Below are 57405 nucleotides of genomic sequence, written 5' to 3'. Positions count from 1 at the left end.
AGCTCACCGACCGCGAGCGCGAGGTCCTCGACCTGGTCGCCGCCGGTCGCGACAACGCCGTCATCTCCCGCCGCCTGTCGCTGAGCCCGAAGACCGTCCGCAACCACGTCGCGAACGTCCTCACCAAGCTGTCGCTGCCCGACCGCTCCGCCGCGATCCTGCGCGCCCGTGAGGAAGGCCTGGGCGGCGCCTGAGCACGTCGCCGTGCGTCGACGGTGACGACCCGGTGACGACCTGTCCGCCGATCCCGACCACCGGGACCGCAGGGCACCCCCAGGCGGCGCCGGGCGTGGCTCCCGGGCTCGCTAACCTCGTGATGTGACGGCAACCGGCGAGGGCCCGCCTAGCCGGACTCGGTCCACGTCCCTGCTCGCCGCCGCGGTGGTCGCGCTCGCGGTCGGCGGTGCCGTCTCGGTCTGGGTGGCAGCCTCGTACGTGCCGCACGGTGGCGTCTGCGCTGCCGTGCTCCCGGTGCCGAGGGCCTGCGACACCGCGTCGCGCCAGCTCTGGGCAGGCTGCTGGATCGCGGCGCTCGCGGTCGTCGGGGCTCTCGGAGCGGTACGGGTCCGGCGGCTCGTGGCTCTCGACCGGCGGCTCGTGCCGCTCGTCCTCGTCGGGCAGTGCGTCGTCACGGCCCTCGCGCTGCTTGCCGTGCGCCCGTGACGCGCGGACGACGGCACGTCTGCCGCTCGCGTCGGACGTCGCGACCGCCCCGTGCCGTCAGCTCCCCGTCGCGGCCGTGACCGGCGGCTCCGCCGACCACGGGAACGTGATCCAGCGGTCCGTGCGGCGCCAGACGTAGTCGGGGTCGACGACCGAGCGGGGCTTGGCGTAGAGCACGGCGGTGCGGGCCTCGGCGCAGTGGGCCGCGATGAGGCGCTGGACCAGCGCGAGCGTCTCGCCGGTGTCGGCGACGTCGTCGACGACGAGCGCGGACAGGCCGTGCAGGGCGTCGGTGTCGAGCAGCGGTGGCAGCAGCTGCGGCTCGTCGAGCCGCTCGTCGACGCCCGTGTAGAACTCGACGTTGAGCGTGCCGACGGACTTGGTGCCGAGCGCGTAGGCCATCGCGCCGCCCGGGGGCAGCCCGCCGCGGGCGACGGCGACGACGAGGTCGGGGACGAATCCCGAGTCGACGACGGCCTGCGCGAGGTCGCGGACGGCGACGCCGAAGGTCGCCCAGTCGAGGTTCTCGCGGTCCGCGGGGACCTCCTGGCCGGGTGCTGCCTCGGTGATCGCCATGCCGTCAGGGTAGGCGGCGCTCGTTGCCGCGACGTTGCCCGCAGGTCCCGGGTGAGGAGCGGCCCGGTGCGCTGGCGTGGCGCCCGGACGAGACCGTCAGGCTCGGTCGAGCGAGCGCTGCCAGTCGGCGTGCAGGTCGGCGAACCGCCCGCCGGTCGCGACGAGGTCGGCGGGGCTGCCGTCCTCGACGACGCGCCCGTCCTCGACGACGAGAACCCGGTCGGCGCCCATGACCGTGGACAGGCGGTGCGCGATCACGACGGCGGTGCGGTCCGCGAGCAGCGTGCGCAGGCCCTCCTGGACGAGCACCTCGCCGGGGACGTCGAGCGAGCTCGTCGCCTCGTCGAGCACCAGCAGCGCGGGGTCCGCGAGGAACGCGCGCGCGAACGACACGAGCTGACGCTGACCGGCGGACAGCCGGACGCCGCGCTTGTCGACCTCGGTGTCGTACCCGTCGGGCAGGGACGCGACGAGGTCGTGCACGCCGACCGCACGCGCGGCCGCCTCGACCTCGCCGCGCGTCGCGCCGGGGCGGCCGAGGGCGATGTTCGCGGCGACCGACCCGGAGAACAGGTACGCCTCCTGCGTGACCATGACGACCGCGCGGCGCAGGTCGACCGGGTCGACGTCGCGCACGTCGATGCCGTCGATCGTCACCGCGCCCGTCCGGACGTCGTAGAACCGGACCAGCAGCTTCGCGATGGTCGACTTGCCCGCGCCGGTCGCGCCGACGAGCGCGACCGTCTGCCCGGACGGCACGTGCAGGTCGAGACGGTGCAGCACGGCCGGGCCGTCGCCGTAGCCGAACTCGACGCCGTCGAACCGCACCTCGGCGCGGGCGGCGGGCAGCCGGACCGGGTGCGCGGGGTCCGGCACCGACGGCTCCTCGGCCAGCAGGTCGGCGACCTTCTCGAGCGCGGCGGTCGCGGACTGGAAGGCGTTGTAGAACATCGCGATCTGCTGCAGCGGCGCGAAGAACCGGCGCGCGTAGAGCACCGCGGCGACGAGGACGCCCACGGCCAGGTCGCCGTCGAGCGCACGCAGCCCGCCCGCGAGCAGCACGCCGGCGAGCGTGACGTTGCCGATGAGGACGAGGCCCGAGTCGAACCAGCCGTTGAGCCGGATCGACCCCGCGCTCGAGCGCCGGTACTCCTCCGCGAGCTCGTCGTAGGCGGCCTGCACCTGCGGCTCACGGCGGAACGCCTGCACCGCGCGGATCCCCGTCATCGTCTCGACGAACCGGACGATCGTGCGTGCCGCCGCGGTCCGGTTCGTGCGGTACTGGGCCTGCGACCGGCGCTGGAACCACCGGCTCAGCAGCACGCCCGGCACGACGGCGACGAGCAGCACGAGCCCGCTGCGCCAGTCGAGCACCGCGAGGGACACGGCCGTGAACGTCATCGACAGCGCGCCCGCGGCGAGCGTCGTGACGCCGCCGTCGAGGAGCTCGCGGACCGCGTCGAGGTCGGACGTCTGCCGGCTGATGATGCGCCCCGACGTGTAGCGCTCGTGGAACTCCAGGGACAGGCGCTGCGTGTGCCGGAAGACGCGCCGACGCAGGTCGAGCAGGATCGCCTGGCTCGCGCGGGCGGACGCGCGGACCGTGGCCGCGGCGAGGAACCCCCCGAGCACCGCGACGACCAGGTACGTGCCGGCGACGGCGGTCAGCGGCGCCCCGTTCCCGTCCCGCAGCGCGGGCAGCGCGTGGTCGATGCCGTACGCGACGAGCGCGGGACCCGCGACCGCCGCGAGCTGCGCCCCGACGACGAGCGCCACGGTCCCCCACACCGGGCGGGCGACCGGACGCAGGAGCGACCGCAGGAGCGCGAGCGAGCGGCGCCGCACGGCCCGGGACACGGCGCGCGGGTCCGCCTCCGGGCCGGCGCCGGCCGGTACCTGCACGGTCGTCGCGTTCACCGGGCCGCCTCCGTCCCGACGGGCTCGTCGTCGGTCCAGGGCTCGTCCGACGCGGCGAGCGCCGTGAGCACGAACCGGTAGTGGGGGTGGTGCGCGAGCAGCTCGGTGTGCGTGCCGACGCCCGTGATGCGCCCGTCCTCGAGCACCGCGACGCGGTCGGCGAGCGCGACCGTCGAGGGGCGGTGCGCGACGACGAGGGTCGTCGTGCCCGTGAGCTCGGCGCGCAGGCGGCGCGTGACCTCGGCCTCCGTCGTGACGTCGAGCGCGGACAGCGGGTCGTCGAGCAGCAGGACGCGCGGGCGCACCGCGATGGCGCGCGCCAGCGAGACGCGCTGCCGCTGCCCGCCGGACAGGCTCAGGCCCTCCTCGCCGATGACGGTGTCGACGCCCTGCGGCAGCCGGTGCACGAAGTCGGCGCGGGCGACGTCGAGCGCGCGCGTGAGCCGGTCGTCGGTCGCGTCGTCGGGGTCGACGCCGAGCAGGACGTTCTCGCGCACGCTCGTCGAGAACAGGATCGGGTCCTCGAACGCGACGGCGACCGCTCGCCGCAGGTCCTGCCGCGTCAGGTCGCGGACGTCGACACCGTCGATGCGCACGCTGCCGCCGGTCACGTCGTAGAGGCGCGGCACGAGCTGCAGGAGCGTCGTCTTGCCGCTGCCCGTGAGCCCGACGAGCGCGACCGTCTCCCCCGGCTCGACCACGAGGTCGACGCCCGCGAGCACGTCGTCGCCGTGGCCGTGCGCGAACCGCACGCCCGACAGCTCCAGGCGCGCGCCGCGCGGCCCGGGCGGCGGCAGCGTGCGGGGCGCGGGCGGGTCGGTCACGGTCGAGGCGGTGTCGACGACCTGCAGGTAGCGGTCGGTCGCGGCGCGTGCGTCGAGCGTCATCGCGAGCAGCGCACCCAGGCGCTCGACGGGCTGGTTGACGACCGCGGCGGTCGCGAAGAACGCGACGAGCGCCCCGACGCTCAGCTCGCCGCGCGCCGTGAGCGTGACGCCGACCGCGAGGGACACCGCGAGCACCGCCTCGGGCAGCGCGCCGAGCGCGAACGACACGCGCGACAGCGTGCGGGCCTTGTGGATCTCGGTCGCGCGCAGCTCGTCGGCCTGCCGCACGAAGTCGTCGAGCGCGTCGTCGCCCCGACCGAACGCCTTGAGCACGCGGATGCCGTGCACGGACTCCTCGACCGTCGTCGCGAGGTCGCCCGCCTGGTCGCGCGCCCGGCGGGCGACGTCGCGGTAGCCGGTGCGGAACCGGAAGCTCAGCCACACCATCGGCACGGCGCCCACGAGGTAGACGAGCCCGAGCTGCCAGCTCGTGGCGAGCATGAGGACGAGCCCGACGACGAGTGTCGTCGCGCTGACCAGCAGCATCACGAGCCCGAACACCATCCAGCGCCGGATCGTGCCCAGGTCGGACATCGCGCGCGACAGCAGCTGCCCGCCGGACCAGCGGTCGTGGAACGCGACCGGCAGGTCGAGCAGGTGGCGGAACAGCGACGTGCGCATCTCGCGCTCGACGGTCGTGCCGGGCGTGAGGATGAGCGCGCGCCGCGACCACACGAGCACGGCCTCGACGACCCCGAGCACGAGCACGAGGAGCGCGCCGAGCACGACGCCGCGCGTGTGCCCGGCGGACGCGTCCAGCAGCGGGCCGTTCACGATGCCGCGCAGCACCTGCGGCACCGCGAGCGCGAGCATGCTCGCCCCGAGGGCGGTGCAGCCGCCGAGGACGACGCGCGGGACCGCCGGCCGCGCCCAGTCGAGCAGGCGCAGCATCGCGCGCGGGGTGGCACGACCGGTGCCGGTCGAGGGGGCGGGGGGCACCCGTCCACCCTACGAACCGGTGTTCGACGCCGCCCGGCGCGTCGTCCGCGTCCTGCATCGCGAGACGCATCCGGGCCGGCGCCCCGCGGCGGGCGCCGGCGTGGTTGCCGCCGCGGCCCGGCTGCCCGGCTCAGACGCCCGTGCGCGCCGTCTTCGTGTTGTGCGCCTGCGCGCGCGGGCGCACGACCAGCAGGTCGACGTTGACGTGCGGCGGCCGGGTGAGCGCCCACGTGATCGCGTCGGCGACGTCGTCCGCGACGAGCGGCAGGTAGCCCTCGTACACCGCCGCCGCGCGCTCGGCGTCGCCGTCGAACCGCACGAGCGAGAACTCCTCGGTCGCGACCGCGCCGGGCGCGATCTCGACGACCCGGATCGGCTCGCCGACGATCTCCCAGCGCAGCGTCGTGGCGAGCATCCGCTCGGCGTGCTTCGCGCCCGTGTACCCGGCACCGCCCTCGTACGCGCCGTGCGCGGCGGTGGACGTCACGACGACGACGTCCCCCTCGCCGCGCTCGCGCAGCAGCGGCAGGAACGCCTTCGTCACGCGCAGCGTGCCGAGCACGTTGAGGTCGTACATCGTGCGCCACTGCTCGAGGTCGGCCGTCTCGACGGGGTCCAGGCCGAGCGCGCCGCCCGCGTTGTTGACGAGCGCGTCGACGCCGCCCGTCGCGGCGACGTGCGCGGCGAGCCGGGCCACGTCGTCGTCGGACGTGACGTCGGCGACGAACGCCTGCGCGCCCGTCTCGGCCGCGAGCGCCTCGAGCCGGTCCGCGCGACGGGCGGTGGCGACGACGTCCCAGCCCTCGACGCGCAGGCGGCGGACGGTGGCGGCGCCGATGCCCGACGAGGCGCCGGTGACGACGGCGCGGCGGGTGCGGGCGGGGGCGGTGCTCATGCGGACTCCCTGGTGCTGACGGTGCTGGCGGTGCTGGCGGTGGTGCCGGTGCTGGCGGTCGTGCCGGTGGTCGTGCGGGCGCGGCGGCGGCCGTCGCGCATCACAGCACGTCGGCGGCGACGGCGTCGAGCACGTCGCCCAGGATCTCGACCCCGGTCGCGGCGTCGGCGGCGCCGATCACGCACGGCGGCACGACGTGCACGCGGTTCTCGGCGACGAAGGGCAGGAGCCCCCGCGCGAGCGCGCCGGCCTTGATCCGGCCCATGGTCGCGGCGTCGACCGGTTCGCGGGACGCGCGGTCGCGCACCAGCTCGAGCGCCCAGAACACCCCGAGCCCGCGGACGTCGCCGACGAGCGGGTTGCGCTCGGCGAGCGCGGCCAGGCCGGGGGCGAGGACCTCGCGCCCGACGGCGGCGGCGTTCGCGACGACGCCCTCGTCGGCCATCGCGTCGAGCGACGCGACGATCGCCGCCATGGCGAGCGGGTGGCCCGAGTACGTGAGCCCACCGGGGAAGACGCGCTCGTCGAACGTGCGCGCGATCTCCTCCGAGATCATCACGCCGCCCGCGGGGACGTACCCGGAGTTCACGCCCTTGGCGAAGGTCACGAGGTCGGGCACGACGTCGAACGCGTCGAGCGCGAGCCAGTGACCGGTCCGGCCGAACCCGGCCATGACCTCGTCGAGGATCAGCACGATGCCGTACCGGTCGGCGATCTCGCGCACGCCGGGCAGGTACCCGGGCGGCGGGACGAGCACGCCCGCGGTCCCGGGGATCGTCTCCAGCAGGATCGCGGCGACCGACGCCGGACCCTCGGACTGGATGACGCGCTCCAGGTGGTGCAGCGCGCGCTCCGCCTCCTGCTCGGGACTCGTCGACCAGAACTCGGAGCGGTAGGCGTACGGGCCGAACACGTGCACGTGGCCGCGCGCGTACTCGTTGGGCACGCGCCGCCAGTCGCCCGTCGCGACGACCGCCGCGCCGGTGTTGCCGTGGTAGGAGCGGTAGTGCGAGACGACCTTGTCGCGGCCGGTGTGCAGCCGCGCCATGCGGATCGCGTTCTCGTTGGCGTCGGCGCCGCCGTTGGTGAAGAACACCTTGGAGATCCCGGCGGGCGCGTGCGCGAGGACCCGCTCGGCGGCCTCGCCGCGCACGAGCGCCGCGGTCGAGGGCGCGATCGTCGCGAGACGCCCGGCCTGCTCCTGGATCGCCGCGACCACGCGCGGGTGCTGGTGCCCGATGTTCGTGTTGACGAGCTGGCTGGAGAAGTCGAGGTAGCGCCGCCCCGCGTGGTCCCACACGTGCACGCCGCTGCCGCCGGCGACGACCAGCGGGTCGAGGTGGGCCTGCGCGGACCACGAGTGGAAGACGTGCGCGCGGTCGAGTCGGCGGGCGGCCTCGTCGTCGGGGTGCGGGGCGGGCGGCCCGTCGGGGCGCTGCGCGGTCACGGTGCTGGTGCTGCTGGTCGGGTCGGTCACGTCTCCCCCTCGTCGGTTCGGTGCTGCCGGGCCGTGCGGCGCGGACGGGTGCGTCCCGCCCGCGCCGCACGCGGTGCGTCAGTTGCCGCCCGGCTCCAGCGTGACCTCCAGGGCCTCGAAGTCGGTGCCGTCGACGTCCACGCCCTCGTCGCGCAGCTGCGCGAGCGCCTCGTCCACGTACTCGTTGGTGAACGCGTCGGCGCCCGGCTCGGACGTGATGACGGTCGCGCCCTGGTCGTTCTTGGTGTGCAGGGCGATGTCGACCGTCCGCGCCCAGGCGGACTCGTCGATGATCCCGATGCCGCCCGGCGAGGGCCACACGAGCTTGTTCACCTCGTTGACCTGCCACAGCTGGTGGCTGGCGCCGAGCTGCGAGCCCGCGGCGACGACGAGGTCACGCGCCTCCTGCGGGTTGTCGCGGACCCAGATCCAGCCCTCGAGGCTCGCCTTGAGGAACTTGACGGTCGTCTCCTCGTACTCCGCGTCGGACGCGAGGCGCTCGGTGTTCGCCCAGATCGCGTCCTGGAGCATCGCCGTGCCCTCGTCGTTCCAGTCGACGACCGTGAAGTCCTCGGGCTGGTACAGCTCACCGGTCTCGGGGTTCTCCGCCTCGAGGACCTGCGCGTACTCGTTGTACGTCATGGCCTGGGCGGCGTCGATCTCGCCCGACAGCAGGGCGTTCATGTCGAACTGCTGCTGCACGAGCGTGACGTCGGTCGCGGGGTCGAGGCCCGCCTCGGTCATGCCGGCGAACAGCTCGAACTCGTTGCCGAAGCCCCAGTTGCCGACCTTCTTGCCCTTCAGGTCCGCCGCCGAGGAGATGCCGGAGTCGGCGAACGCGACCTGCAGGGTGCCGGAACGCTGGAAGATCTGGGCGACGTCGGTGATGCCCGCGCCCTGCTCGCGCGACGCGAGCGCCTTGGGCACCCACGCGATCGCGTAGTCGACGGAGCCGTCGGCGAGCACCGACTGCGGGACGATGTCGACGCCGCCCTCGACGATCTCGACGTCGAGGCCCTCGTCCTCGTAGAAGCCCTGCTCGACCGCCGCGATGTAGCCGGCGAACTGGGCCTGGGTGAACCACTGCAGCTGGAGCTTCACGGGGGTCAGCCCGTCGGCCCCGGTGGCCTCGGGCTCGGCCGGGTCGCCGCTGCCGCTGCTGCACGCGGACAGCACGAGCGCGGTCGCGACGCCGACGGCGGTCGCGGTCCACGCGGGACGCCTGGTGGGGGTCATCGGTCCTCCTGGGGTTCGACGGGTCGGCACTGGCGGGGGCGCGCTCGCAGGGGGGCGAGTCGCGGTCGACCGCACCTGACGTCGTCGGCAGGCGGGACGGGTGGGGCCGCGGTCAGGTCTCGGGGACGCCGTGGCGGTGGGCGACGGCGCGTTCGAGCGCCGTCGTGGCGAGGTGGAACAGGAGGCCGAGCAGGATCGCACCGAGCACGAACGCCCAGGCCCGGGCGTAGGCGCTGTTCGCGGCGGCGGCGGTGATGCGCGACCCGAGCCCGTTCTGGAGACCGCCGAAGTACTCGGCGACGACGGCCGCGATGACGCCGGTGGACGCGGCGATCCGCAGGCCCGTGAACAGGTACGGCAGGGCGCCGGGGATCGTGACGGTGCGCGTGACCTGGCGCGGGGTCGCGGCGTAGGCGCGCAGGAGGTCGCGGTGCACGGGCTGCACCTGCCGCAGGCCGCGCAGCGTGTTGACGAACACGGGCGCGAACACCACGACGGCGACGACGAGCCGGCGCGGCGTGGTCGACGTCGTGCCGAAGAGCGTGTTGAGCGCCGGGGCGAGCGCCACGATCGGCATGACCGCGAGGGCGGCGGCCGTGGGCGAGAGCAGGCCGTCGACGAGCCGGCTGCGCGCCGCGAGCACCGCCGCGCCGACCGCCAGCAGGGCCCCCGCGACGAGCCCGACGAGGACGTTCGCGCCCGTCGCGAGCGCGGCCGACCACACGAGCGGGACGACGAGGCGCAGCTGCTCGACGATCGCCGTCGGGCTGGGGAGCAGGTACGGCGGCAGCTCGGCGCCGACGACGACGGCCTGCCACACCGCGAGGGCGAGCACGCCGAGCAGGACGGGCGCGCACCACCGTGCGACCCGGGCGACGTGCACGGCGCCGGGCGCGCGGCCCGGGGCGGGGCCGGTCGCGGCGCTCACCGGACGTCCACGCCGCGCGTCGGGACGGCCGTCCCGGTGCCGTGGTGCAGCGCCTCGCGGACCGCGGTGACGGCCGCGAAGAACGCCGCGTCCTCCCGCAGGTCGTCCGTCCGCTCCCCCGCCCCGGCGAGATCCACGTCCACGACCGCGGAGATCCGGCCGGGCCGGGGCGACATGACGACGACCCGCTGCGAGAGGAACACCGCCTCGGGGATCGAGTGCGTGACGAACACGACGGCCGCCCCGGACTCGGCGCAGAGCCGCACGAGCTCGGTCTGCATGCGCTCGCGCGTCATCTCGTCGAGCGCGCCGAACGGCTCGTCCATGAGGAGCAGGCTCGGGCTCTCCGCGAGCGACCGGGCGATCGCGACGCGCTGCTGCATGCCGCCCGAGAGCTGGTGCGGGAAGTGCCCGGCGAAGTCCGTGAGCCCGACGAGCGCGAGCAGCTCGGCCGCCCGGGAGGCCCGCTCGCGACGGCCCACGCCGTGCAGCTCGAGCGGCAGCTCGACGTTCGCGGTGACGGTGCGCCACGGCAGGAGCCCGGCCTGCTGGAACGCGATGCCGTAGTCCCGCGCCTCGCGGGCCACCCGCGGCGGCCGGCCGAACACAGCGATCTCGCCCGACGTCGGCTCGTCGAGGTCGGCGACGAGCCGCAGGAGCGTCGACTTGCCGCACCCCGAGGGGCCGATGAGCGAGACGAACTCGCCCGCAGCGACGCTCAGGTGGATGTCGTCGAGAGCCGTGACGGTGCCGGCGCGGGTCGTGAAGACCTTCGAGACGCCGCGCACGTCGACGGCGGTGGCGGGGCCGGTCGTGGGCTGTGCCGGGGAGCCGGCCGGGGGCGCGGCCGTCGCCGGCTCGGTGGCGGTGCTGACGTCGCTCATGAGACCTCCGCGTGGCGGTAACGGCCCAGGCCGAGCCCGAGCAGGGTGACGAGACCGGCGGCGAGCAGGCCCAGCACGGCCGCGGCGAGGATCGCCGCCCACGGCTTGGCCGGGTCGCCGCTCGCGGCCTGGGCGTAGGCGATGACGAGGCGCCCGACGCCGCCCTTGGTGCCGGTGGACACCTCGGCGACGATCGCGCCGACGACCGCGGTGGCGGCGGCCAGGCGCAGGGCCGGGAGCAGGTACGGGACGGACGCGGGCAGCCGCAGCGAGACGAGCGTGCGCCCCCAGGACGCGGCGTTCGCGCGGAACAGCTCGACCTGCGCGGCGGTCGGCGACTGCAGCCCGCGCAGCATCCCGACCGCGACGGGGAAGAACGCGAGGTAGGACGCGATGAGCGCGACCGACATCCACTTCTGCCACGCGAACGCGCCGATCTCGATGCGCCCGCCCCACCCGACGACGAGCGGTGCGAGCGCGACGAGCGGGACCGTCTGGCTGAGCACGACCCACGGCAGCAGCGCGTGCTCGGCGAGCCGCGAGCGCTGCATCACCACCGCGACGAGCGTGCCGCCGAGGACGCCGAGCACCCAGCCCGCCACCGCGACGCGCAGCGTGAACCAGCACGCCTGGAGCATCGCGACGAGCACCGTCGGGGCGCCCGTCGCGGAGGTCTCCGGCTCGCCGATCCGCGCGACGACGTCCCAGACGTGCGGCATCGCGACGTCGTCGGTGCGGGGCAGGACGCTCGCCTCGCCGACGTGCCACCCGGTGTCCGGCACGACGGCCTTGGTGAGCTCCCACAGCACGGCGAGCAGGACGACGGCGGCGAGGCCCCAGGCCGCGGACCGGACCGCCCGGCGGGCGGTCACGCGGTCGCCACCACGGTCTCGGCGAGCGCGGGGATGACCCGCTCGCCGTACAGCCGCATCGTCTCCTCCTTGTTGTCGTGCTGGAGGTACGCGGCGAACTGGGTCACGCCGAGGTCGCGCAGCGCCTCGAGCTTCTCGACGTGCTCGCGCGGGCTGCCGAGCAGGCAGAACCGCTCGACGATCTCGTCGGGGACGAACGTGGTGTGCGAGTTCCCGGCACGGCCGTGCTCGTTGTAGTCGTAGCCCTCGCGGTTCTTGATGTAGTCGGTGAGGGCCTTCGGCACGGTGCTGTCGGCGCCGTACCGGGACACGATGTCGGCGACGTGGTTGCCGACCATGCCGCCGAACCACCGGCACTGCTCGCGCATGTGCGCGCGGGCGGCCGGCGAGTCGCCGTCGCCGACGTAGGCGGGCGCTGCGACGCAGAACTGGATCGCGTCGGGGTCGCGGCCCGCGGCCTCGGCGGCGTCGCGGACCACCTTGATGGTCCACGCCGCGATGTCCGGGTCGGCGAGCTGCAGGATGAACCCGTCGCCGACCTCGCCGGTCAGCTTGAGCGCGAGCGGCCCGTACGCGGCGACCCACACGCCGAGCCGCGAGCCCTTCGCCCACGGGAAGCGCACGGTGCGGCCGTTGAGCTCGACGGGCCGGTCGTTCGCGAGCTCGCGGATCACGTGGATCGACTCGCGCAGCGTCGCGAGGTTCGACGGCCGCCCGTTGAGCGTGCGTACCGCCGAGTCGCCGCGGCCGATGCCGCACACCGTGCGGTTGCCGTACATCTCGTTGAGCGTCGCGAACAGCGACGCGGTCACGGTCCAGTCCCGGGTCGCGGGGTTGGTGACCATGGGACCCACCACCACCTTGCGGGTCGCGGCGAGGATCGCCGAGTACACGACGTACGGCTCCTGCCACAGCAGGTGGGAGTCGAACGTCCACACGTAGTCGAACCCGTGCGACTCGGCCTGGCGGGCCAGGTCGACGGTCCGCCAGGCGGGCGGGTTGTTCTGCAGGACGACACCGAAGTCCACGGCGTGGCTCCTCTCGTGGGGGACGGTGAGGGTCAGACGAGGTACTGCGACAGCTCGCGCGCGACGTAGCGCCCGTGCCCCGCGCGGCCGTGGTAGCCGTCGGCGTCCACGAGCACCTCGCCGCGGGACATCACGACGTCGACGTGCCCGTCGACCTCGAAGCCCTCCCACGCGGAGTGGTCCATGGCCATGTGGTGCGTGGCGGCGCTGATCGTCGTGTGACCGGCCGGGTCGTAGACCACGACGTCGGCGTCGGCGCCGGGGGCGATGACGCCCTTGCGGCCGTGCAGCCCGAACATCCGCGCGGGCGTCGTCGACGTGAGCTCGACCCAGCGCTCGAGCGTGATCTCGCCGGTCACGACGCCCTGGTACATGAGGTCCATCCGGTGCTCGACCGACCCGATGCCGTTGGGGATCGCGCGGAAGTCACCGAGCCCGAGCTCCTTCTGGCCCTTCATGCAGAACGGGCAGTGGTCGGTCGAGACCATCTGGAGGTCGTTGGTGCGCAGCGCGCGCCACATGTGGTCCTGGTGCCCCTCGGCCCGCGAGCGCAGCGGTGTCGAGCACACCCACTTCGCGCCCTCGAACCCGGGAGCCCCGAGCTGCTCCTCGAGCGACAGGTACAGGTACTGCGGGCACGTCTCGCCGAACACGTTCCGGCCCTCGTCGCGGGCCGACGCGAGCTGCGCGACGGCCTGCTTCGCGCTGACGTGCACGACGTACAGCGGTGCGTTGGTCAGATCGGCGAGCATGATCGCGCGGTGCGTCGCCTCCTCCTCGAGCTGCCACGCGCGGGCGATGCCGTGGAAGTACGGGTCCGTCTTCCCCTGCTCGACGAGCTGCGCGGCGAGCACGTCGATCGCGGGCCCGTTCTCGGCGTGCATCATCGTGAGCAGCCCGAGGTCGGCGGCCTTCTGCATGGCCCGGACGATCTGCGCGTCGTCGCTCATGAAGACGCCGGGGTAGGCCATGAACAGCTTGTAGCTCGTGACGCCCTCCGCGACGAGGCCCTCCATCGCCTTGAGGGAGTCGTCGTCCACGCCCCCGACGATCTGGTGGAACGCGTAGTCGACCGCGCACCGCCCGGCGGCCTTCTCGTGCCAGGCCGCGAGCCCGTCCATGACGCGCTCCCCGGTGCGCTGCACGGCGAAGTCGATGATCGTCGTCGTGCCGCCCCACGCGGCGGCGCGCGTGCCCGTCTCGAACGTGTCGGACGCCGCGGTGCCGCCGAACGGCAGCTCCATGTGGGTGTGCGCGTCGATGCCGCCGGGGATGACGTACTTGCCGGTCGCGTCGACCACCCGGTCGACGTGCGCGGCCAGGTCGTGGCCGAGCAGCGTCGAGCCGGGGGCCAGCACCGCGGCGATGGTCTCGCCGTCGACGAGCACGTCGGCGGCCGTGCGGCCCGTCGCGCTGACGACGGTCCCGCCGGTGATCAAGGTCTTCACGTGCGTCCTTCCGGTGCCGGGGCCGAGGTCAGGGGGCGACGATCGCGCCGTAGGCGTCGGGACGGCGGTCGCGGAAGAACTGCCAGCGCTCGCGGACCTCGCGGATCTGGTCGAGGTCGAGGTCGCGGACGAGCAGCTGGTCCTCGGTGGTCGAGCCGACCTCGCCGACGTAGTTGCCGTCGGGACCCACGGCGTACGACGAGCCGTAGAACGCGACCGCCTCGTCGCCGTACTCGTTCTCCTCGCGGCCCACGCGGTTGTTCGCGACGACGAAGTACCCGTTGGCGACGGCCGCGGCCGGCTGCTCGATCTCCCACAGCTTGTTGGAGATGCCGGGCGCGGTCGCGTTCGGGTTGAACACGATCTCCGCGCCGCCCAGCGCGAGCACGCGCCATCCCTCGGGGAAGTGCCGGTCGTAGCAGATGTTCACGCCGATCTTCCCGACGGCCGTCTCGAACACCGGGTACCCGAGGTTGCCGGGCCGGAAGTAGAACTTCTCCCAGAACTTCGGCAGGTGCGGGATGTGGTGCTTGCGGTACTTGCCGAGGTACGTGCCGTCCGCGTCGATGACCGCGGCCGTGTTGTACAGCACGCCCGGCTGGTCCTCCTCGTACACCGGGAGCACGATCACCATGCCGAGCTCGGCGGCGAGGGCCGCGAACCGCTCGGTCGTCGGGCCGGGCACCGACTCCGCGTAGTCGTAGTAGGCCGTGTCCTGCGTGATGCCGAAGTACGGCCCGTAAAACAGCTCCTGGAAGCAGATCACCTGCGCACCGGCCGACGCGGCCTCGCGCGTCCAGGCCTCGTGCAGCGCGATCATCGACTCCTTGTCGCCGGTCCAGGTGGCCTGGGTGAACGCGACACGTACGACGGTCATGGGGGTCCTCCGGTCCTCGGTCGGGCCGTCGACGGGGACCCGGCCCCGACGGGAGGTGGCGGTCTCCCCGTTGTGCGACGGGCCATGCCTGCCGGGCCGGGCCCCGTCGCCGTGGAATGTGACTGTCGGCGTTGAACATTTCTGCGGCGTTACCCTCCGTTTCCGCCACGCGAACAACCGGGGCCCCTGTGTAAACACCTGGTCCACCGTCCCTTTCGTCGGGCTGCGAGGTGCCGGGGCACGCCCCGCGCGCGGGCATGCTGCGCGCATGGACCTGGCCTCCCACGTCGACGACCGGTCGCCGCGCGGCATCGCGGCCGCCGTCGCGCGCCTCGTGCACGGCGGCGACCTCGTGCCCGGCGACCGCCTGCCGACGGTCCGCGCGCTCGCGATCGACCTGGGCGTGAGCCCCGCGACGGTGAGCGGCGCGTTCCAGGCGCTCGCGACCGTCGGGCTCGTCGCGTCGCGCGGCCGCGCCGGCACGTTCGTCCTGCCGCCGCCCGCCGCGTGGCTCCCGCCCCGCTACCGCGACCTGGCCGGGGGCGCGCCCGCGCGGCTCGACCTGTCCACCGGCACGCCCGACCCCGAGCTGCTGCCCGCACTCGGTCCCGCGCTGGCCCGTGTGGCGGCCCGCACGCCCGCCGCCGAGGCCGGCACGTACCTGTCGGCGCCGCTCGTGCCCGAGCTCGAGTCGCTGCTGCGCGAGTCGTGGCCGTTCGTGCCGCAGCGGCTCACCGTCGTCGACGGCGCGGTCGACGCGATCAGCCGCACGCTCGAGCAGGTCGCGTCGTTCGGCGACCGCGTCGCGGTCGAGGACCCCGGCTTCCCGCCGCTGTTCGACCTGCTCGACCAGCTCGGGCTGCCGCGCGTCGCGTGCGCGCTCGACCGCAACGGCATGCGTCCCGACGCGCTGGCCCGTGCGCTCGACGCCGGCGCGACGGTCGTCGTCCTGCAGCCGCGCGCCCACAACCCCACCGGTGCGAGCCTCACCCCGACCCGCGCGCGCGAGCTCGCCGCGGTCGTGCGCCGCCACCACTCCCCCGTGACCGTGATCGAGGACGACCACTGCGGGCAGATCTCGTCGGCGCGTGACGTGTCCCTCGGCACGTGGCTGCCCGACGCGACCGTGCACGTGCGGTCCTACTCCAAGTCGCACGGCCCCGACCTGCGGCTCGCGGCCGTCGGCGGCCCGGCCCGCGTGCTCGACGCGCTCGTCGCCCGGCGGATGCTCGGCCCGGGGTGGACCAGCCGGCTGCTCCAGCACGTGCTCGTCGACCTGCTCACCGACCCGGCCGCGGTCGACGCGGTCGCGCACGCGCGGCGCGTGTACTTCGCCCGGCGACGCGCGCTCACGACCGCGCTCGCGCTGTTCGACGTGCACGTCGACGGCGGCGACGGCATCAACCTGTGGCTCCCCGTGCACGACGAGCGCACCGCGCTCCTGCGGCTCGAGGCGGCCGGGATCCGTGCCGCGCCGGGGTCCCCGTTCGTCGCCGGGACGGCCGGCGCGGGCGGACCGGGTGGCCCGGCCGGTTCCGGCTGGTCACGCGGCCCGGCGACGCCCGGCACGTCGACGCCGACACGGCCCGCGGACGGCGACGGCACGCACGACGCCCCCGGCGGGCACCTGCGTGTCACCGTCGGGCTGCTCGTGGGCGACGTGGCCGAGGTCGCGCAGGCGCTCGCGCTCGCCGCAGGGCCCTGACCGGCCGCTTCGCCCACGGCGGACAGCCGTGCACTTGCGTCGCACGCCCCGGCGCGGCCTAGGCTGTGCGCGGAACCCGGCCCGCTCTGGCCCGGGTCGCGCCGCCCGGCACTCGGCGGCCGTCCGGGGTGCGACGTGCACCCGTCCCTGTCGTGCGCACCGCCGCGCACCCCCGCCCGCGCTGGGGTCGCAGGCCCCGGCGCAGATCCTCGGAGTGTCGATGCCCCGCCGTGCCGTCCGTCCCGCCGCCAGCCTCGCCGTGCTCGCCGCCGTCGCCCTCGGGGCGTCCGCGTGCGCCGCCGACGCGCAGGCCGGTGGCGCCACCAGCGCCACCCCGACCACCGGCTCGGGGTTCACTCCCGTGGAGCTCGACAACTGCGGCACGCCCGTGACGGTCGAGGCGCCGCCGGAGCGCGTCGTGACGATCAAGTCGTCGTCGACCGAGATGATGCTCGCGCTCGGGCTGGGCGACCGGCTCGTCGGCACCGCGTTCGCGGACGGCCCCGTGCCCGAGCAGTGGGCCGCCGCGTACGACGCCGTGCCGGTCGTGTCCGACAAGGTGCCCGGCCAGGAGGCGCTGCTCGCGCTCACGCCCGACTTCGTCTACGCGGGCTGGGAGTCGAACTTCTCCGCCGACGGCGCCGGGGACCGCGCGACCCTCGCCGACCGCGGCATCGGCACCTACGTGTCCCCCGCGGCGTGCAAGGAGGAGGGCTACCAGCCCGACCCGCTGACGTTCGACGTCGTCGAGGACGAGATCCGCGAGGTCGCGTCGCTGTTCGGCGCGCAGGACGCCGCCGAGGAGCTCGTCGCCGCGCAGCGCGAGACGCTCGCGGACGTCGAGAAGCCCGCGGAGCCGACCACCGCGCTGTGGTACTCGTCGGGCTCGGACACGCCCTACGTCGGCGCGGGCATCGGCGCGCCGCAGATGATCCTCGACGCCGCGGGGCTGACGAACGTGTTCGGCGACGTGCACGACACCTGGACGTCGGTCGGCTGGGAGCAGGTCGTCGCGGCCGACCCCGACGTCATCGTGCTCGTCGACGCCACCTGGAACACCGCCGAGAAGAAGATCGAGCTGCTCGAGAGCAACCCGGCCACGTCGGTCCTGCGGGCCGTGCAGGAGAAGCGCTACGTGACGGTCCCGTTCGCGGCGACCGAGGCGGGCGTGCGCAACGCCGAGGCGGTCGCGGACATCGCGGACCAGGTCGCCGCGCTCGAGGGGCGGTGACCGGGACGACCACCACCGCCACGCCCCGCGCGACGCACCCGACCGCACCGGCGACGCCGCCCGCGTCCCGGCGCGCCCCGCTTCCGCTGCTCCTCGCGGTCGGCGTCGCCGCGCTCGTCGCGACGGTGCTCGTCGCCGTGACGATCGGCCCCGCCGACCTGTCCGTCGGCGAGGTCGCGCGCAGCATCGGCACCCACCTCGGCCTGCCCGTCACGCCGGTCGACCCCCGGTTCGACGCGATCGTCTGGGAGCTGCGGCTGCCGCGCGTGCTCACGGGCGCGGCGGTCGGCGCGGGGCTCGCGCTCGCGGGTGCCGTCATGCAGAGCCTCACGCGCAACCCGCTCGCCGACCCGTACCTGCTCGGGCTGTCGTCGGGTGCGTCGCTCGGCGCGGTCGCCGTGCTCGTCGTCGGCGTCGCGGTCCTGCTGCCGGTCGCCGCGTTCGTCGGGGCGATGGCGGCGCTCGTCGCGACCCTCGCGCTCGCCCGCTCGCAGGGCACGCTCGCGCCCGGGCGCGCGGTGCTCGCCGGGCTCGCGGTGTCGCAGCTGGCGGCGGCCGGCACGTCGTTCGTCATCTTCTGGACGGCGACCGGCGACTCCTACCGCGAGATCCTGTCGTGGCTGCTCGGCTCCCTCGCGGGCGCCACGTGGACGTCGGTTGCCATCGCCGGGGTCGCGGTGCTCGTCGTCGGGACGGTCGTCGTGCTCGCCGGGCAGCGGCTCGACGCGTTCGCGTTCGGCGACACCTCGGCGGCGGCGCTCGGCATCGACGTCGACCGCACCCGGTGGACGCTCATGACGCTCGTCGCGCTGCTCACGGGCGCGATGGTGGCCGTGAGCGGCGCGATCGGGTTCGTCGGGCTCGTCCTGCCGCACGCCGTCGGCGCCCTCACCGGTCCCGCGCACCGGCGCCTGCTGCCCGTCGCGGCGCTCGCGGGCGCGGTGCTGCTCGTGTGGGCCGACACGCTCGCGCGCACGGTGTTCGACCCGCGCGAGCTGCCCGTCGGCATCGTCACCGCGCTCGTCGGCGTGCCCGTGTTCGCGGTGCTGCTGCGGCGGGGACGGGGGTCGGCATGGACCTGAGGCTGGACGGCGTCGGCACGCGGCTCGGTGGCCGCTGGGTGGTGGACGGCGTCGACGCGACTCCCCCGCCCGGGCACTTCACGGGCCTGCTCGGCCCCAACGGCGCGGGCAAGTCGACGCTGCTGCGCCTGGTCGCAGGGCTGCTGGAGCCCGAGCGCGGCGCCGTGCTCGTCGGCACGGCCCCGGAGAAGCCGGTGCCCGTCGCGTCGCTCGGCCGCCGGGAACGGGCCCGCCGCATCGCGCTCCTGGAGCAGGAGTCGTCGAGCACCGTGCCGCTCACGGTGCGCGAGGTCGTCGCGCTGGGCCGCATCCCCTACCGGACGCTGTGGGGCGCGGACCCGGGCGACGACGCGGTCGACCGGGCGCTCGCCGCCGCCGACGCCACCCACCTCGCCGACCGCGCGTGGGCGACGCTGTCGGGCGGCGAGCGGCAGCGCGTGCACGTGGCCCGCGCGCTCGCGCAGGAGCCCGAGCTGCTGCTGCTCGACGAGCCCACCAACCACCTCGACGTGAGCGCACAGCTCCAGCTGCTCGCCTTCGTCCGTGACCTCGGCACCACCACGGTCGCGGCGCTGCACGACCTCAACCTCGCCGCGGCGTTCTGCGAGCACGTCCTCGTGCTGTCGCAGGGGCGGCTCGCGGCGGCGGGTCACCCCCGCGAGGTGCTGCGACCCGCGCTGCTGCGCGAGGTGTACGGCGTCGAGGCCGACGTCCTGGAGCACCCCCGCACGGGGCGCCCCGTCATCGCGTTCCACGAGCCCGCACCCGTGCGCGCGGGCGTCACCGCGGGAGAGCCATGAGGATCACCGTCCTGTCCGGCGGCGTCGGCGGCGCCCGCTTCACGCGCGGGCTTCTCGCGCTCCTGCGGGAGCGCCTGCCCGACGGTGCCGGCGGCACGACCGCGCAGGTCACCGTCGTGGCGAACACGGGCGACGACCTGTGGCTGCACGGCGTGCGCGTGTGCCCCGACCTCGACACCCTCATGTACACCCTCGGCGGCGCCGTGCACGAGCAGCAGGGCTGGGGGCGCCGCGACGAGAGCCGCCGCGTGTCCGACGACCTCGCCGCGTACGGCCTGGGCTGGGAGTGGTTCACGCTCGGCGACCTGGACCTCGCGACCCACCTCGCGCGCACCGAGCTGCTGCTGTCGGGCGTGCCCCTGTCGGCCGTGACCGCGCGGCTCGCCGAACGCTGGCAGCCGGGCGTGACGCTGCTGCCGATGTCGGACGACGAGGTCGAGACCCACGTCGAGACCGTCGACGGCCGGATGATGCACTTCGAGGAGTGGTGGGTGCTGCACCGCGCCGGCGTGCCCGCGCGCCGGTTCGTGCAGGTCGGTCTCGACGGCTCGACCGCGGGCCCGGGCGTGCTCGACGCGCTCGCGGGCGCCGACGTGGTCGTCGTGCCGCCGTCCAACCCCGTCGTGTCGGTGGGCACGATCCTCGCGGTCCCCGGCGTGCGCGACGCGCTGCGCGCCACGGCCGCCCCCGTCGTCGGCGTGAGCCCCGTGATCGGGGGCGCACCCGTGCGCGGCATGGCCGACGCGTGCCTGGCTGCGATCGACGTCGCGACCGCCGCCCACGCCGTCGCCCGGCACTACGGTCGGCGCGCCGACGGCGGCGTGCTCGACGCGTGGCTCGTCGACGACGCCGACGCGGACGCGGTCGCGCCGCTGCGCGCCGAAGGCTGGACGGTCGAGGCTGCGCCGACCCTCATGACCGACGTCCCCGCGACCGCCGCGATCGCGGCCCGCGCACTCGCGCTCGTGGACCGGCTGCCGTGACCGCCTGGACGGTGGTCGTCCCCGTCAAGGACGCCCGCCGCGGCAAGTCGCGCCTCGCCCCCGTCCTGCCCGACGACGAGCGCGCCCGGTTCGTGCGGTCGATGGCGCTCGACACGCTCGCGGCGGCGTCGGCCGCCGACGACGTGGAGCGGGTCGTCCTCGTGACGCCCGACCCGCTGCTCGGGTCGTGGGCGCAGCGCGGCGGGGCGGTCGTCGTCGACGAGCCGCCCGGAGGCGGCCTGGACGCGGCGGTGCTCGCGGGTGTCACGCACGCCCGCCGCCTCGACCCCTCGGCAGCGGTCGCGGTGCTGCTGGGCGACCTGCCCGGCCTGCGCCCCGACGATCTCGACGCCGCACTGCGGCTCGCGTCCGCGCACCCGCGTGCGCACGTCCCCGACGCGCAGGGCACCGGCACGACGCTCCTCACGGCTGCCGCACGCGTCGACCCTCGACCCGCCTTCGGCGCGGGGTCGTCGGCCCGGCACGCCGCCGCGGGCCACGTCCGCCTCGACGTCCCGTCGACCTCGTCGCTCCGCCACGACGTCGACGACCCTGCCGACCTCGACACGCTCGTCGACGTCGCCGCTGCCCACCGCGCCGGTCCGCGGTCCAGGATGGGCGCATGACGCTCTGGCTCACCGGCGACGCAGCCGCCGACCACCTCCTGTCCGACGACCCGTTCGCGCTGCTCGTGGGCATGCTGCTCGATCAGCAGGTCACGATGGAGAGCGCGTTCGCCGGGCCCTCCAAGATCGCGGAGCGCATGGGGGGGCTCGACGTGCACGAGGTCGCCGACGCCGACCCGGAGCAGTTCGCGGCGCTGTGCGCGACGCCGCCGGCGGTGCACCGCTACCCGGGGTCGATGGCGGGCCGCATCCAGGCGGTCGCGCGCGCGGTCGTCGAGGAGTACCACGGCGACGTCGCGCGCATCTGGACCACGGGCGACCCGGACGGCGCGACCGTGCTGAAGCGGCTCAAGGCCCTGCCCGGGTTCGGCGACCAGAAGGCGCGCATCTTCCTCGCGCTGCTCGGCAAGCAGTACGGCGTCACGCCCGACGGCTGGCGCGAGGCGGCGGGCGCGTACGGCGAGGAGGGGTCGCGCCGCTCGATCGCCGACGTCACCGACCCGACGTCGCTCGCCGAGGTGCGTGCGACGAAGCAGGCCGCGAAGGCGGCGGCGAAGGCCGCGCGCGGCTGACCCGGACGCGTGGTCGGCGGTCCGGACCCGGGCCGCCGTGCGACCGCCGTGCCACGATGCAGCGGTGATCGTGGTGACGACGAACGAGATCCCCGGCTACCGCATCCAGGCGGTGCTGGGCGAGGTCATGGGCCTGACGGTGCGCTCGACGAACATCGGCGGTGCGTTCACCGCGAGCCTGCGCGCCATCGGCGGCGGCGAGATCCCCGAGTACACGACGATCATGTACGAGAGCCGCCACGAGGTCATGCGGCGCATGGTCGACGAGGCGCGCGAGCGCGGCGCGAACGCGGTCGTGGCGATGCGGTTCGACACGGGCGCGGTCGGCAACTTCAGCGAGGTGTGCGTCTACGGCACCGCCGTGGTCGCCGAGCCGATCCCGGCGGGCGAGGCCGGCGCGACCGGGCAGTCCGCGCAGGTCGCCGCCGCGACGCCGGCGGCCGAGGGCTGACACGCCACGATCCCCGACCGGCGTGCGGTCGAGGATCCTGGCGCCTCAGTCCGGGTTCCGGACGGGGTTCGGGCGGTGCGACATCAGCGCACGCGGCGCCGGTAGGCGGACATCGCGCCGAGGTAGGCGACGACGAGGATGCCCACGCACCAGCCGAGCGCGACCCAGATGTCGTTGCCGACGGGCTCGCCCGCGAACAGGTGCTGGATGGTGTCGACGATCGACGTCACCGGCTGGTGCTCGGCGAACCACTGCACCGGGCCCGGCATCGACTCGGTGGGCACGAAGGCCGAGCTGATGAACGGCAGGAAGATCAGCGGGTAGGAGAAGCCCGCGGCCCCGTCGACGGACTTCGCGGTGAGCCCGGCGATGACGGCGAGCCAGGTGAGAGCCAGCGTGAACAGCGCGAGGATCCCGGCCACCGCGAGCCACGCCCCGACGCCCGCCGAGGTGCGGAAGCCCATCAGGAGCCCGACGACCACGATGATCACGACCGTGATCCCGTTGGCGACGAGCGACGTGAGCACGTGCGCCCACAGCACCGACGACCGGGCGATCGGCATCGAGTGGAACCGCTCGAAGATGCCGCTCTGCATGTCGGTGAACAGCCGGACGGCCGTGTAGGCGATGCCGGACGCGATCGCGATGAGCAGGATCCCGGGCAGCAGGTAGTTGACGTAGTTCGCGGTCCCGCTCTCGATCGCGCCACCGAAGACGTACACGAACAGCAGCAGCAGGGCGATCGGCGTGAGCGCGGTCGTGATGATGGTGTCGGCGCTGCGGCTGATGTGGCGCAGCGACCGGCCCGTGAGGGCGCGGGTGTCGGCGTAGGCGTGGGTGCTCATGACGGGTCCTTCTGGGAGTCGGTGGTGGCGCGGGTCCCGACGAGCGCGAGGAAGATCTCCTCGAGCGTCGGCTGCTTCTCGACGTACTCGACGGTCGCGGGCGGCAGGAGCGCCTTGAGCTCGGCGAGCGTGCCGTTCGCGATGATGCGGCCCTGGTGGAGGATCGCGATGCGGTCGGCGAGCTGCTCGGCCTCCTCGAGGTACTGCGTGGTGAGCAGCACCGTCGTTCCCTGCCGGGCGAGGCCCTGGATGACCTGCCAGACCTCCTGCCGCGCCTCCGGGTCGAGCCCCGTCGTCGGCTCGTCGAGGAACAGCACGGTCGGGTGCCCGACGAGGCTCATCGCGATGTCGAGACGTCGCCGCATGCCGCCGGAGTAGGTCGACACGCGCCGCGACCCGGCGTCGGTGAGGCTGAACCGGGCGAGCAGGTCGTCCGCGATCGCGCCCGGGTCGTCGAGGTGGCGCAGGCGCGCGACCAGGACGAGGTTCTCGCGGCCCGACAGGATCTCGTCGACCGCCGCGAACTGCCCCGTGAGGCTGATCGACTCGCGCACGTCGCGCGGTGCGGTCGTGACGTCGAACCCGTTGACGACGGCGGTGCCGGCGTCGGGAGCGAGCAGCGTCGACAGGATCCGGACCATGGTCGTCTTGCCGGCGCCGTTCGAGCCGAGCAGGGCGAAGATGCTGCCCGGTGCGACGTCGAGGTAGACGCCCCGCAGGACGTGCAGGTCGCCGAACGACTTCTCGACGCCGCGCACGCGGATGGCGGGTTGTGTGCTGGTGCTCATGAGGTGTCGCGTTCCCTTCTCGTGGTGGTGGGTGCCCGCTCAGCGGGCGTGCTGGACCGTGATGTCGCCCGAGCGCGTGCGCGCCCGGACCGCGACGGTGAGCTCGCCCTCGTCGGGCGTGCGCTCGCCGTCGAGCTGGTTGCGGACGCGGCCGTCCTTGGAGGACAGGTCGAGCCACGCGGCGACGCCGGGGCGCACACCGACGGAGACCTGCCCGTAGCCGCTCTCGACCTGGATCGACCCGCTCGACACCTCGCCGAGACGGATCGAGCCGTAGGCGGTCTTCGCGCCGACCGAGCCGAGGGCCCGCTCGATGTCGAGGTCCCCGTACGAGAGCTTGGCCTCGAGGTCGCCCCGGGACTCCTCGACGTGGACCGAGCCGTGCGACGCCTTGACCACGGCGTCGCCGTCGACCGTGCCGAGCCGGACGCGGCCGTGGTCGGCCGTGATCTCGGCGGTGCCCTCGACGTGCTCCACCTCGACCTCGCCGTGCATCGCACGGACCCACAGGTCGCCCGTCGTGCCGAGGTGAACGGCTGAGCTCTTGGCTCGCGTCGCGCCGAGCCGTCCGACGGTGTGCACGGTGCCGACCGAGAGCTCCGCGGTCAGGCGTGACCCGGCCGGCAGCTCGACGGTGACGTCGACGGACTCGGACGGGCCGGGGCCGATCCAGCTCAGGCGGGGCCGGGGGCCGAGGACGGTGAGCCGTCGTCCGTCGAGCGCGACCTTCGTCTCCTCGACGGCTCGGTGGTCGCCGTCCTTCGCGGGGTTCGACGGCGCGAGGGTCACGACCGTGTCGGTCCGGTCGCTCGCGACGACGCGCAGGTCGCCGACCGGGACGTGGACCGCGAGGTCGATGGCCTCGGGGGTGCTGTAGGTGGGCATGCTGACGCCTCCCGTTGTCAGGGTGTGCTCGTCCGACCCCGCGGGTCCGCGGGGCTGGTGGTGCTCGGTGGTTCCCGGTCGTCCCGGGGTGGAGCGGTGCTGGGCTAGCGGGCCCAGCCGGCGAAGCTGTCGCCGGTGCGCAGCGTGCGCTGCGCGGATCGGCGCTGCTTGGGCTGCAGTGCTGCCGCGATCGCGCGGACGAGCCACGCGTTGACGGACAGCCCGTCGGCGGCGGCCGCCTCGTCGACGCGCGCCTTGAGCGCGTCGGGCAGGCGGAGCGTGGTGCGCGAGGTGCTCACGTCGTCGAGGTCGACGGGCGCGGCCGTCGCCGTGCTCGTCTCCTCGACGTCGTTCTCGGACGCGGGCTGGGTCACGACGAATTCGACCTCGCGCCCGCGCAGGCGGACGTCGACCGAGCCGGGGGCGAGGTCACGCGTGATCTCGCCGGCGGCGGCCGACAGCGCGTCGAGCAGCACGAGGCGGGTGGCGGCGTCGAGGCCCGCGGCGAGCCGCTCGGCGACGGCGCGGGTGTCGTCCCCGCCGTGCTCCGCGGCGTCCAGGAGCTGACGCTGGAGGTCGTTCACGTACTGCCCGAGTTCCATAGAACCAGCATGACACCACCGTGGTGTCATCGCAAGCCCTTGTGACACCAATGTGGCGTCGGATGGTGTCAGGCGTGGTGTCGCACGGGGACGACCTGCGTCGGGAGCGGGCGCGCGCGGCGCGCCGGAGCGCGGTCAGTCGCGCTCGAGCGCGTCCTTCCAGCCCTGCGCGTACGCCTCGGCGCTCCCCTGCCGGAACATGTCCTCGTCCCCCGTGCGCACGAGCACACGCGCCCCGGGCCCGTCGTCGTCGGTGACGACGTGCGCGAGGCCCCGCACCACGGCGAGCGGCCGCCCCGACGCCTTGCCCTTGACGAGCTCGCCCGCCGCGGCGATCTCGTCGGCCACCGCGGTCACCGTCATCGTCAGCGGCCGCCCGAAGCTGTCGACCTGCCCGCGCAGGTCGTCCAGCACGGCGACCCCCGCGGCCCCGATCGCGAGGTCGGCCACGCCCTGGCGCCAGGGGCGACCCGCGGTGTCGCTCACGACCACCCCGACGCGCACCCCGAGCGCCGCGGCGACCACCGCCCGCACGCGCCGGGCGGACGCGTCGGGGTCGAGCGGGAGCAGCAGCACGGTCCCGTCGGGCGTGTTGCTCGCGTCCACGCCCGCCGCAGCCATGACCAGCCCCAGCCGGTTCTCCACGATCCGCGTCACCCCGGACGCGTGCTCGCGCGTCGCCACGACGCGGACCGTCTCGTCGGTGATCGCCTGCTCGCGGTCGGCGGCGGCGACCACGCGCCCCTCCGCCTTCGAGACGACCTTGCTCGTGAGCACCAGGACGTCGCCGTCCGCGAGCGCCCGCCCCGGCACGGCGGCCGCGTCGGCGCGCAGCAGCTCGACGAGGAGCGCGGCCAGGTCGTCGCCCGGCCGGACCTCGCCGAGCCCGGCGGGCGCCCAGACCCGCAGCTCGCCGTCCATCACCGCACCAGCTTCGGCAGCACCTGCTCGCCGAAGACCTCGATCCACTCGCGCTGGTTGCGCCCGACGTTGTGCAGGTAGACGCGGTCGAAGCCGAGGTCCACGTACTTCTGGATCTCGGCCCGGTGCACGTCGGGGTCGGACGAGATGACCATGCGGCCCTCGAAGTCCTCGGGCCGCACGAGCTTGGCCATCTGCTCGAAGTCGAACGGCGAGCGGATGTCGGCCTTGGGGAACTTCATGCCGCCGTTGGGCCACTCGTGCATCGCGTTGGCCAGCGCCTCGGAGTCGGTCGGCGCCCACGACAGGTGCAGCTGCAGCACCTTCGGCATGGCCTCGCCGTCGCGGCCGGCCTCGCGCGCCCCCTCGTGGAACTTGCCGAACAGCCCGCTGATCTTCTCCAGCGGCGCGCCGACCGTGATGAGCCCGTCCGCGTGCTTGCCCGCGCGCTTCGCCGTCACGGGACCGGCGGTCGCGACGAGGATCTCGGGCGCCTCCTCCGGCATGGTCCACAGCCGCGTGGACTCGAGCTTGTAGAACTGCCCGGCGTGCTTGACGTCGCGCCCCGCGAGCGACGCGGTGAACAGCTTCTTGATGATGTCGATGGCCTCGAACATGCGGTTGATGCGCTCCGGCGCCTCGGGCCAGTACTCGGCGATGATGTGCTCGTTGAGCGCCTCGCCGGACCCGAGCCCGAGCCAGTGCCGCCCGGGGTACATCGCGGCGAGCGTCGCCGACGCCTGCGCGACCATCGCGGGGTGCCAGCGGAACGTCGGGGCGGTCACGCCGGGCCCGAAGTCGCCGCGCGTGCGCTCGCCGATCGCGGTGAGCACGTTCCAGACGAAGGACGACTGCCCCTGCGCCGGCACCCACGGCTGGAAGTGGTCCGCCGCCATGACGCCCGAGAAGCCGTGCTCCTCGGCGTACGCGGACAGGGCCACGGCCTCCGTCGGGTGGAACTGCTCCAGCATCGCCGCGTAGCCGACCGTCAGACCGTTCGCCGTCACACTCACCCGCGTGCTCTCCCTCGTCGGTGCCGGGCACGCCACCCCGTGCGGGTGGGCCCTCGGCGACACTAACCCCGCCATGTGTCGGGCGTGTTCCCGACGGGCACGGTCCGACCCCGCGGATCTGGGAGGATGTGTGCCCATGAGCGACCTGAACCCGACCGCCCCCTCGACGACCCCTGGCAGCACGGGCACGCGGGCGGTACCGGACAAGGTCTCGCTCGACGGGCTCGAGCAGCGCTGGGACGCCGCGTGGACGCAGCAGGGCCTGTACGCGTTCGACCGGTCGCGCACGCGCGAGGAGATCTACTCGATCGACACCCCGCCGCCCACGGTGTCGGGCTCGCTGCACGTGGGCCACGTGTTCTCCTACACGCACACCGACGTCGTCGCGCGCTTCCGCCGCATGCGCGGGCGCGAGGTCTTCTACCCGATGGGCTGGGACGACAACGGCCTGCCCACCGAGCGCCGCGTGCAGAACTACTACGGCGTGCGCTGCGACCCGTCGCTCCCCTACGACCCGGACTTCGTCCCGCCGCACGAGGGCACGGACGGCAAGCCGGTCAAGCCCGCCGACCAGGTGCCCGTGAGCCGCCGCAACTTCGTCGAGCTGTGCGAGCGCCTGACGGCCGACGACGAGCGCCAGTTCGAGGCGCTGTGGCGCCACCTGGGCCTGTCGGTCGACTGGTCGATGACGTACCAGACGGTGTCCGCCGAGGCGCGCGCCGTCGCGCAGCAGGCGTTCCTGCGCAACCTCGCGCGCGGCGAGGCGTACCAGGCCGAGGCCCCGGGCCTGTGGGACGTGACGTTCCAGACGGCCGTCGCGCAGGCCGAGCTCGAGGCCCGCGACTACCCGGGCGCGTTCCACCGCGTGGCCTTCCACCGGGATGGGAGCGAGCCCGTCCACATCGAGACGACGCGCCCCGAGCTGCTGCCCGCGTGCGTCGCGCTCATCGCGCACCCCGACGACGAGCGCTACCAGCACCTGTTCGGCACGACGGTCACCTCGCCCCTGTTCGGCGTCGAGCTGCCGGTGCTCGCGCACCCCGCCGCCGAGCCCGACAAGGGCGCCGGCATCGCGATGTGCTGCACGTTCGGCGACCTGACCGACGTGCAGTGGTGGCGCGAGCTGCAGCTGCCGACCCGCTCGGTCGTGGGCCGCGACGGTCGCCTCGTGCGTGAGACGCCGGAGTGGATCACCACCGAGGCGGGGCAGGCGGCGTTCGCCGAGCTCGCCGGCAAGACGACCTTCTCCGCACGTGAGGCGGTCGTGGCCGGGCTGCGGGCATCGGGCGACCTCGACGGCGAGCCGGTCAAGACGCAGCGCAAGGCGAACTTCTACGAGAAGGGCGACAAGCCCCTCGAGATCGTCACGAGCCGCCAGTGGTACATCCGCAACGGCGGCCGCGACGCGGAGCTGCGCGACGCGCTGCTCGCACGCGGTGCCGAGCTCGGCTTCCACCCCGAGTTCATGCGCGTCCGCTACGAGAACTGGGTCGGCGGCCTCAACGGCGACTGGCTCATCTCGCGGCAGCGCTTCTTCGGCGTGCCGTTCCCCGTCTGGTACCGCCTCGACGAGAACGGCGAGCCCGACCACGGTGCGCCGCTGCTGCCGTCCGAGGACCAGCTCCCCGTCGACCCCTCGTCCGACGTGCCCGCGGGCTACACGGCCGACCAGCGCGGCGTGCCCGGCGGCTTCGTCGGCGACCCGGACGTCATGGACACCTGGGCGACGAGCTCGCTGACGCCGCAGATCGTCGGCGGCTGGCGCACGGACCCCGACCTGTTCGCGCGCGTGTTCCCCATGGACCTGCGCCCGCAGGGGCAGGACATCATCCGCACCTGGCTGTTCTCGACCGTGGTCCGCTCGCACCTCGAGCACGGCAGCCTGCCGTGGTCCGACGCGGCGATCAGCGGCTGGATCCTCGACCCCGACCGCAAGAAGATGTCGAAGTCCAAGGGCAACGTCGTCACGCCCATGGGCCTGCTCGAGGAGCACGGCTCCGACGCGGTCCGCTACTGGGCGGCGTCCGCACGCCTCGGCACCGACGCCGCGTTCGAGGTCGGCCAGATGAAGATCGGCCGCCGCCTGGCGATCAAGATCCTCAACGCCTCGAAGTTCGCGCTGTCGTTCGGCACCGCCGACCTCGACCCCGCGCTCGTCACGGTCGACCTCGACCGCGCGATGCTCGCGGGCCTGGCGGACGTCGTCGAGAAGGCCACCGCGGCGCTCGACGCGTACGACCACACGCGCGCCCTGGAGCTGTCGGAGACGTTCTTCTGGACGTTCTGCGACGACTACCTCGAGCTCGTCAAGGACCGCGCGTACGGCGCCGGCGCCGAGCAGGTGTCCGCCGAGACCGCGTCGGCCCGCGCCGCGCTCGGGCTCGCGCTCGACGTCATGCTCCGGCTGTTCGCGCCCGTGCTGCCGTTCGCGACCGAAGAGGTCTGGTCGTGGTGGCGCGAGGGCTCGGTGCACCGCGCGCCGTGGCCCGACGCCGCACCGCTGCGCGCTGCCGCGGGTGACGCCGACCCGGGCGTCGTCGCCGCCGCCGGTGCCGCGCTCGCGGCGCTGCGCAAGGTGAAGTCCGAGGCGAAGGTGTCGATGCGGACCGAGATCAGCGCGGTCGCGCTCGCGGTGCCCGCCGCGCTGCGCGCCGGTGTCGACGTCGCGCTGGACGACGTGCGGGCCGCCGGGCGCGTCGTCGGGACGCTCGAGCTGGTCGACGCCGACGGCGAGCAGGTCGTCGCGCGCGACGCCGCGCTCGTGCAGGCGGTCTGACGTGCGCGAGTTCGACTCCCCCACCGACGTCCAGGTCGACGAGCGCGCCAACATCCCCGGCCTGCTCGCCCAGCGGCTGGCACGCGACCCCGACGGCGTCCTCGCCGAGCGCCCGACAGGGCCGGACGGCGCCTGGGTGCCCGTGACCGTCGCCGCGTTCGCCGCCGAGGTCCGGGCGGTCGCCAAGGGCCTCGTCGCCCGCGGCGTCGAGCCGGGCGACCGCGTGGCCCTCATGTCGCGCACGCGCTACGAGTGGACGCTCGTCGACTTCGCGATCTGGACCGCGGGCGCCGTGGGCGTGCCGGTCTACGAGACGTCGTCGCCCGAGCAGGTCCGCTGGATCGCCGCGGACACCGGCGCCAAGGTCGCGGTCGTCGAGACGCCCGCGCACGCGCAGGTCGTCGGCCAGGTGCGGGACGACCTTCCCGGTCTCGCGCACGTCGTCGTCATCGACGACGGCGGTCTGGACGCGCTCGTCGCCGACGGTGCCGCGGTGCCGGACGAGGAGATCGACCGGCGGGCAGCCCTCGCGGGCCGCGACGACCTCGCGACGGTGATCTACACGTCGGGCACGACGGGACGGCCCAAGGGCGTCGAGCTCACGCACGGCACCTTCGTCGTGCACACGCTCAACGGCGTCGCCGGTCTCGCGGAGGTCTGCGCCGAGCCGCACTCGCGCACGCTGCTGTTCATGCCGCTCGCGCACGTGTTCGCCCGGTACATCGAGGTGCTCTGCATCCCCTCGGGTGCCGTGCTCGGTCACACCCCGGACACGCGCAACCTGCTGCGGGACCTGGCGGCGTTCCAGCCGACGTTCGTGCTCGCGGTGCCGCGCGTCTTCGAGAAGGTCTACAACTCCGCCGAGCAGAAGGCCGGCGGCGGCACGAAGCTGCGCCTGTTCCGCTGGGCCGCCAAGGTCGCGATCACCTACTCGCGTGCGCTCGACACCCCGTCGGGCCCGTCGGCCGCGCTCACCGCGCAGCACCGGCTCGCGGGACGCCTCGTGCACCGGCGCCTGCGCGACGCCCTGGGCGGTCGCGCCGAGTGGGCGATCTCGGGCGGGGCGCCGCTCGGCGAGCGGCTCGGGCACTTCTACCGCGGCATCGGCGTGCGGGTGCTCGAGGGTTACGGCCTCACCGAGACGACCGCGCCGACGACCGTCAACCGCCCAGGCCTGACGAAGGTCGGGTCCGTCGGCCCGGCGTTCCCCGGCACCGCGGTGCGCGTCGACGACGAGGGCGGCATCTGGGTGTCGGGCCCGCACGTGTTCCGCGGCTACCGGCACGACGCCGAGGCCACCGCGCACGCGCTCGTCGACGGGTGGTTCCGCACGGGTGACCTGGGCACGCTCGACGACGACGGCTACCTGCGCATCACCGGTCGCACCAAGGAGATCATCGTCACCGCGGGCGGCAAGAACGTCGCCCCCGCGGTGCTCGAGGACCGGCTGCGCGGCCACCCGATCGTCAGCCAGGTGGTCGTCGTCGGCGACCAGCGCCCGTTCATCGGCGCGCTCGTCACGCTCGACGAGGAGATGCTGCCCGGCTGGCTGTCCAACCACGGGATGCCGGCCATGGACGCCGTCACGGCCGGGACCGACCCGCGCGTGCTCGAGGCGCTCGACCGGGCGGTCGAGCGCGCCAACGAGGCCGTCTCGCGTGCCGAGTCGATCCGCAAGATCCGCGTCCTGCCGACCGACCTCACCGAGGCGAACGGCTACCTCACGCCCTCGCTCAAGGTGAAGCGCGCTCTCGTGCTCAAGGACTTCGCCGCGGACATCGACGCGCTGTACGTGGACACCCGCGGCGACGGCTGACGCGCCGCCTTCCCCGCGGCCGACGAGCACACCCGCAGCACACCGCGCGGCGACGACCGGACGGCTGTCGCCGCGCGGCGGCGGGCCTCGCGTCAGACCACGTTGCGCAGGCGGCGCTGGTCGGCGGACTGCGTCGGCACCGACTCGCTCGGCGTCGAGCCGTCCGACCAGCGCAGCACGGCGCCGATCCCGTCGACGAGCTCGACGCTGCCGTCCTCGGCGAACGTCACCCCCGCGTCCTGACCGAGCGCCGCCCGCACCAGCGCGACGCCCGCGGGCAGCCGACGCCGCGCGTCCTCGCCCACGCCCAGCGCGTCGAGGTCGGCGCCGCTCGTGCCGACCTGCAGCGGCTCGGGCCCGACCCACAGCTCGGTGTCGGCGAGGCCGGACGCGAGCGTCGACTCGTGCAGCACGAGCTCGTCGACCTGGCCGCGGCGCAGCACGTCGATCACGTCGTCCATCGCCGTGACCGTGCCGCCGCCGCGACCCTGCCCCTCGCGAAACCGGGCGAGCACCGCCTCGCGCCGCCGGTTGCGGAACGCGTCCAGGGCGTCGGCGACCTTCGCGCCGAAGGCGTCCCGCTTCACGCCCTCGCCGCGCGCCCCGCCCGGCACCTCGACGAGGACCTCCCGCACGTGCTGGTCGACCTCGTCGCGCACCAACCCCACGGCCCGCACGTCACCGGTGAGGATCACCAGGTCCGGCGCACGCTCGGCGACCCGGCGGGCGAGCGTCGCGGCGACCGCCTCCGCGTTGCGCTCCCACGAGTCCTCGGCGCGCGTCTGCGTCCGGCGGGACAGCGCGCCCTCCTTGACCTTGTGCACGTCGTCGTGGCCGCCCTCGACGTGCTCGACGTCGCTCCCGTCGCCCGTGCGGCCGGCGTCGCCCGTGTGCCACGTGAGGTCCGCGCCGTTGCGGTCCACCTCGACGAGCACGTAGTCGACGGTCTCCTCCGCGGCCCGCACGGCGGGGAGCAGCGCGGGGGCAGGCCCGAACACGGCGAGCGGCTGGGCGGGCGGCTCGGACAGCACGCGGTCGACGCGGACCCCCTCGGCGTCGGCGACGACGACCCGGCCGTGCGGCCCCTTCACGCCCGTCGGCACGGCGACGAGCTCGCCGATCTCGTCCAGCACGGCCGCGGGCGCTCCCTCGCGCTCGAGCGAACGGCGCACGGCCCTCCACCGGTCGGCCGCCTCGGCCTCCCCTGCGACGTCGGCGCGTGTCACGTCCAGGTAGACGGTCGTGAACGGCGCCGGGCGCCCGAGCAGGGGCTTCAGCCAGTGCAGATCCATGCAGCACCTCGTGAGTGGGTCGACGGTCCCCGGCGGGGCGCGCGGCACGTGCAGCGCCCGCGCTGCCTGCCGGAGCTGACCCCTCCTACCCTCGTCCGGATGCGGTCGGCCCGCCACCCCGGGGCGGGTCAGACCTGCTGCGCGCGCTCCGCCGCGTGGTCCTGCGCGATCGCCTCGTGGTGGCGGATGACCTCCTCGACGATGAACGCGAGGAACTTCTCCGCGAACACCGGGTCGAGGTCTGCCTGGTGCGCGAGGTCCCGCAGGCGCGCGACCTGCTGCTCCTCGCGGCCCGGGTCCGACGGGGGCAGGCCGTGCTCGGCCTTGAGGACGCCGACCTGCTGCGTCGCCTTGAACCGCTCGGCGAGCAGGTAGACGAGCGCCGCGTCGATGTTGTCGATGCTGTGGCGCAGCCGCGCCAGGTCGCTCGGGATCGGGCTCGGCAGGTCGCTCACGTCGGCGATCCTAGGCGCACCTCCCGGGCGCCCGTCGCCGGGTCCGCTGCCGCGCCCAGCACCTGGGACGACTCCCGGTCCGGGTGCGGCGGGTCGCTACGGTCGCGCCACCGACCGGAGCAGGGGGACGCGATGGGTGGGGCGGCGCTGACGCGCGCGCGGGAGCTTCTCGTGCCGTGGCTCGGGGTGGTCGTGGTGCTGGCCGTGTGGTCGCTGGCCGCGGGTGCCGGTGCACGTGGGCTCCCCGCGCCGTGGGCCGTCGCGGCGGCCGGTGCCGACCTCGTCGTCGCGGGCACCCTCGGTCCCGCTCTCGGTGTCAGCCTCGTCCGGTTCGCGGTCGGTGCCGGGGTCGGGGTGCTCGCCGGGCTGGTGCTCGGCCTGGCGGCCGGCACGTGGCGGCTCGTCGACGTGCTCGTCGACCGGCCCGTGCAGATGCTCCGCGCCGTCCCGCTCACCGCGCTCGTCCCGCTCGCGGTCGTGTGGTTCGGCGTCGGCGAGACGGCGAAGGTCGTCCTCGTCGCGGTCGGGGCCGCCGTCCCGGTGTACGTCGCGACGTGCGCGGCGGTCCGCGAGGTCGACCCGTTCCTCGTCGACGCCGCCCGCACCTGCGGCCTGTCACGCCGCTCGGTGGCGGTGCACGTGCTGCTGCCCGGGGCCGTCCCGGGGGCCCTCGTCGGCGTCCGGTACGGGCTCGGCGTGGGCTGGGTCGCGCTCGTCGTCGCGGAGACGACCGGGGCCGAGGGCGTCGGCGCGCTGCTCACCGCCGCCCGCGAGTACGCGCGCGTCGACGTGATGCTCGTCTGCGTCGCCCTCTACGCGGTGCTCGGCGCGGCGACCGACGCGGGCGTGCGCGCCCTCGACCTCCGCCTCCAGCCGTGGCGCGCCCGCCCACGGCTCCCGCGCCGGAGCCTCCGGCCCGTCGATCGGAGCCCGCTGTGAACCGACCCGCCCTCGTCGCCACCCTCGTCGCCGCGACCGTGCTCGCCGCCTGCGCACCCGCGACCTCCGGCGGCAGCGCCGGTCCCGGCACCGCCGCGAACGGCGAGGCGGTGACCGTACGGGTCGCCGAGCTGTCGACGGCCAACGCCCTCACGCTGGGCCGCGCGTCCGGGCACGTCGACGACGCGCTGGGGTCGGCCGGTGCGCGGGCCGAGTGGCTCGGGCCGTTCACGGTGCCGCCCGTGGCCTACGAGGCGCTGCTCGCGGGCCGGGCCGACGCGGGCTCGACGGGCGCGTCGCGGCTCGTGACGTGGGCCGCGGACGACCAGGACCTCGTCGCGTTCGCGCTGGAGACGTACTCGGGCGACAGCCAGGGCGTCGTGGCGGCACCCGGCGTGCCCGCGGCCGGCGTGGCGGACCTGCGCGGGCGGACGGTCGCGGTCGGTCCGGCACCGGGCGGCACCGGCGACTACGTCCTGGCGCTGGCGCTCGCCGACGCCGGGCTCACGGGCGACGACGTCGAGAAGGTGTACCTGCCGGACTCCGACGCCGCCGCCGCGTTCGCCGCCGGCTCGATCGATGCGTGGTCCACCTACGACCAGTTCTTCGCGACGGCGAGCAGCACGCGGGGCGCGGTGGTGCTCGCCCGCGGCGACGCGATGGGGTCGCACAACGCCTCGGTGCACGTCGTGCGGCGCGCGTTCGCGCAGGAGCATCCCGACGCGGTGCGCGCGCTCTACGACGGGCTGGTCGCGCAGGCCTCCGCGGTCGCGGACGACCCGGCGCAGGTCGCCGATCTCTACGCGGCGGCGGGTGCACCGGACGAGGCGGTCGCGGTCATCCGCACCTTCGACGTCCCCGCGATCGTGCCCGTCGACGACGCGGGCGTGGCGCGCCTGCAGGCCCTGGCCCGCGACTACGCCGAGCTCGGCTTCGTCGCCGCCGAGCCCGACATGGCGCGCGTCTCCCTCGACGTCACCGCGTCCCGCCCGTGACGGGCACGCCGGGACAGGCGACCGTCGCGGGCGCGGGCGTCCGCGCCGACGGCGTGCGCGTGCGCTACGGCGACCGCACCGTCCTCGACGGCGTCGACCTGACGGTCGGACGCGGCGAGCTCGTGGCGCTCGTGGGTCGCTCGGGGTCGGGCAAGTCGACGCTGCTGCGGGTCCTCGCCGGGCTCGAGGAGCCGGCCGCGGGGCGGGTCACCCTCGCCGGGGCGGCCGGCGTCGCGTTCCAGGAGCACCGGCTGCTGCCGTGGCGTCGGGTCGCCGCGAACGTCGGTCTCGGGCTGCCGCGCGCGGGCCGGACGGGCGCCGTCCGCGACGCGCTCGCGGCCGTGGGCCTGGCGGACCGCGCCGACGCCTGGCCGACGCACCTGTCGGGCGGGCAGGCGCAGCGGGTGGCGCTCGCGCGGGCGCTCGTGCGCCGGCCGCCCGTGCTGCTGCTCGACGAGCCCTTCGGCGCGCTCGACGCCCTGACGCGGCGCCACTCCCAGGACCTGCTGGTACGCCTGCACGCCCGGCACGGCTGCGCGACGCTCCTCGTGACGCACGACCCCGCGGAGGCGGTGCGGCTCGCGGGGCGTGTGCTCGTGCTCGACGCGGGTCGGGTCGTGGCGGAGGTCGCCGCGGACGGGCGGGACGCCCACGCGCGGGTGCTCGACCTGCTCGGCGTGCACCCGCCCGCCGCGATACCGGGCGGGGCCGCCCACGGGTCCGGCGGCCCCGGACGCGTGCCGGCCGGGCCGTACTGACCCTGCCTGGGGGCGGCGCGCGAGGGGCACGTCGTGCCACGATGCGAGGCAACGGACACCCGATGACCGAGGTGACGACATGAGCCTGGCGTCCACCGTCCTCGACCTGAACCCGTACGCCCAGCCGCCCGACGCGGTGCTCACCGCGCTCGACGTCGACGCGAGCGGCCTGAGCGGTGCCGACGCGGCCCGCCGCCTCGACGAGGTCGGGCCCAACCGGCTCCCGGAGCCGCCCCGTGCGTCGGCCGTCGTCCGGTTCCTGCGGCACTTCGACGACGTCCTCATCTACATCCTGCTCGCCGCGGCGGTGCTCAAGGCGTTCCTCGGCGACTGGGTCGACTTCACCGTCATCCTCGTGGTCGCGGTCGCGAACGCGGTCGTCGGCTTCCTGCAGGAGGGGCAGGCCGAGCGCGCGCTGGACGGCATCCGCACGATGCTCTCGCTCGAGGCCACCGCGCTGCGCGACGGGCACTGGACGTCCGTCGACGCGGACCTGCTCGTGCCCGGGGACGTCGTCCGGGTGCGCTCCGGCGACAAGGTCCCGGCTGACGCGCGGCTGCTCGACGCGACGAACCTCCAGGTCGAGGAGGCGGCGCTGACGGGCGAGTCGGTCCCCTCGGCCAAGGACGTGGCGCCCGTCGGCTCGGACGCGGGCGTGGGCGACCGGTCGAGCATGCTGTTCTCCGGCACCATCGTCGCCGCCGGGACGGGGATCGCGGTGGTGACCGCGACGGGCGGCGGCACCGAGATCGGCCGCATCCAGGCGCTCGTCGCGGAGGTCGACCACCTCGACACGCCGCTCAAGCAGCAGCTCGACCGCCTCGGCACCCTGCTCTCGCGCGGGATCCTCGCGATGGCGGCGCTGATGCTCGTCATCGGCCGCGTGATCCACGACTGGGACCCGCCCGAGCTCATCTCCGCCGCGATCGGCTTCGCCGTCGCCGCCGTGCCCGAGGGGCTGCCCGCGCTCGTCACGATCACCCTCGCGCTGGGCGTGCAGCAGATGGCGCGGCGCAACGCCATCACCCGCAAGCTGCCCGCGGTCGAGGCGCTGGGCTCGGTGACGACGATCTGCTCCGACAAGACCGGCACGCTGACGAAGAACGAGATGACGGCCCGCACCGTCGTCACCGCGGTGCGGACCTACGGGGTGGAGGGCCTGGGCTACGAGCCCGCGGGCCGCGTCACGTCCGACGGGGCCGACGCGCCGCTCGACGCGCACGACGACCTCGCGGCGCTCGTCCGGGCCGCGGCGCTGTGCAACGACGCCCGCGTGGTGGCGGACGAGGCCGGGCACTGGCGGGTCGTCGGGCAGCCCACCGAGGGGGCGCTCACGACGCTCGCGCTCAAGGCGGGGGGCAGCACCGACGGTGCGCAGCGCCTCGCGGCCGTCCCGTTCGAGTCGGCGAACAAGTTCTCCGCGACGCTCGACCGGCTGCCCGACGGCGAGGTGCGCGTGCACGTCCTCGGCGCCCCGGACCGGCTGCTCGACCGCGCGACGACGCAGCGCGGGCACGCCGGGACGTCCGAACGGCTCGACAGGGCCCGCTGGGAGGCCGCCGTCGACGAGCTCGGCGCGCAGGGCCTGCGGGTGCTCGCCGCGGCGACCCGTCCCGCCGGGTCCTCCCGCCCGACGCTCGAGGTCGAGGACCTCGACGGTCTCGAGATGCTCGGTGTCGTCGGCATCGTCGACCCGCCCCGCCCCGAGGCGGTCGCGGCGATCGCCGAGTGCCACCGCGCCGGCATCGCGGTCAAGATGATCACCGGGGACCACGTCGGCACGGCCGTCGCCATCGCGCGCGAGCTGGGCATCGTCGCGCCCGGTGAGCAGGTCGAGGCGCTCACGGGCGCCGACCTCGAGGCCATGACGCAGGAGGAGCTGCGCACACGCGTGCAGGACGTCGACGTGTACGCCCGCACGAGCCCGGAGCACAAGATCCGCATCGTGCGCGCGCTGCAGTCGCACCGCGAGGTCGTCGCCATGACCGGTGACGGCGTCAACGACGCCCCCGCCCTGACCCGCGCGGACGTCGGGATCGCGATGGGGATCAAGGGCACCGAGGCCACGAAGGACGCGGCAGAGATCGTCCTGGCCGACGACAACTTCGCGACCATCGAGCGGGCCGTCGAGGAGGGGCGGCGGATCTACGACAACATCCGCAAGTCCGTGGTGTTCCTGCTGCCGACCAACGGCGCGCAGTCGCTCGTCATCCTCGTCGCGGTGCTGTTCGGCCTGGCGCTGCCCCTGTCCCCCGTGCAGATCCTGTGGGTCAACCTCGTCACCGCGGTCACGCTGTCGCTCGCGCTCGCCTACGAGCCGGCCGAGCCCGGGATCATGGACCGCCCACCGCGCTCACCGTCGGAGTCCGTGCTGTCGGGGCGCTCGCTCGTGCTCGTCGTGTGGGCGTCGCTGCTCATCGGCGGGGCGACGCTCGGCGTCTACCTGCTGGAGAAGCAGCTCGGCGCGGGTGACGGCGTCGCGCAGACGAGCGCCGTCACGACGCTCGTGCTCGGGCAGGTCGCGTTCCTGTTCTCGTGCCGCTTCCTGCACCGGTCGAGCCTGACCCCGCGCGTCCTGGTCGGGAACCGCGTCGTGTGGCTCGCGGTCGGCGTCCTGCTGCTCCTGCAGCTCGTGTTCGCCTACGCGCCGTTCATGCACGACTGGTTCGAGTCCGCGCCGATCGGACCGCGCGACTGGGCCCTGTCCGCCGCGACGGCCGTGGTGGTCCTGCTCGTCGTCGAGGCGGTCAAGGCCGTGGGACGGCGGCGCCGCCCGCGCTGAGGTGGGACGGCGGCCGGCAGCGTCGGGTCAGGCGCTCTTCTCGCGCGGCGTGCGCTTGTCCCGCGGCGTCTCGCGCGGCACCAGGGTCGGGTTGACGTTCTCCAGCACGACGTCCTGCGTGATCACGACGCGCGCGACGTCGTCGCGGCTCGGCACCTCGAACATCACCTGCTGGAGGACCTCCTCCATGATCGCCCGCAGACCGCGCGCACCGGTCCCGCGCAGGAGCGCCTGGTCGGCGATCGCCGCGACGGCCTCGTCCTCGAACTCCAGCTCGACGCCGTCGATCTGGAACATGCGCTGGTACTGCTTGACGAGCGCGTTGCGCGGCTCGGTGAGGATCCGGACGAGCGCGCTCTGGTCGAGCCGCGACACCGCGGCGACGACGGGCAGGCGCCCGATGAACTCCGGGATCAGGCCGTACTTCTGCAGGTCCTCGGGGCGGACCTCGGAGAACAGGTCGCCCTCGTCGTGCGACTCGAGCAGCGGGGCGCCGAAGCCGACGACGCGCTTGCGGGCGCGCGCGGCGATGATGTCGTCCAGGCCCGAGAACGCACCGGCCACGATGAACAGCACGTTCGTCGTGTCGATCTGGATGAACTCCTGGTGCGGGTGCTTGCGGCCGCCCTGCGGCGGGACCGACGCGGTCGTGCCCTCGATGATCTTGAGCAGCGCCTGCTGCACGCCCTCGCCCGAGACGTCGCGCGTGATCGACGGGTTCTCGCTCTTGCGGGCGATCTTGTCGATCTCGTCGATGTAGATGATCCCCTGCTCGGCCTTCTTGACGTCGTAGTCGGCGGCCTGGATGAGCTTGAGGAGGATGTTCTCGACGTCCTCGCCGACGTAGCCGGCCTCCGTCAGCGCGGTCGCGTCGGCGATCGCGAACGGGACGTTGAGCATCCGGGCCAGCGTCTGCGCGAGGTACGTCTTGCCGGTGCCCGTCGGGCCGACCAGCAGGATGTTCGACTTCGCGATCTCGACGTGGTCGTCGGAGCCGCGGCCCAGCTCACCGGCCTGGACGCGCTTGTAGTGGTTGTACACGGAGACGGACAGCGCCCGCTTCGCGGACTCCTGGCCGATGATGTACTGCTCGAGGAAGTCGAAGATCTCCTTCGGCTTCGGGAGCTCGACCATGCCCACCTCGGTGGCCTCGGCGAGCTCCTCCTCGATGATCTCGTTGCACAGCTCGATGCACTCGTCGCAGATGTAGACGCCGGGGCCCGCGATGAGCTTCTTGACCTGCTTCTGGGACTTCCCGCAGAACGAGCACTTGAGGAGATCGGCTCCGTCCCCGATACGAGCCACGTGTGTCCCCTTCCTCCGTGTCCGCCCTCCGCCCGTCGGGCGGTGCGTCGTCCCCGTCACCGCCGCGGCGGTGACGTCCCCCCATTGCACACCACGGCGGGCCCGATGTCAGCCGAACCTCGCCGTGGCGCGCGGCGTGTCCCTCGGACGGTCGTCCGGAATGCCCGACCTCCAGGACCTGCGTCCCGCACCCCGGGACGCCGCCGGGCCGGTGGGCCGCGGCGGCGTCCGCAGGTGCGTCAGGACGGCTGGAGCACCGTCGGGCGCACGCCCTTGCGGCTCTCGAGCACCTGGTCGACGATCCCGTACTCCTTGGCCTGCTGGGCCGTGAGGATCTTGTCGCGCTCGATGTCCTTGCGGACCAGGCCGAGGTCGCGCCCCGTGTGGTGCGCGAGCGTCTCCTCGAGCCACTCCCGCATGCGGATGAGCTCGTTCGCGTGGATCTCGATGTCGGACGCCTGGGCGTAGCCGCCGCCCTCCATCGCGGGCTGGTGGATCAGCACGCGCGCGTTCGGCAGCGCGAGGCGCTTGTTCGGCGAGCCGGCCGCGAGCAGCACCGCCGCCGCCGACGCGGCCTGCCCGAGGCAGACCGTGACGAGCTCGGGCTTGATGTACTGCATCGTGTCGTAGATCGCCGTGAGGGCCGTGAACGAGCCGCCGGGCGAGTTGATGTAGAGCGTGATGTCACGGTCCGGGTCCGTGCTCTCGAGCACGAGCAGCTGCGCCATCACGTCGTCGGCGGACGCGTCGTCCACCTGCACGCCGAGGAAGATGATCCGGTCCTCGAACAGCTTGGTGTAGGGGTCCTGCCGCTTGAAGCCGTACGCCGTGCGCTCCTCGAACTGCGGCAGCACGTAGCGGCCCGACGGCCCCTGGGGGGCCAGGCCGCCCGGGCCGGCGAGCCGGCCCGCACGGGCGATGAACTGGGACTCGATGCTCACGAGGGTCTCCTCAGGGTCGCGAAGGGTCGTCGGGGGTGGGCGCCGCTCAGGCGGTGCCGCCGCCGCCCGTGACGGACCCGGCCGTCTCGACGACGTGGTCGATGAAGCCGTACTCCAGGGCCTCCGGAGCGGTGAACCAGCGGTCACGGTCCGCGTCGGCGTTGATCTGCTCGACGCTCTTGCCGGTCTGCGCCGCGGTGAGCTCGGCCAGCACCGTCTTCATGTGCAGGATCAGCTGGGCGTTGATGCGCACGTCCGTCGCGGTGCCGCCGATGCCGCCCGACGGCTGGTGCATCATGACGCGGGCGTGGGGCGTCGCGTACCGCTTGCCCTTGGCGCCCGAGGAGAGCAGGAACTGCCCCATCGAGGCGGCCATGCCCATCGCGATCGTCGCGACGTCCGGCTGGATGTACTGCATCGTGTCGTAGATCGCCATGCCGGCCGTGATCGAGCCGCCGGGCGAGTTGATGTACAGCCAGATGTCCTTGTCCGGGTCCTCCGCGGCCAGGAGCATCATCTGCGCGCAGATGGCGTTCGCGTTCTCGTCGCGGACCTCGGAGCCCAGCCAGATGATGCGCTCGCGGAGCAGTCGGTTGTAGATGGAGTCGTTGAGGCCGAGACCCGGGGAGTCTGCCCGGGCCATCGCCGGCACCTGCACGTTCACGAAGGCTCCTTCGTCTGGCGGTCGCGTCACGAGGACGCACGGTCCTGCTGGTTCTGCGTCGCACACCCCGGGGGGCGGGCGCTGCAGTGACCCTAACGCGAGCCGCGGCCCGCCCATGTCCCCGTCACGGCCCGTTTCGCTGTCGGCGCAGCAGCGACGACGAGGGCCCCGCACCGACCTGCGGTGCGGGGCCCTCGAGCGGTGTGCGGGGCGGTCAGGCCTTGGCGTCCTCGGCCTCGACCGGCGCGTCGGAGAGCGCCGAGATGTCGGTCGCGGCGTCGGTCGCACCCTGCTCGGCGACGGCCTCCGCGGCGTCCGCGGCGGCGTCCTCCTCGTCCGTGCCGATGTACTCCGACAGGTCGACGGCCGCACCGGCGCCGTCGACGACGGCCACGCGGCGCAGCGCGACGGCGAGCGCCTTGGAGCGGGCGACCTCGGCGACCATGGCCGGGATCTGGCCCTGCTGGTCGACGGTCTGGATGAACGTGTTCGGGTCCATGCCGTACTGGCGCGACGCGCTCACGAGGTAGTCGAGCAGCTCCTGCTGGCTGATCTTGATCTCGAGCTGCTCGGCGAGCGTGTCGAGCAGGATCTGGTTGCGCAGGGCCGTCGTGGCCTGCTCCCCGACCTCGGTGCGGTGCTCGTCGTCCTCCAGGCGACCCTCGCCCTCGAGGTGACGGTGCACCTCGGCGTCGATGACGCCCTGCGGGACGGGGATCTCGGTGCCCTCGAGGAGCTTCTCGAGGAGCAGGTCGCGCGCCTGCACGGCCTGGTTCGACGCCTTGATGCGACCGGCCTGCTCGCGCAGGTCCGCCGTGAGCTCCTCGAGCGTGTCGAACTCCGAGGCGAGCTGCGCGAAGTCGTCGTCGGCGTCGGGCAGCTGGCGCTCCTTGACGGTCGTCGCCGTCACCGAGACCTGCGCCTGCTCGCCCGCGCGCTCGCCGCCGGCCAGCGCCGTCTCGAACGTCGTGGTCTCGCCGGCCGACAGGCCCGTGAGCGCCTCGTCGAGGCCCTCGAGCATGTTGCCGGAGCCGATCTGGTAGGAGACGCCGGAGACCGAGTCGACCTCCTCGCCGTCGATCGACGCGGTCAGGTCGAGCACGACGAAGTCGCCCTCGGCGGCGGGCCGGTCGACGCCGACCAGCGTGCCGAAGCGCTCGCGCAGCGCGTCGAGGCGGCCCTGCACGTCCTCGTCGGACACCTCGACGTCGTCGACGGTCAGCGTGAGGCCGTCGAGCGCCGGGACCGTGATCTCGGGGCGGACCTCGACCTCGGCGGTGAAGTGCAGCTCGCCGGCGTCCTCGCCGGGGACGAGACCGGGGACCTTCGTGACCTCGACCTCGGGCTGGCCGAGCGGGCGCAGCTTGTTCTCGCGGACGGCCTCGGCGTAGAAGCCGGACAGGCCCTCGTTGACGGCGTGCTCGATGACCGCGGGGCGGCCGACGCGCTGGTCGATGATGCGCGGGGGCACCTTGCCCTTGCGGAAGCCCGGGACGTTCACCTGCTCGGCGATGTGCTGGTACGCGTGGTCGATGCTCGGCTTGAGCTCGTCGTACGTCACCTCGACGGTCAGCTTGACCTTGGTGGGCTCCAGGGTCTCGACGGCGCTCTTCACTTCGATGGTCTCCAGAGGGATCGGGTGTACCGGCGAAGTCGGGCCGCCGGGCGGTGTGCGGGCTGCGCGGGCCGCTCGGGCGCGCGCAGGCGACCCTCGATGGTACGCCACCGCGACGACCGTCCGCCAAAGCCGACCAGCGCCCGACCGGACCTCGTCAGGTCGCTGCCGTCCGCTCCCCCTGCCGGGCCCACGCCAGCTCCTCGACCACCTCGACGACGCGACCGACCGCGTCGTACCGCGCGTACTCCCGCGCGACCTCGCCCGCCCGGCGCGCGAAGGACGCGTCGCCCAGCACCCGCCGCACCCCGTCGGCGACGGCCCGCGCCGTGGTGGCGTCGGTGCGCCGGTCGGTCGGGAGGGCCACCCCCACGCCGGCCCACGCGACCCGCGCGGCGACCTCGGCCTTGTCCTCCGTGCGTCCCGCGACCACGAGCGGCACACCGGCAGCGAGCGCCTGCTGCACGCCGCCGAACCCGCCGTTCGTCACCATGACGTCGACGTGCGGCAGCAGCCGGTCGAACGGCACGAAGCGGGCCGCCCGCACGTGCGGCGCGAGCCGCGGCAGGACGTCCTGCGGCTCCGCGGTCCCCGTGGTGACGACGACCAGCGCGTCGAGGTCGGCGAGCGCCTCGAGCGCCGGGAGCAGCAGGCGCGCCGGGTCGGTCGCGACCGTCCCCTGCGTCACGAGCACGACGGGCCGACCCGCGGCCCGTGCGGCCGGGAGCTCGTCCCACCACGCCGGCGGGTCGAACGCGTCGACGCCGCGGGGCAGGATCGCGCCGACGGTCTCGACCGTGCCCGGCAGGTCGCTGCGCGGGTACTCCATCGACGGCACCGACGTGTGCAGCACGCGCGTCGCGAACGTCGGCATCCAGTCGAGGAAGAAGCCCTCGGGACGCGGCAGGCCGACCTCGGCGACGAGCGCGAGCGCCCGGCGCTGCGCGGCCCGGAAGACGACGCGCTTCACGACGGCGTCGAGCAGGCGGTAGCGCAGCGCCTGCAGGGCCGTGCGCGGCGGCTGCAGGCCCGTGCCGAACGGTGCGGTGTCGCGGCTCGACACCGGCAGCGGTGTGACCGTGACCTGGACCGACGGGATGCCGTGCCGCTGCGCGAGCAGCGCGCCCGCGACGCTCGTCGTGTCGAGGACCACCACGTCGGGCCGCCCCTGGGCGACGACGTCCTCGAGGTCCTGCAGGTACCCGGGGACGGGCGCGAGGAAGTGCTGCGTGACGTCCCACTGCAGCCGCTTCACGCCGGGTTCGGGGGCGTGGTGCTCGCGCGCCCAGTCGTCGAGCGCGGCGTCGTCCAGGTCGCGGCCGTGCACGACGGGCGCCGCGGTCGCGCCCGCCGCCCGGACCGCGTCCGCGAACTTCGACCCCGTGCAGACCACGACGTCGTGACCCGCGTCGACGAGCGCGCGCACGAGCGGCAGCGCGGGGCGGACGTGCCCGGTGATCGGGGTGAGGGAGAACAGGATCCGGCTCATGGTGGTGCGCTCCGAGGTGCGGTCGGTGCCGGGACGTCCGGCCTGCCGACTCAGGGGCACCGCGGCGGGGCGCAGATACCGGAGCAGGACGCCCGACCGGGAGGCGGTGCGGGAGGGGAGCCGTCGCCGCACGACGCTCAGACGTGTGCGCGCACGACCCACGCGGTGGCGTCGACCGTGAACGGCGGCGGGCCGAGCACCTGCGCGCACCGGTCACGCAGCCGCGCCTGCCCGGCGGCGTCGAGCCCCGCGACGTGGTCCCCCGCCGGCCCGACACCGAGCGTGAACGGCTCCCACCAGTCGGCGAACGCGTCGAACCGGAGCGACACCGTCGCCTCGCCGTCGTCGTCCACGGCCAGGCCCGCGTCCCGGCACAGCCGGGCGAGGTGCCCGCGCCGGACGCCGGGGAGCAGGTCCTCCCCCGGCGACGCGGGGTCGAGGTCGCGCACCGCACGCCAGAACGCCGCGAGCGGCCCGCGCGCCGCGTGGTCCCACACGCAGACGGCGACCGTCCCGCCGGTCCGCGTCACGCGTCGCATCTCGCGCAGACCCGCGACGGGGTCGGGCAGGAAGTGCACGACGAGCTGCGCGACCGACACGTCGAACGTGCCGTCGTCGAACGGCAGGTCCTGCGCGCCGGCACGACGCACGTCCACGTCCGGCAGCCGGGTCCGGACCGCCGCGACGAACGGCTCCGCCGGGTCCACCGCCGCGACGCGCCCCGCCCGCCCGACGAGCCGCGACGTCAGCGCGCCCGGCCCGCACCCGACGTCGAGGACCGCGTCGGTCGGGCCCACGCCGAGCGTCGCGACCACCTCGTCGGCCAGCGGCGCCGAGAACCGCCCCATGAAGCGGTCGTACGCGTCCGGGTCGACGTCGAAGCCCATCCGCCGACGCTAGGCCCGGCCGGCGCCCCGCGTCACGGGGTCATCCGCCGACGCAGTCGCCGCTGCCGCTGTAGCAGGGCTCGTACGCGGGCCGCTCCTGGCGCGGGGGCTCGTACTCGAACCGGTCCCCCGGCACCGCGAGCACGACCGCCGCCACGGCGGCGACGAGCAGCAGCACGATGCCGAGGCCCAGCACCCCGATGTGCCGCCCCACCCCGGCCGCCACCGTCCCGGCGAGGACGAGCGAGAGGCACGCGACCGCCGTGACGACGTACCGCGACCCGTCGGCGGCCGTCGGCGGCGGCTGGTCCCCGTAGAGCGAGAGGTTCACGTCGAGGAACTGGAAGAACAGCGCGACCACGAGCAGCACCCCGAGTCCCAGGCCCGCCACCTCGACGCCGCGGACCACCGCGGTGCCGCGCCACGGCACACCGGCCCGCCACCGCTCGGCACAGCTCACGACGACCGCCGCCGCGAGCGCGACCTCGACCACGGGCGCCACGAGGCCGACCAGCGACGCCCCCGCGAGCCAGCCCGCCGCCTGCACGTCCCCGGCGAGGGCCCGCGTGCCCGACTGCACGAGCAGCACCACCGCGTGCGGCACGAGCGAGGCCAGCACGTACCACCCGACCCGTCGACGCGCCGGCGCCTCGCGCACCCACCACGCCGTCGGGACGAGGAGCAGGAGCGAGAGCAGCAGGCCTCCCGTCGCGAGCGACCCGAGGTACGACAGCGGCTGCACGAGGAGCGACGACGCGGACGTCGGCGCGAGCGCGAGCACCAGCACGGTCGACGCGACGTACCCGACGAGGAGCGTCCCGACCAGGACGCCGACCCCTTCCACGAGCCACGACCTGGGCCGTGCAGCCGCGTGGGCGTCGTCGCCCGCCCTGCCCTCGTGCTCCAGCGTCGCGTCCGTCACCGAGCCCCCTCGCGTCGTCGAGGACCCGAGACTCCCACGACCGGTCGTCGGGATGGCGGGATTCGAACCCACGACCTTCCGCTCCCAAAGCGGACGCGCTACCAACCTGCGCCACATCCCGTGCGCACCGCAGCACGGCCGGGGCCGGGGCGGGTGCACGATCCGCTCCCACGCACCCGGTACCCTGGGTCGCGCGGTCCGGCCTGCCGGACCTGTGCGGACGTAGCTCAATGGTAGAGCCCCAGTCTTCCAAACTGGCTACGCGGGTTCGATTCCCGTCGTCCGCTCCCTCTCCCCTCCGCGGCTGCCCGTCCTCGGTGGTCCCGGCCCTCTCCCCGCAGACGACGTCGCGGATGTGCCGACAGCCCGGCACGTCGTGCCCCGCTTCTGCGATGATCGGGTCAGACACCCAGTGCCCGCCGAGGGCACGTCCGGGAGGAGCTGGTCATGACGCGACTGACCCTGGGCAACGTGGTCAAGGTGACGGCGGTCCTCGTCTTCCTCCCCCTGATCGCCTACCTGGTGCTCGTCATCGGCGCGGTGCGCAAGCACGTCGGGGCGGCGCTCGAAGGCCTCCTCTACGCCGCGGGGTTCTCGGTGGCGGTGTTCGTCCTCGACGGCGCCTGGGGGCCTCGCGTCCTGCTCGCGCTCGCCGCCATGGGCGTCTCGGCCGTCCGCGCCTGGCACCGGCGGGACCTGTGGCTGCCGGCGCGACGCCGCTGGTGGAAGCGGGACCTGACCGGGTCGGCCGTCGTCGTCGAACGGAACCGCGCGCAGGCCGTCGTCGCCGTGGAGGCGGCGCAGCCGCTGCCGGCGGCGGTCGCCCGGATCCGGACGCTGGCCGAGCGGAACAGGCGCCGCCTGCCGGGAGACACGCACCGCACGGTCCTGCGGACCTGCGAGGTGCTGGACGCCGTGATCGCGGCCGAGCAGCGGGAGCCCGCCGGGGACGCACGGTTCGAGTACGAGCTGGACGCCGTCGTCCGGCAGTACCTGCCCGCGGTCCTCACGGGGTACCTGGCGATCGCGCCCTCCCGGGTGCAGGAGCGCCAGCCCGACGGCCGCACCCCCGACGAGGAGCTCACCGAGCAGCTGCGCATCCTGGCGGGTCAGGCCGACGCCCTCTACGCGAGCCGCCACCGCCTGCTGACCGCGGAGCTGAGCACCACCGGCAACTTCCTGCGCGACAAGTACGCGCACCACGAGCTCGACGTGCCCGACCTCCGCATCCCGTGACCGCTCCCGCGGGTCGGGCCGCACCGGCCGCGTAGACGCCCGTCTACGCGGGGGGCCCGCTGGCCCGCGCGCGGTCGACGGCCGTGCGGACGGTGTCCAGCAGGTCGGCCCGCCCGACACGGGGAACGTGGCCTGGCCGCGCGACGCGGGCCCGGCCGTCGGCGGGCGCGTCGGGTGCCGCGTCCGCGGCCGCGTGCACGAGGTCGGCCGTCGTGGTGTCCCCGAGCCGGGCGAGCAGGTCCGCCAGGTCGCGCAGCGTTGCCCACAGGTGCGTCCAGTTGCCGGTCCGGGCGAAGTCGTCGACGACGTCCCGGTAGCCGGCCAGCGCCTCGTCCTCGCGGCCGGTGCGGGCCAGCACGGTGAGCAGCCCGACGGTGGCGACGCCGACGACGAACGTCGCACCCGACGTCCGCGCGAGGCGGACGGCCTCCTCGTACCGGGCGCGCGCGTCGTCGGGCGCCCCGCCGAGGTTCGCCAGCTCGCCGTCGACGTATGCCGCCCACGCGCGCATGGTCGGCGCGACGGCAGCGGCCCTGCCGCGGTCGGCGAGCAGTGCGGCCGCCGCGAGGTCACCCGCGTAGGCCGTCGCGAGGGCGGCGATGCCGAGGGCCTCGCGAGGGTCGGGTCGCAGTCCCGCCGCGGCCGACGCGTGCGCGGCGGCGTCGGCGAGCCGGCCGCGCGCGAGGTCGACGACGGACAGCGGGAGCAGGCAGCACCAGCGGCCCTCGTCGTCGCTCGCGCGCCGCAGGCCGGCGCGGGCGAGCGACTCGGCGCGTGCGTGGTCGCCCCCGTGGTAGGCCGCCTCGGCGCCGACGCCGAGGACGGCCGCGGCGAGCGGTGAGGTGTCGAGCCGCGGGTCGGCGGCGAGCTCGACGGCCCAGCCCCGCAGCTCGACGAGGTCGCGGTACCCGACGGCGTCGAACAGCCGGACGACGAGCGTCGCGGCGGTGTCGACGTCACCCGTCGCCCGGGCGAGGTGCCACGCGGCGCGCAGGTTGCGGACCTCGCGGCGCAGGGTCGCGTCGGCCTCCGGCTCACGTTCGGTCGTCATCGCGGCGGCGACGCGCGCGGTCACGTCCGACGCCCAGCGCAGCAGGTCGCGGTCGGCGGCGGCGCGGTCACCCTCGGCGGCGAGCGCGTCGAGCGCGTAGGCGCGCACGGTCTGCAGCAGCCGGTAGCGAGGGCCGTCGTCGACGTCCACCTCCACCACGGACGCGTCGACGAGCCGCGCGAGGACCGTGCCGGGGTCGCCGCGCAGACCGACGGCGTGCGCGAGCCGCTCGACGTCCGGCAGGTCCAGGCCGTCGGGGAAGACGGCGAGCCGGCGCAGCAGCAGCCGCTCGTCGGGCGACAGCAGGTCGTCGGACCAGGCGATCGTCGCCCGCAGCGTGCGGTGCCGCGCGTCGCCCGTCGGACGGCCGTCGCCCAGCAGGTCGAGCGCGCGGTCCAGCCGGTCACGCAGGTCACGCAGCCCGAAGGCAGACATCCGGCCGGCGGCGAGCTCGATCGCGAGCGGCATCCCGTCGAGGCGACGCACGACGTCGGCGACCACGCGCAGGTCCGCCGCGGTCCGGACGGCGCCGGGCCGGACCCGCGCGGCCCGGTCGAGGAACAGGGCGACGGACGCGACGTCCGCGAGCGCCGGGTCGTCGTCCGCGGGCACGTCGAGCGGGGGCAGCCGCCACGTCCGCTCCGCCGGGAGCCCGAGCGGCTCGCGGCTGGTGACGAGCACGACCAGGCGCGGGCAGGCGGTCAGGAGCACAGCGACGACGTCCCGCACCGCGTCCAGGAGGTGCTCCGCGTTGTCGACGACGAGCAGCGCACGGCGGTCCCCGAGGAGCGCGACGCACGCACGCAGGACGTCGCCACGCGTGACGACCAGGCCGAGCGCGTCCGCGAGCGCGTGCGGCACGGCAGCAGCGTCGCCGAGCGGAGCGAGCGACAGCAGGGTCGCGTCGTCGTCGGTCCCCGCCGCCGCCATCGCGACGCGCGTCTTGCCCACGCCGCCCGGCCCGACCACGGTGACGAGCCGGCCCTCGGCGAGCGCGCCGCGCACGCCGCGCACGTGGTCGTCGCGTCCGACGAGCCGGGTCCCGGGCGCACGGCCGTCGACACCCGTGCGCGTCCGCGCGGACGCATCGCCGCCGCCCGCGACCTGCCGCTCCAGCGCACCCAGCGCCGGGGTCGGGTCGAGGCCCGTCTCCTCGGCGAGCCGTCGCCGGTAGTCGTGGGCGAGCCGCAGCGCGTCGGGTGCGCGCCCGGTCGCTGCGAGCGCACGCACGAGCAGCAGCGTCGCGTCCTCGCGCAGCGGGTCGTCGGCGACGACCGCACGGGCCTCGGGCAGGACGTCGGCCGCCCGTCCGGCGTCGATCCCGGCCGCGACGAGGGCGTCGAGCACGTCCTGCCGGAGCCGGTCGCACGCGACCGCCGCCGCAGCCACGGGTGCGACGTCCCGCAGGTCGGCCAGCACCGGGCCGCGCCACGCCGACGCCGCGGAGCGCAGCACGGCGAGGGCCTCGTCGGGCGCCGCGGACCGGGACCGGCGCAGTGCGGCACCCACCTCCACGACGTCGGTGTCCGCGTCGAGCACGTAGCCGTCGGCGCGGCTCGCCAGCCGTCCCGACGCCGGCCCCAGGTGGCCGCGCAGGCGCGAGACGTGCGACTGCAGGGCCTGCCGGGCCGACGCCGGCGGGTCGTGCGGCCACAGCGCGTCCACCAGGGCGTCGACGGTCACCGTCCGTCCCTGCGCGAGCGCGAGCAGCGCGAGGACGGCGCGACGCCGGGTGCCGGGCACGTCGACGACCGTGCCGTCGACCTCCAGCCGCAGCGGCCCGAGGACGTCGACCCGTACCCGTGGCGCACCGGCGACCATCCGCACCTCCGGGGACAGCATGCCCGTCGGGCCCGGGCGACGGCAGGGCCCCACGCGGGCGTGCCAGCCGCGTGCGAGCGCGTGCCAGTGCCGTGACAGCGCGCACGCCGACGGTGTCGTCACGGCCCGCCGCACCGGCGCGCGGGCCCCGGACCGGCGACCGCCGGCCCGGACGTCCGACACCAGGAGACCTCCGTCATGGACCAGCAGAAGGTCATCGACTTCCTCGGTCGGTTCACCGCCGACCTCGCGGCGACGGGCTCGGCGGGCGCCGTCGTCGTCGGCCACCGGCTCGGCCTGTACCGCGCGCTCGCGCAGGGACCGGCGACGCCGCGCGACCTCGCGGAGCGCACGGGCCTGCACGAGCGCTACCTGACCGAGTGGCTGCGCGGGCAGGCGGCGAGCGGGTACGTCGCGTACGACCCGTCGTCGACCGCGTTCCACCTGACGCCCGAGCAGGCGTACTGCCTCGCCGACCCGGCCGGCCCCGACCTGCCGGCCGCCTCCGTGGCCGTGCTCGGCTACCTGCGTGCGGAGCCGCGGCTCACGGAGGCGTTCCGCACGGGTGCGGGGATCGGCTGGCACGAGCACGACGAGGACGTGCACGTCGGGACGGACGCGTTCTACTGCGCGGGCTACGCCGCGGAGCTCGTGCCGAGCTGGATCCCCGCGCTCGACGGCGTCGCCGAGCGTCTGACGGCCGGCGCGCGCGTCGCGGACGTCGGCTGCGGCCTCGGGTCGTCGACCGTGCTGCTCGCCCAGGCGTTCCCCGCCTCGACGTTCGTGGGCTCCGACTACCACGCCGCGTCGGTCGACCGGGCCCGCAAGCGCGCCGCCGACGCGGGGGTGGCCGACCGCGTCGGGTTCGAGGTCGCCGCCGCGCAGACGTTCGACGGCGGCCCGTTCGACCTCGTGGCGATGTTCGACTGCCTGCACGACATGGGCGACCCGGTGGGCGCGGCCCGGCGTGTGCGGGAGCAGCTCGCTCCCGACGGCACGTGGCTCGTCGTCGAGCCCGCCGCCCCCGAGCGGGTCGAGGACACGTTCACCACCGTCGGACGGCTCTTCTACGCGGGCTCGACGTTCCTGTGCGTGCCCAACGCGCTGTCCCAGGACGGCGGCCACGCGCTCGGCGCGCAGGCGGGCGAGGACGCGGTCCGCGGCGTCGCGACCGAGGCGGGCTTCACGCGCGTCCGCGTCGCGGCCCGCACCGCCTTCCACGCGGTCTACGAGATCCGCCCCTGACCCCGGTGGTGGGCCGCGGCGCCGCCCGCGCCCCGGCCCACCACCCGACCCCCGGAGGAACCGTGGACCTGCCCGTCCTCGCCGGCACCGTCGCCGGGCTGCTGTTCGCCGCGAGCGCGCTGCCGATGCTCGTGAAGGCGTGGCGCACGCGCGACGTCAGCTCGTACAGCGTCGGCAACCTCGTGCTCGCGTGCGTCGGCAACGTCGTCTACACGCTGTACGTCCTGGACCTGCCTCCCGGTCCCGTCTGGGCGATGCACGCCTTCTACACGACGACGACGACCGCGATGCTCGTCTGGTACGTCCGCTGGCGACGCCCCCGCCGGCACGCGGAGCTGCCGACCACGACGAGCGGCCGACGGTCGCCGGCCCTGCGACCTGCAGGTGTGTCCGACCCCACAGTCGTCGACCGGGGCATTCGTCCCTGATCGCCGCATATGCACGAGACGGGTGTCGGTGGTCGGGCCTACGGTCGAGTGCGGATCCGCGAGCCGCCCGTCGGCCCGCACGCGTGGGGGGACACCACGACGAGGGACTCCCGTCGTGGTGCCCGCGCACAGGTGACCGATCGCAACACACAGGGATGAACCATGAAGCTGCCCGCCACCCGCACGCGTCTGGCCGTCGGTGCCGCGACCGCCGCGCTCGCCGCGACGGCGTTCCTCGCCGGCTGCTCCGACTCGGGCGCCGAGGACGAGCCGACCGCCGTCGAGACCACGACCGAGTCCTCCACCGAGGACGAGGCCGCGTCCGGCCAGGTCGAGGTCATCGACCAGACCCACCTTCTCCTGGCCACCGCGCAGGACACGCTCGAGGCCCGCGGCCTCACGGTCGAGGTCGTCGACTCGACCGGCCAGGGCCGCACGTTCGACGACCCGACGCTGTGGGTCGTCGTCGCGCAGGAGCCGCTGACCGGCGAGGTCGAGGCCGGCTCGGTCGTGACGCTGGACGTGCGCCGCACGGACGACCCCGCGTCCTGACCCTCCGTCCCGTCCGTCGCCGCCCGCTCGTGCGCGGCGGCGGACGGGACCGTCACGTGTGGTGGGATGCCTGCGTGACGACGACGTTCCTGCAGCCTCGCGACCGCGTCCTGCTCACCGGAGACTCGGTGACCGACTGGGGCCGCGACCGCTCCGACCCCACAAGCCTCGGCCACGGCTACGCCGGCATCGTCGCCGCGCTCGCCACGGCCCGTCGTCCCGACCTCGAGCTGGAGTTCGTCAACCGCGGCGTCGGCGGCGACACGTCCGCGATGCTGCGGGCACGTTGGGAGACCGACGCGATCGCCGTCGAGCCGCAGGTCGTGTCCGTGCTGGTCGGCATCAACGACACCTGGCGGCGGTACGACTCGGGCGAGCCGACGCCGACGTCGCAGTACGAGGACCACCTGGGGGCGATGCTCGCCTCCGCGAGCGACCGGCTGGGCGCCCGCCTCGTCCTCGTGGAGCCGTTCCTCGTGCCGGTGACGCCGGACCAGCACGCGTGGCGCGAGGATCTCGACCCGCGGATCCACGTCGTCCGCCGGCTCGCCGCCGAGCACCGTGCGGTCCTCGTCCCGGCCGACGGCCTGTTCGCCGCCGCGGCCGTCCGGACGTCGCCGGCCGCCTGGTGCTTCGACGGCGTGCACCCGACGCCCGCGGGGTTCGGGCTGCTGGCCGAGGCGTGGCTCGGGGCGGTGGGGCTCGGGACGCCGACCCCGGGGGCCGTCGGGTTCGGGGAGCGCTGACCAGGCCGGACGACCGTGGCTGCCGACGCGGGGACGGTGCGTCCGAGGTGTGGAGGGCCTTTGCGCCGTCCCGACGTTGACGCTACCGTCGGCCCGACTGCGGTCGCCCGTCGGGTGGCCCGGTCCGCGACCTGGAGGAGTGATGAGCGTGCTGCACCGCACCGTCGCCCCCGTCGCCTGCGCGTGCGTCGCGCCCTGCTGTCGCTGTCTGTAGAGCGCTGGCGACCCTCCCGCGCGAGGATCTCCTGACCGGGGGCTCGGCCCCCGTCCGCCAGTGCTCGCCCCGCAGCACCTCCCGCCGGCCCGCACGTGCGCACGCCCCACCGGTCCGGCAGCCTCGACCGCAGTCCCCCACCCCTGCACGCCGTCCCGGCCCGGACGCCGGCGGCTCGACCGAAGAGGAACCATGGCCCGCATCTACGACGACGCGACCGCGCTGATCGGCAACACCCCGCTGGTCCGCATCAACAAGATCACCGACGGCGCCCCCGCCACGGTCGTCGGCAAGCTCGAGTTCTACAACCCCGCCAACTCCGTCAAGGACCGCATCGGCGTCGCGATCATCGACGCGGCCGAGGCGTCCGGCGACCTCAAGCCCGGCGGCACGATCGTCGAGGCGACGTCCGGCAACACCGGCATCGCGCTCGCGTTCGTCGGTGCGGCGCGCGGCTACAAGGTCGTCCTCACGATGCCCGAGACGATGTCGAAGGAGCGGCGCGCGCTGCTGCGTGCCTTCGGCGCGGAGCTCATCCTCACGCCGGGCTCCGAGGGCATGAAGGGTGCGGTCAACAAGGCCGACGAGATCGTCAGCGAGCGCGAGGGCGCCATCCTCGCCCGGCAGTTCGCGAACGAGGCCAACCCGGCGATCCACCGCCGCACGACCGCGGAGGAGATCTGGGCCGACACGGACGGCGAGATCGACATCCTCGTCGCGGGCATCGGCACGGGCGGCACGATCACGGGCGTCGGTCAGCTGCTCAAGGAGCGCAAGCCGGGCGTGCAGGTCGTCGGCGTCGAGCCGGCCGAGTCGCCGATCCTCAACGGCGGCGCCCCCGGGCCGCACAAGATCCAGGGCATCGGCGCGAACTTCGTGCCGGAGATCCTCGACACGTCCGTGTACGACGAGATCATCGACGTCGACGCCGAGACCGCCGTCGCCGTCGCCCGTCGGGCCGCCGCGGAGGAGGGCCTGCTCGTCGGCATCTCGTCCGGTGCCGCGCTGCACGCCGCGACGCTGCTCGCGAAGCGCCCGGAGAACGCGGGCAAGCTGATCGTCGCGATCATCCCGTCGTTCGGCGAGCGCTACCTGTCGACGATCCTCTACGCCGACCTGCTCGACTGACCTGCCGCAGCCGCACCTGCAGCACCCCCGCACCGTCCCCGTCGTCGATCGGACCGGCAGCCCATGACCGCACTCCAGCGCTTCCTGGCCGTCCTCGTGGAGGACCTCGAGGCCGCGCGGCACCGCGACCCCGCGGCCCGCTCGCGTCTCGAGGTCGCCCTGGGGTACCCGGGGGTGCACGCGGTGTGGGTGTACCGGCTGGCGCACCGGATGTGGCGGGAGCCGGCGCTCCGGCTGCCCGCGCGACTGCTGTCGCAGCTCGCGCGGGCAGCCACCGGCATCGAGATCCACCCCGGCGCCCGGCTCGGCCGCCGGCTGTTCATCGACCACGGCATGGGCGTGGTCGTCGGCGAGACCGCCGAGGTCGGCGACGACGTGGTGCTGTTCCACGGGTCGACTCTGGGCGGCAAGTCGATGCGGCGCGGCAAGCGCCACCCCACGCTGGGCGACGGTGTCGTCGTCGGGGCGGGGGCGAAGATCCTCGGCCCGGTGTGGGTCGGCAACGGCGCCCAGGTGGGCGCGAACGCGGTCGTGATCCACGACGTGCCGGCCGGAGCGATCGCCGTCGGGGTGCCCGCGACGGTGCGGCTGCGCCCGCAGGCGGCGCCGTTCGACGTCGAGGTCGACGACCCGGCGATCTACATCTGAGACGACGCCTTCCCTCTGCCGGACCGCCGATTGTTCTAGTTGTCATCGAACAACTAGACTGACGGGGTGCTGTTCCGCGTCGACCCCGCCTCCCCCGAGCCGCTGTTCCAGCAGCTCGCGGACCAGGTGAGGCGCGCCGCCGCCCGCGGAGAGCTCACGGCCGGCACGCGGCTGCCCGCGGCGCGGGAGCTGTCGGCGTCGCTCGACATCAACCTGCACACGGTGCTGCGGGCGTACCAGGAGCTGCGCGACGAGGGCGTCATCGAGCTGCGGCGCGGCCGGGGCGCGGTCGTGGCCCGCACCGACGACCTCGCAGCACTCCACGAGGCCGTCGCGGCGGTCGTCCGGACCGCCGAGCGCCTGTCCGTCCCGCCCGCGACCACGCTCGCCCTGCTCAAGGAGGCCCTGCGGTGACCACCCCCGCGACCCTCTCCCCCGTCCCGCACCGCGGCGCGACCACGCTGCTCACGCTCGTGGCACCGCTCGTGCTGACCGCCACGGGCACCGCGCTCGCACTGTCCTGGGCCGACGACCTGCCCAACCCCGTCGCGACGCACTGGGGAGCGGACGGCACGCCGGACGGGTTCCTCTCGCTCGGCGGCGCCCTGGCCCCGTTCGTCCTCACCGCGGTCGTCGTGAGCGTCGGCGCCTGGCTCCTGGCGGTGCTCGTCGGGCGCAGCGCGTCGACCCGCCGGGGCGCCGCCGCGACCGCCGTCGGCACCACGACGCTGCTCGGGGTGCTCGTCGTGGGGTCGCTCGCGCAGCAGCGCGGGCTGACGGACGCCGCGGACGTCCCGGGGGTCGAGCCCGTCGTCGGGCTGGCGGTGAGCGCCGCGCTCGTCCTCGGCGGGCTCGCCGCGCTGCTCGTGCCGAGCGACGCGACGCACGCCACCGACGTCCCGCCGCCCGCCGACGCCGTGCGCGTCCCGCTCGGGGCGAGCGAACGCGTCGCATGGTCCGCGACCGTGTGGTCGCCCGCGACCCTCGCCGTCGCGGTCCCCGTCGTCGCGCTGCAGGCGGTGCTCGCGGTCGTGCTGCGCACGTGGGTCCTGCTCGGCGTCGCCGCGCTGCTGGTCGTCCTGCTCGCCGCGTTCCTCGTGGTGCGCGTGACGGTCGACGCCCGCGGGCTCGACGCCCGCTCGCCGCTCGGCCGCCCGCGCCTGCACGTGCCGCTCGACGAGGTCGTCGCCGCGCGCGCGGAGCCCGTGCGCCCCCTCGCCGAGTTCGGCGGCTGGGGCTACCGCGTCGGGCGCGACGGCCGCACGGGCTTCGTGCTGCGCGGCGGCGACGCGCTGGTCGTCGAGCGCACGGGCGGCCGCACGAGCGTCGTGACCGTGGACGACGCTGCCACCGCGGCCGGGCTGCTCAACGCCCTGGCCGCGCGCGGACGGTCGGCTGACGTCACCCGTACCGGCCGGTAACGTGACCGCGGGCGCGGCGACGACGGCGCGCACGGACGAGCGGAGGACGCGCATGCGCCTGGGGTACTACGTCGGCTACTGGTCCGCGGGCCCGCCGCCCGGAGCACAGGAGGCGGTGCTGACCGCCGAGCGGCTGGGGTTCGACTCG

General features: G+C 74.8%; 54 protein-coding genes and 2 tRNA genes (2 of these 56 running past the window's edge). 27 read left to right on the top strand and 29 right to left on the bottom strand.

What is annotated here, in order from left to right; genetic code table 11:
- A protein-coding gene (locus CELF_RS07395) for a response regulator (RefSeq protein ID WP_013770630.1) crosses the window boundary here: on the top strand, positions 1-194 show its 3' portion. 454 nt of this gene lie to the left of the window's left edge; only the last 194 of its 648 coding nucleotides appear in the window; the start codon falls outside the window, past its left edge; its stop codon occupies positions 192-194.
- Positions 195-471: 277 nt separating this feature from the next.
- Positions 472-663 carry a hypothetical protein gene (locus tag CELF_RS07390; protein ID WP_126297685.1) on the top strand — a complete coding sequence of 64 codons (192 nt, stop codon included), beginning with the start codon at positions 472-474 and terminating at the stop codon, positions 661-663.
- A gap of 57 nt (positions 664-720) precedes the next feature.
- Here CELF_RS07390 and CELF_RS07385 read toward each other — a convergent pair whose 3' ends face one another.
- From CELF_RS07385 to CELF_RS07330, 12 genes are all read right to left on the bottom strand, one after another.
- On the bottom strand, positions 721-1239 hold the full coding sequence (locus CELF_RS07385; RefSeq protein ID WP_013770628.1) for a phosphoribosyltransferase: 519 nt from the start codon (positions 1237-1239) through the stop codon (positions 721-723).
- A gap of 96 nt (positions 1240-1335) precedes the next feature.
- Positions 1336-3156: an ABC transporter ATP-binding protein gene (locus CELF_RS20790; protein WP_013770627.1), complete on the bottom strand. Its 1821-nt coding sequence runs from the start codon at positions 3154-3156 to the stop codon at positions 1336-1338.
- A complete protein-coding gene (locus tag CELF_RS20785; RefSeq protein WP_013770626.1) occupies positions 3153-4934 on the bottom strand; it encodes an ABC transporter ATP-binding protein in 1782 nt (593 codons plus the stop codon). The genes CELF_RS20790 and CELF_RS20785 overlap by 4 nt, the downstream gene beginning before the upstream one ends.
- Before the next feature lie 178 nt (positions 4935-5112).
- Positions 5113-5877, bottom strand: coding sequence for an SDR family oxidoreductase (locus tag CELF_RS07370; RefSeq protein WP_013770625.1), 765 nt, complete (start codon positions 5875-5877; stop codon positions 5113-5115).
- 100 nt (positions 5878-5977) lie between these two features.
- Positions 5978-7354 carry an aspartate aminotransferase family protein gene (locus tag CELF_RS07365; RefSeq protein WP_013770623.1) on the bottom strand — a complete coding sequence of 459 codons (1377 nt, stop codon included), beginning with the start codon at positions 7352-7354 and terminating at the stop codon, positions 5978-5980.
- A 78-nt stretch (positions 7355-7432) separates the two neighbouring features.
- Complete coding sequence (locus CELF_RS07360; protein ID WP_013770622.1) at positions 7433-8590, bottom strand: ABC transporter substrate-binding protein; 1158 nt, start codon at positions 8588-8590, stop codon at positions 7433-7435.
- Between the two features lie 112 nt (positions 8591-8702).
- Positions 8703-9518 carry an ABC transporter permease gene (locus CELF_RS07355; RefSeq protein WP_013770621.1) on the bottom strand — a complete coding sequence of 272 codons (816 nt, stop codon included), beginning with the start codon at positions 9516-9518 and terminating at the stop codon, positions 8703-8705.
- Positions 9515-10402, bottom strand: coding sequence for an ABC transporter ATP-binding protein (locus CELF_RS07350; RefSeq protein WP_013770620.1), 888 nt, complete (start codon positions 10400-10402; stop codon positions 9515-9517). Before CELF_RS07350 ends, CELF_RS07355 begins: the two co-directional genes overlap by 4 nt.
- A complete protein-coding gene (locus CELF_RS07345) occupies positions 10399-11274 on the bottom strand; it encodes an ABC transporter permease (RefSeq protein WP_013770619.1) in 876 nt (291 codons plus the stop codon). Before CELF_RS07345 ends, CELF_RS07350 begins: the two co-directional genes overlap by 4 nt.
- A complete protein-coding gene (locus CELF_RS07340) occupies positions 11271-12302 on the bottom strand; it encodes a TIGR03842 family LLM class F420-dependent oxidoreductase (RefSeq protein ID WP_013770618.1) in 1032 nt (343 codons plus the stop codon). The genes CELF_RS07345 and CELF_RS07340 overlap by 4 nt, the downstream gene beginning before the upstream one ends.
- Positions 12303-12334: 32 nt before the next feature.
- Positions 12335-13750, bottom strand: coding sequence for a dihydropyrimidinase (gene hydA, locus CELF_RS07335; RefSeq protein WP_013770617.1), 1416 nt, complete (start codon positions 13748-13750; stop codon positions 12335-12337).
- A 28-nt stretch (positions 13751-13778) separates the two neighbouring features.
- Complete coding sequence (locus CELF_RS07330) at positions 13779-14627, bottom strand: nitrilase-related carbon-nitrogen hydrolase (RefSeq protein ID WP_013770616.1); 849 nt, start codon at positions 14625-14627, stop codon at positions 13779-13781.
- 268 nt (positions 14628-14895) lie between these two features.
- On the opposite strand from CELF_RS07330, the gene CELF_RS07325 reads away from it, so the two are divergent.
- From CELF_RS07325 to CELF_RS07290, 8 genes are all read left to right on the top strand, one after another.
- The gene (locus CELF_RS07325) at positions 14896-16332 is read left to right on the top strand and encodes an aminotransferase class I/II-fold pyridoxal phosphate-dependent enzyme (RefSeq protein ID WP_013770615.1); all 1437 of its coding nucleotides are present in this window, start codon (positions 14896-14898) and stop codon (positions 16330-16332) included.
- A 220-nt stretch (positions 16333-16552) separates the two neighbouring features.
- Entirely contained in the window at positions 16553-17563 is a 1011-nt protein-coding gene (locus CELF_RS07320; protein ID WP_013770614.1) for a putative F420-0 ABC transporter substrate-binding protein, read from the top strand.
- Entirely contained in the window at positions 17560-18645 is a 1086-nt protein-coding gene (locus tag CELF_RS07315) for a putative F420-0 ABC transporter permease subunit (protein ID WP_013770613.1), read from the top strand. Before CELF_RS07320 ends, CELF_RS07315 begins: the two co-directional genes overlap by 4 nt.
- Entirely contained in the window at positions 18636-19445 is an 810-nt protein-coding gene (locus CELF_RS07310; RefSeq protein WP_013770612.1) for a putative F420-0 ABC transporter ATP-binding protein, read from the top strand. The genes CELF_RS07315 and CELF_RS07310 overlap by 10 nt, the downstream gene beginning before the upstream one ends.
- Positions 19442-20428, top strand: coding sequence for a 2-phospho-L-lactate transferase (gene cofD, locus CELF_RS07305; RefSeq protein WP_013770611.1), 987 nt, complete (start codon positions 19442-19444; stop codon positions 20426-20428). The genes CELF_RS07310 and cofD overlap by 4 nt, the downstream gene beginning before the upstream one ends.
- On the top strand, positions 20425-21054 hold the full coding sequence (gene cofC / locus CELF_RS07300) for a 2-phospho-L-lactate guanylyltransferase (protein WP_013770610.1): 630 nt from the start codon (positions 20425-20427) through the stop codon (positions 21052-21054). The genes cofD and cofC overlap by 4 nt, the downstream gene beginning before the upstream one ends.
- Positions 21051-21626, top strand: coding sequence for an HhH-GPD-type base excision DNA repair protein (locus CELF_RS07295; RefSeq protein ID WP_013770609.1), 576 nt, complete (start codon positions 21051-21053; stop codon positions 21624-21626). The genes cofC and CELF_RS07295 overlap by 4 nt, the downstream gene beginning before the upstream one ends.
- Positions 21627-21690: 64 nt before the next feature.
- The gene (locus CELF_RS07290; RefSeq protein ID WP_013770608.1) at positions 21691-22077 is read left to right on the top strand and encodes a YbjQ family protein; all 387 of its coding nucleotides are present in this window, start codon (positions 21691-21693) and stop codon (positions 22075-22077) included.
- Between the two features lie 83 nt (positions 22078-22160).
- On the opposite strand, the gene CELF_RS07285 is transcribed toward CELF_RS07290, so the two are convergent.
- The 6 genes from CELF_RS07285 to CELF_RS07260 all read right to left on the bottom strand — a co-directional run bounded on the left by CELF_RS07285 (position 22161) and on the right by CELF_RS07260 (position 27089).
- Positions 22161-22922: an ABC transporter permease gene (locus CELF_RS07285; protein ID WP_013770607.1), complete on the bottom strand. Its 762-nt coding sequence runs from the start codon at positions 22920-22922 to the stop codon at positions 22161-22163.
- Positions 22919-23710 carry an ABC transporter ATP-binding protein gene (locus tag CELF_RS07280; protein WP_013770606.1) on the bottom strand — a complete coding sequence of 264 codons (792 nt, stop codon included), beginning with the start codon at positions 23708-23710 and terminating at the stop codon, positions 22919-22921. Before CELF_RS07280 ends, CELF_RS07285 begins: the two co-directional genes overlap by 4 nt.
- A gap of 39 nt (positions 23711-23749) precedes the next feature.
- Positions 23750-24595, bottom strand: a complete 846-nt coding sequence (locus tag CELF_RS07275; RefSeq protein WP_013770605.1) for a DUF4097 family beta strand repeat-containing protein — start codon at positions 24593-24595, stop codon at positions 23750-23752.
- A 104-nt stretch (positions 24596-24699) separates the two neighbouring features.
- Positions 24700-25197 (bottom strand): toxin-antitoxin system HicB family antitoxin, encoded by a 498-nt coding sequence (locus tag CELF_RS07270; protein ID WP_013770604.1) that lies wholly within the window; start codon positions 25195-25197, stop codon positions 24700-24702.
- 135 nt (positions 25198-25332) lie between these two features.
- Complete coding sequence (locus CELF_RS07265) at positions 25333-26118, bottom strand: coenzyme F420-0:L-glutamate ligase (RefSeq protein ID WP_013770603.1); 786 nt, start codon at positions 26116-26118, stop codon at positions 25333-25335.
- Positions 26118-27089, bottom strand: coding sequence for a TIGR03557 family F420-dependent LLM class oxidoreductase (locus tag CELF_RS07260; RefSeq protein WP_041553973.1), 972 nt, complete (start codon positions 27087-27089; stop codon positions 26118-26120). The genes CELF_RS07265 and CELF_RS07260 overlap by 1 nt, the downstream gene beginning before the upstream one ends.
- A gap of 178 nt (positions 27090-27267) precedes the next feature.
- Here CELF_RS07260 and valS point away from each other — a divergent pair, with 178 nt between their 5' ends.
- Together valS and CELF_RS07250 are read left to right on the top strand one after the other, a co-directional pair.
- Complete coding sequence (gene valS, locus CELF_RS07255; RefSeq protein ID WP_013770601.1) at positions 27268-29907, top strand: valine--tRNA ligase; 2640 nt, start codon at positions 27268-27270, stop codon at positions 29905-29907.
- A 1-nt stretch (position 29908) separates the two neighbouring features.
- A complete protein-coding gene (locus CELF_RS07250) occupies positions 29909-31723 on the top strand; it encodes an AMP-dependent synthetase/ligase (RefSeq protein WP_013770600.1) in 1815 nt (604 codons plus the stop codon).
- A 92-nt stretch (positions 31724-31815) separates the two neighbouring features.
- Here the strand turns inward: CELF_RS07250 and CELF_RS07245 are convergent, their stop codons facing one another.
- On the bottom strand, positions 31816-33015 hold the full coding sequence (locus CELF_RS07245; protein WP_013770599.1) for a baeRF2 domain-containing protein: 1200 nt from the start codon (positions 33013-33015) through the stop codon (positions 31816-31818).
- A gap of 128 nt (positions 33016-33143) precedes the next feature.
- Entirely contained in the window at positions 33144-33470 is a 327-nt protein-coding gene (locus CELF_RS07240) for a chorismate mutase (RefSeq protein ID WP_013770598.1), read from the bottom strand.
- 171 nt (positions 33471-33641) lie between these two features.
- On the opposite strand from CELF_RS07240, the gene CELF_RS07235 reads away from it, so the two are divergent.
- From CELF_RS07235 to CELF_RS07220, 4 genes are all read left to right on the top strand, one after another.
- Positions 33642-34409, top strand: a complete 768-nt coding sequence (locus CELF_RS07235; RefSeq protein ID WP_169317630.1) for an ABC transporter permease — start codon at positions 33642-33644, stop codon at positions 34407-34409.
- The gene (locus tag CELF_RS07230) at positions 34406-35404 is read left to right on the top strand and encodes an ABC transporter substrate-binding protein (protein ID WP_013770596.1); all 999 of its coding nucleotides are present in this window, start codon (positions 34406-34408) and stop codon (positions 35402-35404) included. Before CELF_RS07235 ends, CELF_RS07230 begins: the two co-directional genes overlap by 4 nt.
- Positions 35401-36162, top strand: a complete 762-nt coding sequence (locus CELF_RS07225; RefSeq protein WP_013770595.1) for an ABC transporter ATP-binding protein — start codon at positions 35401-35403, stop codon at positions 36160-36162. The genes CELF_RS07230 and CELF_RS07225 overlap by 4 nt, the downstream gene beginning before the upstream one ends.
- Before the next feature lie 79 nt (positions 36163-36241).
- Positions 36242-38944 carry a cation-translocating P-type ATPase gene (locus CELF_RS07220; RefSeq protein WP_013770594.1) on the top strand — a complete coding sequence of 901 codons (2703 nt, stop codon included), beginning with the start codon at positions 36242-36244 and terminating at the stop codon, positions 38942-38944.
- Between the two features lie 27 nt (positions 38945-38971).
- Here the strand turns inward: CELF_RS07220 and clpX are convergent, their stop codons facing one another.
- The 8 genes from clpX to CELF_RS07180 form a co-directional block, all read right to left on the bottom strand.
- On the bottom strand, positions 38972-40249 hold the full coding sequence (gene clpX, locus CELF_RS07215; protein ID WP_013770593.1) for an ATP-dependent Clp protease ATP-binding subunit ClpX: 1278 nt from the start codon (positions 40247-40249) through the stop codon (positions 38972-38974).
- A gap of 239 nt (positions 40250-40488) precedes the next feature.
- A complete protein-coding gene (locus CELF_RS07210; RefSeq protein WP_013770592.1) occupies positions 40489-41190 on the bottom strand; it encodes an ATP-dependent Clp protease proteolytic subunit in 702 nt (233 codons plus the stop codon).
- A 46-nt stretch (positions 41191-41236) separates the two neighbouring features.
- A complete protein-coding gene (locus CELF_RS07205; RefSeq protein WP_013770591.1) occupies positions 41237-41854 on the bottom strand; it encodes an ATP-dependent Clp protease proteolytic subunit in 618 nt (205 codons plus the stop codon).
- Between the two features lie 214 nt (positions 41855-42068).
- A complete protein-coding gene (gene tig / locus CELF_RS07200) occupies positions 42069-43469 on the bottom strand; it encodes a trigger factor (protein WP_013770590.1) in 1401 nt (466 codons plus the stop codon).
- Between the two features lie 157 nt (positions 43470-43626).
- Positions 43627-44958, bottom strand: coding sequence for a glycosyltransferase (locus CELF_RS07195; protein WP_013770589.1), 1332 nt, complete (start codon positions 44956-44958; stop codon positions 43627-43629).
- A 137-nt stretch (positions 44959-45095) separates the two neighbouring features.
- Positions 45096-45845, bottom strand: coding sequence for a class I SAM-dependent methyltransferase (locus CELF_RS07190; protein ID WP_013770588.1), 750 nt, complete (start codon positions 45843-45845; stop codon positions 45096-45098).
- A 40-nt stretch (positions 45846-45885) separates the two neighbouring features.
- Positions 45886-46767: a DUF6234 family protein gene (locus CELF_RS07185; RefSeq protein ID WP_013770587.1), complete on the bottom strand. Its 882-nt coding sequence runs from the start codon at positions 46765-46767 to the stop codon at positions 45886-45888.
- Positions 46768-46814: 47 nt separating this feature from the next.
- Positions 46815-46888, bottom strand: a tRNA-Pro gene (locus CELF_RS07180).
- Between the two features lie 95 nt (positions 46889-46983).
- Here CELF_RS07180 and CELF_RS07175 point away from each other — a divergent pair.
- Both CELF_RS07175 and CELF_RS07170 read left to right on the top strand, forming a co-directional pair.
- Positions 46984-47054 (top strand) — tRNA-Gly (locus CELF_RS07175).
- A gap of 160 nt (positions 47055-47214) precedes the next feature.
- Positions 47215-48003, top strand: coding sequence for a hypothetical protein (locus tag CELF_RS07170; RefSeq protein ID WP_013770586.1), 789 nt, complete (start codon positions 47215-47217; stop codon positions 48001-48003).
- Positions 48004-48046: 43 nt separating this feature from the next.
- Here the strand turns inward: CELF_RS07170 and CELF_RS07165 are convergent, their stop codons facing one another.
- Entirely contained in the window at positions 48047-50998 is a 2952-nt protein-coding gene (locus CELF_RS07165; RefSeq protein ID WP_197722526.1) for an AfsR/SARP family transcriptional regulator, read from the bottom strand.
- A gap of 75 nt (positions 50999-51073) precedes the next feature.
- Between CELF_RS07165 and CELF_RS07160 the strand changes: the two genes are divergently transcribed.
- The 9 genes from CELF_RS07160 to CELF_RS07120 form a co-directional block, all read left to right on the top strand.
- Positions 51074-52120: a class I SAM-dependent methyltransferase gene (locus CELF_RS07160; RefSeq protein WP_013770584.1), complete on the top strand. Its 1047-nt coding sequence runs from the start codon at positions 51074-51076 to the stop codon at positions 52118-52120.
- A 62-nt stretch (positions 52121-52182) separates the two neighbouring features.
- Positions 52183-52548: a PQ-loop repeat-containing protein gene (locus CELF_RS07155; RefSeq protein ID WP_013770583.1), complete on the top strand. Its 366-nt coding sequence runs from the start codon at positions 52183-52185 to the stop codon at positions 52546-52548.
- A 162-nt stretch (positions 52549-52710) separates the two neighbouring features.
- On the top strand, positions 52711-53100 hold the full coding sequence (locus CELF_RS21140; protein ID WP_013770582.1) for a PASTA domain-containing protein: 390 nt from the start codon (positions 52711-52713) through the stop codon (positions 53098-53100).
- 74 nt (positions 53101-53174) lie between these two features.
- On the top strand, positions 53175-53846 hold the full coding sequence (locus tag CELF_RS21135; RefSeq protein WP_013770581.1) for an SGNH/GDSL hydrolase family protein: 672 nt from the start codon (positions 53175-53177) through the stop codon (positions 53844-53846).
- Positions 53847-54252: 406 nt separating this feature from the next.
- Complete coding sequence (cysK, locus tag CELF_RS07140; RefSeq protein WP_013770580.1) at positions 54253-55188, top strand: cysteine synthase A; 936 nt, start codon at positions 54253-54255, stop codon at positions 55186-55188.
- A 63-nt stretch (positions 55189-55251) separates the two neighbouring features.
- A complete protein-coding gene (gene epsC, locus CELF_RS07135; RefSeq protein WP_013770579.1) occupies positions 55252-55836 on the top strand; it encodes a serine O-acetyltransferase EpsC in 585 nt (194 codons plus the stop codon).
- A 66-nt stretch (positions 55837-55902) separates the two neighbouring features.
- On the top strand, positions 55903-56250 hold the full coding sequence (locus CELF_RS07130) for a GntR family transcriptional regulator (RefSeq protein WP_013770578.1): 348 nt from the start codon (positions 55903-55905) through the stop codon (positions 56248-56250).
- Positions 56247-57257, top strand: coding sequence for a DUF1648 domain-containing protein (locus CELF_RS07125; RefSeq protein ID WP_013770577.1), 1011 nt, complete (start codon positions 56247-56249; stop codon positions 57255-57257). Before CELF_RS07130 ends, CELF_RS07125 begins: the two co-directional genes overlap by 4 nt.
- A 52-nt stretch (positions 57258-57309) precedes the next feature.
- Positions 57310-57405, top strand: partial view of an LLM class F420-dependent oxidoreductase gene (locus CELF_RS07120; RefSeq protein WP_013770576.1) — the start only. It continues 969 nt past the right edge of the window; only the first 96 of its 1065 coding nucleotides appear in the window; the start codon lies at positions 57310-57312; the stop codon falls past the right edge of the window.

Source organism: Cellulomonas fimi ATCC 484, from assembly GCF_000212695.1.
In the GTDB taxonomy this organism is placed as follows: Bacteria; Actinomycetota; Actinomycetes; order Actinomycetales; family Cellulomonadaceae; genus Cellulomonas; species Cellulomonas fimi.
The sequence above is the reverse complement of the archived record's forward strand: the minus strand, read 5'-3'. Positions and strand labels throughout refer to the sequence as shown.

Excerpts from the sequence above, each read along its gene's own strand:
- CELF_RS07385 (WP_013770628.1), bottom strand. The coding sequence starts at position 1,239 with ATGGCGATCACCGAGGCAGCACCCGGCCAGGAGGTCCCCGCGGACCGC.
- CELF_RS20785 (WP_013770626.1), bottom strand. The coding sequence starts at position 4,934 with ATGCTGCGCCTGCTCGACTGGGCGCGGCCGGCGGTCCCGCGCGTCGTC.
- CELF_RS07370 (WP_013770625.1), bottom strand. The coding sequence starts at position 5,877 with ATGAGCACCGCCCCCGCCCGCACCCGCCGCGCCGTCGTCACCGGCGCC.
- CELF_RS07360 (WP_013770622.1), bottom strand. The coding sequence starts at position 8,590 with ATGACCCCCACCAGGCGTCCCGCGTGGACCGCGACCGCCGTCGGCGTC.
- CELF_RS07350 (WP_013770620.1), bottom strand. The coding sequence starts at position 10,402 with ATGAGCGACGTCAGCACCGCCACCGAGCCGGCGACGGCCGCGCCCCCG.
- CELF_RS07330 (WP_013770616.1), bottom strand. The coding sequence starts at position 14,627 with ATGACCGTCGTACGTGTCGCGTTCACCCAGGCCACCTGGACCGGCGAC.
- CELF_RS07325 (WP_013770615.1), top strand. The coding sequence starts at position 14,896 with ATGGACCTGGCCTCCCACGTCGACGACCGGTCGCCGCGCGGCATCGCG.
- CELF_RS07320 (WP_013770614.1), top strand. The coding sequence starts at position 16,553 with ATGCCCCGCCGTGCCGTCCGTCCCGCCGCCAGCCTCGCCGTGCTCGCC.
- CELF_RS07310 (WP_013770612.1), top strand. The coding sequence starts at position 18,636 with ATGGACCTGAGGCTGGACGGCGTCGGCACGCGGCTCGGTGGCCGCTGG.
- cofD (WP_013770611.1), top strand. The coding sequence starts at position 19,442 with ATGAGGATCACCGTCCTGTCCGGCGGCGTCGGCGGCGCCCGCTTCACG.
- CELF_RS07295 (WP_013770609.1), top strand. The coding sequence starts at position 21,051 with ATGACGCTCTGGCTCACCGGCGACGCAGCCGCCGACCACCTCCTGTCC.
- CELF_RS07285 (WP_013770607.1), bottom strand. The coding sequence starts at position 22,922 with ATGAGCACCCACGCCTACGCCGACACCCGCGCCCTCACGGGCCGGTCG.
- CELF_RS07280 (WP_013770606.1), bottom strand. The coding sequence starts at position 23,710 with ATGAGCACCAGCACACAACCCGCCATCCGCGTGCGCGGCGTCGAGAAG.
- CELF_RS07275 (WP_013770605.1), bottom strand. The coding sequence starts at position 24,595 with ATGCCCACCTACAGCACCCCCGAGGCCATCGACCTCGCGGTCCACGTC.
- CELF_RS07270 (WP_013770604.1), bottom strand. The coding sequence starts at position 25,197 with ATGGAACTCGGGCAGTACGTGAACGACCTCCAGCGTCAGCTCCTGGAC.
- CELF_RS07265 (WP_013770603.1), bottom strand. The coding sequence starts at position 26,118 with ATGGACGGCGAGCTGCGGGTCTGGGCGCCCGCCGGGCTCGGCGAGGTC.
- CELF_RS07260 (WP_041553973.1), bottom strand. The coding sequence starts at position 27,089 with ATGCTGGAGCAGTTCCACCCGACGGAGGCCGTGGCCCTGTCCGCGTAC.
- valS (WP_013770601.1), top strand. The coding sequence starts at position 27,268 with ATGAGCGACCTGAACCCGACCGCCCCCTCGACGACCCCTGGCAGCACG.
- CELF_RS07245 (WP_013770599.1), bottom strand. The coding sequence starts at position 33,015 with ATGGATCTGCACTGGCTGAAGCCCCTGCTCGGGCGCCCGGCGCCGTTC.
- CELF_RS07220 (WP_013770594.1), top strand. The coding sequence starts at position 36,242 with ATGAGCCTGGCGTCCACCGTCCTCGACCTGAACCCGTACGCCCAGCCG.
- CELF_RS07195 (WP_013770589.1), bottom strand. The coding sequence starts at position 44,958 with ATGAGCCGGATCCTGTTCTCCCTCACCCCGATCACCGGGCACGTCCGC.
- CELF_RS07190 (WP_013770588.1), bottom strand. The coding sequence starts at position 45,845 with ATGGGCTTCGACGTCGACCCGGACGCGTACGACCGCTTCATGGGGCGG.
- CELF_RS07170 (WP_013770586.1), top strand. The coding sequence starts at position 47,215 with ATGACGCGACTGACCCTGGGCAACGTGGTCAAGGTGACGGCGGTCCTC.
- CELF_RS07160 (WP_013770584.1), top strand. The coding sequence starts at position 51,074 with ATGGACCAGCAGAAGGTCATCGACTTCCTCGGTCGGTTCACCGCCGAC.
- CELF_RS21140 (WP_013770582.1), top strand. The coding sequence starts at position 52,711 with ATGAAGCTGCCCGCCACCCGCACGCGTCTGGCCGTCGGTGCCGCGACC.
- cysK (WP_013770580.1), top strand. The coding sequence starts at position 54,253 with ATGGCCCGCATCTACGACGACGCGACCGCGCTGATCGGCAACACCCCG.
- epsC (WP_013770579.1), top strand. The coding sequence starts at position 55,252 with ATGACCGCACTCCAGCGCTTCCTGGCCGTCCTCGTGGAGGACCTCGAG.